This is a genomic window from Streptomyces sp. NPDC030820 (assembly GCF_055572075.1).
This window is the reverse complement of sequence record NZ_JBVIEB010000002.1, coordinates 274282-324440: the sequence shown is the minus strand read 5'-3', so window position 1 is coordinate 324440 and position 50159 is coordinate 274282. Positions and strand designations below refer to the sequence as shown.

Annotated in this window: 49 protein-coding genes, 1 pseudogene and 1 riboswitch (1 of these 51 running past the window's edge); of the genes and pseudogenes, 22 read left to right on the top strand and 28 right to left on the bottom strand. The window is 71.1% G+C overall.

What is annotated here, in order from left to right:
• Positions 1-302 precede the first annotated feature (302 nt).
• The 7 genes from ACZ418_RS06070 to ACZ418_RS06040 all read right to left on the bottom strand — a co-directional run bounded on the left by ACZ418_RS06070 (position 303) and on the right by ACZ418_RS06040 (position 6895).
• Positions 303-1424, bottom strand: coding sequence for a hypothetical protein (locus ACZ418_RS06070; protein WP_468357597.1), 1122 nt, complete (start codon positions 1422-1424; stop codon positions 303-305).
• Complete coding sequence (locus ACZ418_RS06065) at positions 1424-2086, bottom strand: RNA polymerase sigma factor (protein ID WP_468357594.1); 663 nt, start codon at positions 2084-2086, stop codon at positions 1424-1426. The genes ACZ418_RS06070 and ACZ418_RS06065 overlap by 1 nt, the downstream gene beginning before the upstream one ends.
• A gap of 281 nt (positions 2087-2367) precedes the next feature.
• Positions 2368-3141, bottom strand: a complete 774-nt coding sequence (locus ACZ418_RS06060) for a hypothetical protein (protein ID WP_468357591.1) — start codon at positions 3139-3141, stop codon at positions 2368-2370.
• Between the two features lie 150 nt (positions 3142-3291).
• Positions 3292-3888 (bottom strand): RNA polymerase sigma factor, encoded by a 597-nt coding sequence (locus tag ACZ418_RS06055; RefSeq protein WP_468357588.1) that lies wholly within the window; start codon positions 3886-3888, stop codon positions 3292-3294.
• A 164-nt stretch (positions 3889-4052) separates the two neighbouring features.
• Positions 4053-4451, bottom strand: coding sequence for a hypothetical protein (locus ACZ418_RS06050; RefSeq protein ID WP_468357585.1), 399 nt, complete (start codon positions 4449-4451; stop codon positions 4053-4055).
• Between the two features lie 134 nt (positions 4452-4585).
• Positions 4586-5140 carry a hypothetical protein gene (locus ACZ418_RS06045; protein WP_468357582.1) on the bottom strand — a complete coding sequence of 185 codons (555 nt, stop codon included), beginning with the start codon at positions 5138-5140 and terminating at the stop codon, positions 4586-4588.
• Positions 5141-5233: 93 nt separating this feature from the next.
• Positions 5234-6895 (bottom strand): beta-N-acetylhexosaminidase, encoded by a 1662-nt coding sequence (locus ACZ418_RS06040; protein ID WP_468357579.1) that lies wholly within the window; start codon positions 6893-6895, stop codon positions 5234-5236.
• A 154-nt stretch (positions 6896-7049) separates the two neighbouring features.
• On the opposite strand from ACZ418_RS06040, the gene ACZ418_RS06035 reads away from it, so the two are divergent.
• The 9 genes from ACZ418_RS06035 (at position 7050) to ACZ418_RS05995 (ending at position 13513) form a co-directional block, all read left to right on the top strand.
• Positions 7050-7598, top strand: coding sequence for a 2-oxo-4-hydroxy-4-carboxy-5-ureidoimidazoline decarboxylase (locus ACZ418_RS06035; RefSeq protein WP_468357576.1), 549 nt, complete (start codon positions 7050-7052; stop codon positions 7596-7598).
• Between the two features lie 192 nt (positions 7599-7790).
• On the top strand, positions 7791-8171 hold the full coding sequence (gene sdhC, locus ACZ418_RS06030; RefSeq protein ID WP_076087831.1) for a succinate dehydrogenase, cytochrome b556 subunit: 381 nt from the start codon (positions 7791-7793) through the stop codon (positions 8169-8171).
• 5 nt (positions 8172-8176) lie between these two features.
• Positions 8177-8659, top strand: coding sequence for a succinate dehydrogenase hydrophobic membrane anchor subunit (locus ACZ418_RS06025; protein ID WP_388619917.1), 483 nt, complete (start codon positions 8177-8179; stop codon positions 8657-8659).
• Between the two features lie 19 nt (positions 8660-8678).
• Positions 8679-10433 carry a succinate dehydrogenase flavoprotein subunit gene (gene sdhA / locus ACZ418_RS06020; RefSeq protein ID WP_468357572.1) on the top strand — a complete coding sequence of 585 codons (1755 nt, stop codon included), beginning with the start codon at positions 8679-8681 and terminating at the stop codon, positions 10431-10433.
• The gene (locus tag ACZ418_RS06015; protein WP_388759175.1) at positions 10433-11212 is read left to right on the top strand and encodes a succinate dehydrogenase iron-sulfur subunit; all 780 of its coding nucleotides are present in this window, start codon (positions 10433-10435) and stop codon (positions 11210-11212) included. The genes sdhA and ACZ418_RS06015 overlap by 1 nt, the downstream gene beginning before the upstream one ends.
• 103 nt (positions 11213-11315) lie before the next feature.
• Positions 11316-11726, top strand: coding sequence for a VOC family protein (locus ACZ418_RS06010; RefSeq protein WP_468357568.1), 411 nt, complete (start codon positions 11316-11318; stop codon positions 11724-11726).
• A gap of 84 nt (positions 11727-11810) precedes the next feature.
• Positions 11811-12218 carry a hypothetical protein gene (locus ACZ418_RS06005; protein WP_468357565.1) on the top strand — a complete coding sequence of 136 codons (408 nt, stop codon included), beginning with the start codon at positions 11811-11813 and terminating at the stop codon, positions 12216-12218.
• Between the two features lie 5 nt (positions 12219-12223).
• A complete protein-coding gene (locus tag ACZ418_RS06000; RefSeq protein WP_468357562.1) occupies positions 12224-12733 on the top strand; it encodes a thiol-disulfide oxidoreductase DCC family protein in 510 nt (169 codons plus the stop codon).
• A gap of 33 nt (positions 12734-12766) precedes the next feature.
• Positions 12767-13513: a TetR/AcrR family transcriptional regulator gene (locus ACZ418_RS05995; protein WP_468357559.1), complete on the top strand. Its 747-nt coding sequence runs from the start codon at positions 12767-12769 to the stop codon at positions 13511-13513.
• Here ACZ418_RS05995 and ACZ418_RS05990 read toward each other — a convergent pair whose 3' ends face one another.
• The 4 genes from ACZ418_RS05990 to ACZ418_RS05975 all read right to left on the bottom strand — a co-directional run bounded on the left by ACZ418_RS05990 (position 13514) and on the right by ACZ418_RS05975 (position 20208).
• Positions 13514-15058, bottom strand: coding sequence for an ABC transporter substrate-binding protein (locus ACZ418_RS05990; protein ID WP_468357556.1), 1545 nt, complete (start codon positions 15056-15058; stop codon positions 13514-13516).
• 189 nt (positions 15059-15247) lie between these two features.
• The gene (locus ACZ418_RS05985) at positions 15248-19504 is read right to left on the bottom strand and encodes an nSTAND1 domain-containing NTPase (protein WP_468357553.1); all 4257 of its coding nucleotides are present in this window, start codon (positions 19502-19504) and stop codon (positions 15248-15250) included.
• A gap of 12 nt (positions 19505-19516) precedes the next feature.
• On the bottom strand, positions 19517-19852 hold the full coding sequence (locus ACZ418_RS05980; protein WP_468357550.1) for a CU044_2847 family protein: 336 nt from the start codon (positions 19850-19852) through the stop codon (positions 19517-19519).
• A gap of 116 nt (positions 19853-19968) precedes the next feature.
• The gene (locus ACZ418_RS05975; RefSeq protein WP_468357547.1) at positions 19969-20208 is read right to left on the bottom strand and encodes an SCO4848 family membrane protein; all 240 of its coding nucleotides are present in this window, start codon (positions 20206-20208) and stop codon (positions 19969-19971) included.
• A 91-nt stretch (positions 20209-20299) separates the two neighbouring features.
• Here ACZ418_RS05975 and ACZ418_RS05970 point away from each other — a divergent pair, with 91 nt between their 5' ends.
• On the top strand, positions 20300-21523 hold the full coding sequence (locus ACZ418_RS05970) for a D-alanyl-D-alanine carboxypeptidase family protein (RefSeq protein WP_468357544.1): 1224 nt from the start codon (positions 20300-20302) through the stop codon (positions 21521-21523).
• Here the strand turns inward: ACZ418_RS05970 and ACZ418_RS05965 are convergent.
• Positions 21471-22391 carry a YihY/virulence factor BrkB family protein gene (locus ACZ418_RS05965; RefSeq protein ID WP_468357541.1) on the bottom strand — a complete coding sequence of 307 codons (921 nt, stop codon included), beginning with the start codon at positions 22389-22391 and terminating at the stop codon, positions 21471-21473. The two genes, ACZ418_RS05970 and ACZ418_RS05965, sit on opposite strands and share 53 nt — an antisense overlap.
• Positions 22392-22506: 115 nt before the next feature.
• Between ACZ418_RS05965 and ACZ418_RS05960 the strand changes: the two genes are divergently transcribed.
• Positions 22507-23247 (top strand): decaprenylphospho-beta-D-erythro-pentofuranosid-2-ulose 2-reductase, encoded by a 741-nt coding sequence (locus tag ACZ418_RS05960; RefSeq protein ID WP_468357538.1) that lies wholly within the window; start codon positions 22507-22509, stop codon positions 23245-23247.
• 7 nt (positions 23248-23254) lie between these two features.
• Here ACZ418_RS05960 and ACZ418_RS05955 read toward each other — a convergent pair whose 3' ends face one another.
• The 3 genes from ACZ418_RS05955 to ACZ418_RS05945 form a co-directional block, all read right to left on the bottom strand.
• Complete coding sequence (locus tag ACZ418_RS05955; protein ID WP_468357535.1) at positions 23255-23836, bottom strand: 2'-5' RNA ligase family protein; 582 nt, start codon at positions 23834-23836, stop codon at positions 23255-23257.
• Between the two features lie 177 nt (positions 23837-24013).
• Positions 24014-25039 carry a tryptophan--tRNA ligase gene (gene trpS, locus ACZ418_RS05950; protein ID WP_468357532.1) on the bottom strand — a complete coding sequence of 342 codons (1026 nt, stop codon included), beginning with the start codon at positions 25037-25039 and terminating at the stop codon, positions 24014-24016.
• A gap of 116 nt (positions 25040-25155) precedes the next feature.
• On the bottom strand, positions 25156-26607 hold the full coding sequence (locus ACZ418_RS05945) for a glycine hydroxymethyltransferase (RefSeq protein WP_468357529.1): 1452 nt from the start codon (positions 26605-26607) through the stop codon (positions 25156-25158).
• A gap of 32 nt (positions 26608-26639) precedes the next feature.
• Positions 26640-26728, bottom strand: a riboswitch (ZMP/ZTP riboswitch).
• A gap of 114 nt (positions 26729-26842) precedes the next feature.
• On the opposite strand from ACZ418_RS05945, the gene rocD reads away from it, so the two are divergent.
• Positions 26843-28048 (top strand): ornithine--oxo-acid transaminase, encoded by a 1206-nt coding sequence (rocD, locus tag ACZ418_RS05940; protein WP_468357526.1) that lies wholly within the window; start codon positions 26843-26845, stop codon positions 28046-28048.
• Between the two features lie 9 nt (positions 28049-28057).
• On the opposite strand, the gene ACZ418_RS05935 is transcribed toward rocD, so the two are convergent.
• Complete coding sequence (locus ACZ418_RS05935) at positions 28058-29242, bottom strand: glutathionylspermidine synthase family protein (RefSeq protein ID WP_468357523.1); 1185 nt, start codon at positions 29240-29242, stop codon at positions 28058-28060.
• A 12-nt stretch (positions 29243-29254) separates the two neighbouring features.
• Complete coding sequence (locus ACZ418_RS05930; protein ID WP_468357520.1) at positions 29255-29602, bottom strand: hypothetical protein; 348 nt, start codon at positions 29600-29602, stop codon at positions 29255-29257.
• Between the two features lie 125 nt (positions 29603-29727).
• Between ACZ418_RS05930 and ACZ418_RS05925 the strand changes: the two genes are divergently transcribed.
• Both ACZ418_RS05925 and ACZ418_RS05920 read left to right on the top strand, forming a co-directional pair.
• A complete protein-coding gene (locus ACZ418_RS05925; RefSeq protein WP_468358880.1) occupies positions 29728-30558 on the top strand; it encodes a DMT family transporter in 831 nt (276 codons plus the stop codon).
• Positions 30559-30895: 337 nt separating this feature from the next.
• Positions 30896-31567, top strand: a complete 672-nt coding sequence (locus tag ACZ418_RS05920) for an ester cyclase (protein ID WP_468357517.1) — start codon at positions 30896-30898, stop codon at positions 31565-31567.
• A 32-nt stretch (positions 31568-31599) separates the two neighbouring features.
• Here ACZ418_RS05920 and pdxR read toward each other — a convergent pair whose 3' ends face one another.
• On the bottom strand, positions 31600-33021 hold the full coding sequence (gene pdxR / locus ACZ418_RS05915; RefSeq protein WP_468358877.1) for a MocR-like pyridoxine biosynthesis transcription factor PdxR: 1422 nt from the start codon (positions 33019-33021) through the stop codon (positions 31600-31602).
• Positions 33022-33067: 46 nt separating this feature from the next.
• Between pdxR and ACZ418_RS05910 the strand changes: the two genes are divergently transcribed.
• Genes ACZ418_RS05910 through ACZ418_RS05900 form a run of 3 tightly spaced genes read left to right on the top strand, consistent with a single transcriptional unit; the run spans position 33068 to position 34745 of the window.
• Positions 33068-33577, top strand: a complete 510-nt coding sequence (locus ACZ418_RS05910; protein ID WP_468357514.1) for a carboxymuconolactone decarboxylase family protein — start codon at positions 33068-33070, stop codon at positions 33575-33577.
• A complete protein-coding gene (locus ACZ418_RS05905) occupies positions 33574-34017 on the top strand; it encodes a carboxymuconolactone decarboxylase family protein (protein WP_468357511.1) in 444 nt (147 codons plus the stop codon). Before ACZ418_RS05910 ends, ACZ418_RS05905 begins: the two co-directional genes overlap by 4 nt.
• The gene (locus ACZ418_RS05900) at positions 34014-34745 is read left to right on the top strand and encodes an isocitrate lyase/PEP mutase family protein (RefSeq protein WP_468357508.1); all 732 of its coding nucleotides are present in this window, start codon (positions 34014-34016) and stop codon (positions 34743-34745) included. The genes ACZ418_RS05905 and ACZ418_RS05900 overlap by 4 nt, the downstream gene beginning before the upstream one ends.
• Here ACZ418_RS05900 and ACZ418_RS05895 read toward each other — a convergent pair.
• From ACZ418_RS05895 to ACZ418_RS05875, 5 genes are read right to left on the bottom strand one after another with little or no spacing between them, the layout of a single operon-like run.
• Positions 34742-35695, bottom strand: a complete 954-nt coding sequence (locus ACZ418_RS05895) for an ABC transporter substrate-binding protein (RefSeq protein WP_468357505.1) — start codon at positions 35693-35695, stop codon at positions 34742-34744. The genes ACZ418_RS05900 and ACZ418_RS05895 overlap by 4 nt on opposite strands.
• A gap of 1 nt (position 35696) precedes the next feature.
• Positions 35697-37625, bottom strand: a complete 1929-nt coding sequence (locus ACZ418_RS05890; RefSeq protein ID WP_468357502.1) for an ABC transporter permease — start codon at positions 37623-37625, stop codon at positions 35697-35699.
• A complete protein-coding gene (locus ACZ418_RS05885; protein ID WP_468357499.1) occupies positions 37625-38725 on the bottom strand; it encodes a quaternary amine ABC transporter ATP-binding protein in 1101 nt (366 codons plus the stop codon). Before ACZ418_RS05885 ends, ACZ418_RS05890 begins: the two co-directional genes overlap by 1 nt.
• On the bottom strand, positions 38722-40254 hold the full coding sequence (locus ACZ418_RS05880; protein ID WP_468357496.1) for a GMC family oxidoreductase: 1533 nt from the start codon (positions 40252-40254) through the stop codon (positions 38722-38724). Before ACZ418_RS05880 ends, ACZ418_RS05885 begins: the two co-directional genes overlap by 4 nt.
• Before the next feature lie 36 nt (positions 40255-40290).
• Positions 40291-41811 carry an aldehyde dehydrogenase family protein gene (locus ACZ418_RS05875; protein WP_468357493.1) on the bottom strand — a complete coding sequence of 507 codons (1521 nt, stop codon included), beginning with the start codon at positions 41809-41811 and terminating at the stop codon, positions 40291-40293.
• 305 nt (positions 41812-42116) lie between these two features.
• Between ACZ418_RS05875 and ACZ418_RS05870 the strand changes: the two genes are divergently transcribed.
• The 3 genes from ACZ418_RS05870 to ACZ418_RS05860 are packed head-to-tail and all read left to right on the top strand — an operon-like array spanning position 42117 to position 43862.
• Positions 42117-42296 (top strand): hypothetical protein, encoded by a 180-nt coding sequence (locus ACZ418_RS05870; RefSeq protein WP_468357490.1) that lies wholly within the window; start codon positions 42117-42119, stop codon positions 42294-42296.
• A gap of 17 nt (positions 42297-42313) precedes the next feature.
• Positions 42314-42946, top strand: a complete 633-nt coding sequence (locus ACZ418_RS05865; RefSeq protein ID WP_468357487.1) for a DUF2637 domain-containing protein — start codon at positions 42314-42316, stop codon at positions 42944-42946.
• A 40-nt stretch (positions 42947-42986) separates the two neighbouring features.
• The gene (locus ACZ418_RS05860) at positions 42987-43862 is read left to right on the top strand and encodes a GNAT family N-acetyltransferase (protein WP_468357484.1); all 876 of its coding nucleotides are present in this window, start codon (positions 42987-42989) and stop codon (positions 43860-43862) included.
• A gap of 113 nt (positions 43863-43975) precedes the next feature.
• On the opposite strand, the gene ACZ418_RS05855 is transcribed toward ACZ418_RS05860, so the two are convergent.
• The 4 genes from ACZ418_RS05855 to ACZ418_RS05840 form a co-directional block, all read right to left on the bottom strand.
• Positions 43976-44965 (bottom strand): malate dehydrogenase, encoded by a 990-nt coding sequence (locus ACZ418_RS05855; RefSeq protein WP_468357481.1) that lies wholly within the window; start codon positions 44963-44965, stop codon positions 43976-43978.
• A gap of 340 nt (positions 44966-45305) precedes the next feature.
• A complete protein-coding gene (locus ACZ418_RS05850; protein WP_468357478.1) occupies positions 45306-46757 on the bottom strand; it encodes a helix-turn-helix domain-containing protein in 1452 nt (483 codons plus the stop codon).
• 287 nt (positions 46758-47044) lie between these two features.
• Positions 47045-47467: a DUF3017 domain-containing protein gene (locus ACZ418_RS05845; RefSeq protein WP_468358874.1), complete on the bottom strand. Its 423-nt coding sequence runs from the start codon at positions 47465-47467 to the stop codon at positions 47045-47047.
• 31 nt (positions 47468-47498) lie between these two features.
• The gene (locus tag ACZ418_RS05840; protein ID WP_468357475.1) at positions 47499-48353 is read right to left on the bottom strand and encodes a bifunctional methylenetetrahydrofolate dehydrogenase/methenyltetrahydrofolate cyclohydrolase; all 855 of its coding nucleotides are present in this window, start codon (positions 48351-48353) and stop codon (positions 47499-47501) included.
• A gap of 263 nt (positions 48354-48616) precedes the next feature.
• Between ACZ418_RS05840 and ACZ418_RS05835 the strand changes: the two genes are divergently transcribed.
• Positions 48617-49171, top strand: a complete 555-nt coding sequence (locus ACZ418_RS05835) for a hypothetical protein (RefSeq protein ID WP_468357472.1) — start codon at positions 48617-48619, stop codon at positions 49169-49171.
• Between the two features lie 142 nt (positions 49172-49313).
• Positions 49314-49489, top strand: a pseudogene (locus tag ACZ418_RS05830) (FHA domain-containing protein); the annotation flags it as partial.
• Positions 49490-49659: 170 nt separating this feature from the next.
• Here ACZ418_RS05830 and purH read toward each other — a convergent pair.
• Positions 49660-50159, bottom strand: the final stretch of a protein-coding gene (purH, locus tag ACZ418_RS05825) for a bifunctional phosphoribosylaminoimidazolecarboxamide formyltransferase/IMP cyclohydrolase (protein WP_468357469.1). It continues 1081 nt past the right edge of the window; only the last 500 of its 1581 coding nucleotides appear in the window; its start codon lies off the right edge, out of view; the stop codon is at positions 49660-49662.

The window sequence follows — 50159 nt, the reverse complement described above, 5'->3', positions numbered from 1 at the left end:
CTCTGGGGGGGGGGGGGGCAAAGGGGGGGGGGGAGAGGGGGGGGGGGGGGGGGGGGGGGGGGGGGGGGGGGGGGGCCCCCCCCCCCCCCCCCCGCCAGGTGCACGAGCCGTGGGTACGGGGGGAACCCCGGCTCAGTGCGACGGCCGATGACCAGTCGGCTCACTCAGTACTGCGTACCGGGCTCCGAAAACGTCACACCCCGCGCGAAGAATTTTTCGCAGCCCACGAAACCGCAGGTCAGAGGGGATGGAGGGGGGTGGAGGGGGTGGAGGGGGGTGGGCCTCGCCGGCGGTCCGCCGGGTCAGAGCGTGTGGTACGTCGGGCTCGGCGCCGGGCCCGGTGCGGTGCCGGTCGTCCGGGCGGGGTGGGTCGGCGCGAAGGCCGTGGGAGCAGGCGCGGCGGCGTCGCCGTGCCGGCCCCTGCCGCCGCCGTCGTCCTTGCCCCCGCCGTGGCCGTTGCCCTCGCCGTGGCTGCCGCCCTCGCCGGGGTGACCGTCGCCGCCCTGGCCGGGGTTGCCTTCCTCGTCGCCGCCCTGGCCGTTTCCGCTGCCCTTGCCCTTGTTGCCGTTCTCGTCGCCCTTGCCGCCGCCCGTCGCGCCGTCGGCCGAGCCGGCGGTGGCCAGGACGACCTTGCAGTACCGGCTCACCCGGGCGCTGCCGCCCGCCAGGTTCTCCAGGGCCCGCCGGCGGCCGGCGGTCAGTTCCTTGCCGTCCCGGATGTCCCGGCAGGCCGAGGCCGCGTCCTTCCACCGGCTGCCGGGCGTGCCGGAGGAGTCGCCGGTGCCCTTGGTGCTCTTGTCCTTGCGGTCGTCCGGTCCCACGGCCTCGCCGGAGGCGCCACCGCGGTGCGCACCCGCGCTGCCGCTCGGCACGCCGGTCCCCGCCGTCGCACCGGGGCTGCCCTGCGGGACCGAGGCTTGCGGCGTCCCGGAGTTCGGGCCGGCGGAGACGGAGGTGCCCGGCCCGGGGCGCTCGGGCCCGAACGGCGTGGGCAGCACCCCGGTCCCGGCGGCCACGGCAACCCCGCCGACCGCGCCCACGGTCACCACCGCGGCCAGCGCCAGCCGCACCGGGCGGGCCCAACGGGGGCGGCGGAGGGGGATTCCGGTACGGGCCGGGGCGCCGATGCGGACCAGGCCCGCGTCGGCACCGGGCACGGCCGGTCCGGCGGCGCCGTCGATACGGCCGGCGCCGGTCCGTTCGGTGCCGGCGGCCTCGCGGGCCTCGCGGAACGCGGCCAGCGCGGCCTGCTCACCGGGGAGTTCGCCGGTGGCGGGGTTCGTCTGCGAGGTCAGCGCGCCGAGCGCCCGGGAGAGGCGTTCGGCCTGGTCACGGGCTGAGGCGTCGACGGCTTGAAGTGACTCGCCGCGCAGCAGGCGTTCCGCTGTCTCACGGTCCAGCCACTTGTACTGCTCGTCGGCCATCACATGTCCTTCTGCGTCCGCGTACGCGTATCCGTCACAGTTGCGGACGACACCGCGCGACCGCGCGGTTCTCGCTGGGGCGGGAGAGCGTCGAGCACGCCCGCCGATTCCGGATCCTCGCCGAGCAGCTCGGCGAGCCGCTTCAGGCCGCGGTGCGCCGCGGTGCGTACGGCACCGGCGCGTTTGCCGAGGGTCTCGGCGGCGCTCTTGGCGTCGAGGCCGACCACGACGCGCAGGACGACCGCCTCGGCCTGATCCTGCGGGAGCCGTGCGATGAGGGAGAGGGTGCTGTCGGTGGTCAGGGCCTCGATGGCCTCGCCGGCCGTGTCGGACTCGGCGGCCCGGCCGGTCAGTTCCGTCTCGTCGCCGCCTATGGCGGGGCGGCGGCCGCGCATGCGTATGTGGTCCAGGGCGCGGTTGCGGGCGATCCGGGCGGCCCAGCCGCGGAAGCGGTCGGCGTCTCCGCTGAACCGGTCGAGGTCGCGGGCGATCTGCAGCCAGGCCTCGGATGCCACGTCCTCGGCGTCCGGATCACCGACCAGCGTGCGTACGTATCCGAGCAGCCGTGGATGCACGGCGCGGTACACCGTACGGAACCCGGTCTCGTCTCCGTCCTGTGCCGCACGCACCGCGGCGGTCAGCTCCGCGTCGTCCCCCAGCACCGCACTCCCTTTACGCCCTGGTTCCCGGTCGGCGCGAAAGGCACGTTACGGCGTCAAACCGCTCCCCGTCCATGTCCGTAGAAGATGCAACTAACTCGTGACCGGGTGCGGATGTGCGCAGGGTGAGGGTCGGCGGTGGCCGGGTGTGACAGAAACAGCACGCACGGCGCTGTAGAGGGTACGGGCCGTACGCGGCCCGACCGCGCGACGGCCGGGGCCTCTCCTGTGGGGGGTGGCGGCCCCGGCCGTTCGCCTTTCGCGGTACGCCGAGGTGACGAGGATTACTTCTTCCCCGGGGCCTTGCGGTCCGAATTGCCGCCATTTCCGACGCTGTTGCCAGTGCTGGCAACTTGCCCCTTCTCGGGGGACTTGCCACTGTTGTCGGTTTTCTTCCCCTGGGCGGCCGCCACTTGGGCGGCGCAGTAGGCCGCGACCTTCTGCTCGCCCCCCGACGCCTTGACGAGCCGCTGCCAGGCGGTCGAGTCCAGGGCGCCGCCCCGGTTCCCGGCCCGCTCGTAGGTACGGCAGTGCGCCACGGTGTCCCGGGCGGTGGCCGGATGATGCGGGCGCGCGGACCGGGCGCCGGACCCCGGGCCCGCGGTCCCGGTGGACGTGCCGGGAGCGGACGGCCGGTTCGGGATGCCCGTCGCCGGGTGGGCCGGCCGCGAGGTGCCGGTGTGGCCGCCGGAGCGGGCGGCGTCGATCGCCGCGAAGGCGACACCGCCGAGCGTGAGGCTCGCGAGCGCCACCGAGAGCGTGGCCTTCAGCGACATCCGCGCACGCCTCGGCGCGGCGGGCCGCCAGTCGTCCCGGCGCCGGCTGCGGGTACGGGCCTGCGTCGCGCGGGCGGCGCGGAAGGCGGCCACGGCCCGGCGCTCGGCCTCGGCGTCAACACCGCCCGCGCGCAGGACGGCGCCGAGCCGCGCCTCGAATCCAAAGTCCGCGCGGTCGCTGTCGGCCTGGTCCCCGCAGGCGTGGTCCGGTGCGGAAAGGGTGCCGCCGGGGTGCGCACGCCGGCGACCGAAGGGACCGTCGCCGCTGTGCCGTTCACCCATGTCCGTTCCCGTCCTCGTCCGGTGTGCCGGAGACACGCCGCCCTCCCGGGCCTCGTACCGGCTCCGGAACCGTCGGCGCTCCCGTATCCATACGGCTCTCGGTCGGCGCCGTTCATTTCGACTCACCCAGCGTCCGGGTGCCGCCGTCCGTCACACCTGGTCCGCCGCGTCCTGCACGCCCAGCTGCCTGGCAAGGCGTTTCAGCCCGCGGTGCGCGGCCGTGCGGACGGCGCCGGGGCGCTTGCCGAGGACGCGTGCGGCGGCGGGGCCGTCGAGACCGACGACCACCCGGAGCAGCACGGCCTCGGCCTGGTCGCGCGGCAGGCTGTGCACCAGCTCCAGCGCCCGTGCGGTGGACAGCGACTCCAGGGCCTGGTCGTGGGTGTCGAGCCGGCCGGGCAGCTCCAGCGCGTCCTGTTCCAGCGGCGCGGCCTGGGGCCGTACCCGCCGGCGGCGCAGATGGTCCAGCGCGCGGTGCCGGGCGATGGTCGCGGTCCAGCCTCGGAAGCCGGCGCCGTCGCCCTTGAACCGGCCCAGGTCGCGGGCGATCTCCAGCCAGGCCTCGGATGCCACGTCCTCGGCGTCCGGATCACCGACCAGGCCCCGCAGATAGCCGAGCAGTGCGGGCTGCACGATCCGGTAGGCCACCGCGAAGGCGGTCTCGTCGCCGTCCTGGGCCCGCGCGACGGCCGCACCCAGCTCCCCGTCCCGCGGCTGCGGGCGCCGGGGTTCCCCTCCCTGGCCCAAGAACCGTCCTCGTCCGTACCCAGCCCGGGGCCCGTGCCCGCGCGCACCGAATCCGCGTGCGACACGGCCGCACGTGCGCCATGTCCCACGGTGATCAGCGCCGAGGCTCACAGATTTGTCACAGCCCCTGGGCCCGGACCTGACGCCGTGACACCTCCGCCCGGTCAGCGGGAGCCGGTCGCGTCCCGGCAGAGCAGGCGCAGCGAGCCGTTGCCGTCGTAGACCTGCCGGGCCTCGTCGATGGGGTCCCAGAGCCGGCCGTCGGGGGTGCGCACCCAGTGGTCGCCGCCGGTCGTCCACCACTCGGCGCCGCTCTGCCGGACGATCACCTCACCGGCGTAGGCACCGAAGCCGCGCAGCACGCTCTCGACCGCGGCGTACGGCGGTCCCTCGCGCCGGATCTCCTCGATCATCCGGTCCACCCGCCACAGGCTCTGCGCCGAGTAGTCGAGCCACACCCGGGCGCCCTCGCGCATGGTCGCCACGGTGTCCGCGGCCCACCGCACGGGCTTCGCCGCGGCCTGTGGCCTGGTCTCCTGCTGTGCTGTCAGTTGGGCTGTCACATAGGGAAGAGCGACGCGGGCCGCGCAACCGTCACCGCGATGGGGAACGTTTCGCCAACCGTCGCAGGACTACCCCACGTCCACCGCACTACTGCCACAGGCCCCATGCACACGCGGGGGTTTGACCGTGCCTGTCATGCCCCGCTGCGCGCCCGCCGTGACACCACCGCGCGCAGGACCCGCCGTCCCTCGATCGACAGGTCCAGCGCGCGCCGCAGGCCCTGCGGACCGTGCTCGGCCAGAACGTCCAGCACCGCCGTCTGCCGCCGCAGCTCCGCCGCGACCAGCGGAGGCAGATCCGCCGTGTCCCCCGCCCGCCCGGCGTCGAGTCCCTCGGCGGCGGGCGTACCGTCCGCCGCCGGGTCCAGCAGTCGGTGGATGCGCAGGGAGGCGACCGAGCAGGCGTCGGCCCAGGGCCGTACCGCGTCGGCGGTGCGCTCGGCCGGAGCCGCGTCCAGCATGCGCCGGACGAGCAGCGCGGCCTCGTCGTCCGGCTGCCCGGCGCCGAGCGTCCCCCGCGCCTTCTCCAGGCTCGCGCCCCAGTCGGAGCCGTCGGCAAGGCTCGCCCACAGGGGCCGCAGCAGCTCGTCGTCGGCGCCGAGCAGCGGCAGGCACCGATCCAAACAAGCCAGTCCGCTGGCGGCCAGTCCGCGTTCGTCGGCCTGTGCGATCCGTTCCACCAGGCTCATGAAATGTCTCCCTCGCCGGGGCGCCGACCGTTACGGAGCCCGCACTTCCCTTTACTGCGTGACAAGCGCTCCGCGTGTCACAGGGGAGTCGGTTCAGCCCAGCCTGGCCGAAAGTTGCCGGAACTGCGCCCACGACAGCTGCGGCCTGCCCGGGTCCCACAGCTTCTGCACGGTGGCCCGCAGGGGCAGTCGGATGCCGGCCGCGACCTGGGCCTCGGTCTGCGCGTTCGGGAAGTCGCCCCAGACCGCGAACGACCCGCCGAGGATCTGGCCGTCGTAGCTCGCCGGTACGGCCGTCGTGCCGCGCAGCACCCGCGGGTTCCACTGCTCGTAGATCCGCTGTCCGGTCGGATAGACGAAGGTCTGCGGCTGGCCGAGGACGTAATAGAGGAACTCGTCGTTGTAGTTGATGACCTTCCGGCCCGCGCTCAGGTACTCCGCCGGCGGCCGGGCACCGATCTCCTTGCCGGTCCAGTAGGCGGCCTGCAGATCCCCGGCCGCCTGCACGGACGTACCGCGGTAGAAGCCGTCGTTCCAGGCCCGCATGGTCCTGCCGTGCGCGCGGACGGTGCCGGCGCGGTCGTTCAGCCAGCCGGTGGCGAGGTCGGCGACCGTGCCGCTGGAGCCGTACTTCTGCCGGGCGGCGGACGCGAGCTGCGGATAGGAGGTCTGCGGGCTCTTCACGGTCAGCGCCTGGTACTCGTCCCCGCCGAGGTGCCACTGGTTGCCGGTGAACAGCCCCGCGTACTCGTTCAGCAGATCGTCCACGAGCTTCGCGGAGGCGGGCTTGGAGATGTCGATCGCGCCCTTGGTGGCGACTCCGCTCGCGTTGCGCAGCTGGAGGTCGGGGTGGGCGGCGAGGACGGCGCCCAGATGCCCGGGCGAGTCGATCTCGGGCACGACGGTGATGTGCCGGCTGTCCGCCAGGTCCACGATCCGCTTGACCTGCGCCTTGGTCAGATGGTCCGTGGAGACGATCTCGGGGTGGGTGCTGGACTCGATCCGGAACGCCTGGTCGTCGGAGAAGTGCAGCCCCAGCTCGTTGAACTTCAGGTCCCCCAGCTCCCGGACCCGGTCCTCGATCCAGGACTCGGAGAACGGCTTGCGCGCGATGTCCAGGTTGAACCCGCGCACCGCTTTGGCCGGCTCGTCCCGCACGACCCCCTCCGGGGCCGTACCGCCGCCGTGGACCTCCTGTTTGAGGGTCCGGGTGCCGTAGAAGACGCCGGCCTCGCCGGGCCCGCTGATGTCGACCCGCCCCGCGCGGACGGTCATGGTGTACGACTCCTGGTTCCCGCCCCCGCCGCCGAGCGCCAGCCGGACGTCCCCCGCCCGCACGTCGTCCTTCTCCCCGGCGTAGGTCAGCCCCAGCTCCCCGGCGATCAGCCGCCCCTCGTCGGCCAGCTCCCCGTCGCTGATCACCACCCGGTCCGCCTTCTGCGGCTTCCAGCCGGGGCCGCGCGCCGGGGTGTGGGAACGCACGGCGGGAATCGTGCGCGGCGCCTGGGACAGCGGATAGGACCGGCTGGGCGTCGGACTCGCCGACGGCGTGGCCGCGCCGCTGGAAGCGCTGCCGGCCACCCGGCCGGACGACGACTGCCGCGCACCCCCTTGCCGCGTCCCGCCGCCCCCGCTCGACGACGCCCACACGCCGACCCCCGTGCCGAGCGCGACGGTCCCGACGACCGCGGCGGCCACCACCGCCCGCTTCCGTATCACCTGCTGCGCCGGAGCACGGCGCCTGTGCTGGGTCACTGTGCCAACGTACGACCGATGCACACTTCGTTCGTCATCGAGGCGTTCCGAAACTCTTCCGTTCGGGTGATTTTCAGGAGCCTCGCGGACACACAGTGACCACTCTCGATAACCTGACGACACACCTTTCACAGCATCCCCTGCCACGCCACATGTGACGCGAGGACCCACGCTGCCCGCCCACCGTCTCCCCTCTCTCCCCAAGCCCCTCGACGCCTTCAACGCGGCACCCGCCGACGAGGCACGCGCCCTCCTGCTGCACTGCCTGCACAGCCTGCGCTGGTCCCACCGGGTCGCGGACCACCGCCCCTACCCCGACCTGGACTCCCTCCTGGCCGCGGCGGACGAGGCGGCGTACGACCTGTCGGCGAGCGATATGGCGGAGGCGTTGGCCGGAGAGTGCCTCCCCGAGCTACCTGAGGACACGTACTCCGCGGCCCACACGGCCCTGAGTGCGGCACAGGCGGCGTACGAGGCCAGGTTCGGGCACGCGTTCGTCATCCATCTGGGTGATGTCCCACCGGCCGAGGCCCTCGACCGCACCCTCGAGGCGATCCGATCACGATTGGCAAACGATCCCGAGGAAGAACGCGTAATAGCGGCAGACGAACTTCGGCGCGTAGCAAGAGGACGGCTCCTGTCCCTACTCAGGGGCGCGGGGAACTGCGCGACCAGCCACAGCGCACCCGCACCCGGCAAATAACAGGACACTCCACCCCAGTAGCCGCGCGGCCCCTAACCCATCCGGTGCCATTTTGATCACACAAGGTAGGCCCCCCGTAAAGCACAGCGCAGCGCATGGCTACGATGCTGGGGGCCGGTGGACCGTACCCGGCCGGGCCCGCCCGACACCGAAGCCGGCGCGGCCCCAATCCCCGCTCCCGGAGGGACTTCCGTGCCGGCTGGAACGCTGTACCGCGGCCGGGAAGGAATGTGGTCCTGGGTGGCTCACCGAGTCACCGGCGTCCTCATTTTCTTCTTCCTGTTCGTTCACGTGCTGGACACCGCTCTCGTGCGTGTCTCCCCCGAGGACTACGACAAGGTCGTAGCCACGTACAAGACGCCGATCGTCGCGCTGCTGGAGTACGGCCTCGTCGCCGCCATCCTCTTCCACGCGCTCAACGGCCTGCGTGTCATCGCCGTCGACTTCTGGTCGAAGGGCCCGCGCTACCAGAAGCAGATGTTCTGGACCGTGATGGGTGTCTGGGTCGTCCTGATGGCCGGTGCGATCTACCCGGTCCTCGGCCACGCCGCCCGCGTTCTCTTTGGGAGCTGACGCCGATGTCCACGACTGAAACCACCGCGTCCGGCGTCGGCCCCGTCGAGGGCGCCCCCGTCTACACCGTTGACAACCCGGCCCCGCTGATCGAGGCGCCGCGCAAGCGCACCAAGAAGTCCCCGAAGTCGACCCGGGGCAACTTCGAGCTGGCGGCCTGGCTGTTCATGCGCCTGTCCGGCATCGTGCTGGTCGTCCTGGTCCTCGGCCACCTGCTGATCCAGCTCGTGCTGGACGGCGGTGTCTCCAAGATCGGCTTCGCCTTCGTGGCCGGCCGCTGGGCCTCCCCCTGGTGGCAGGTCTGGGACCTGCTGATGCTGTGGCTCGCGATGCTGCACGGCGCCAACGGCCTGCGCACGGTCATCAACGACTACGCCGAGCGGCCTGCGTCCCGCATGTGGCTGAAGGCCCTGCTGTACACCGCCACGGTGTGGACCATCCTGCTGGGCACGCTGGTGATCTTCACCTTCGACCCGAACATCCGCTAGGCACGGGGCTGCGAGAATCATGAAGATCCACAAGTACGACACCGTCATCGTCGGCGCCGGTGGCGCGGGCATGCGCGCCGCCATCGAGGCGACGAAGCGCAGCCGCACCGCCGTGCTGACCAAGCTCTACCCCACCCGCTCCCACACGGGCGCCGCGCAGGGCGGTATGGCCGCCGCGCTCGCCAACGTGGAGGAGGACAACTGGGAGTGGCACACCTTCGACACGGTCAAGGGCGGTGACTACCTGGTCGACCAGGACGCCGCCGAGATCCTGGCGAAGGAGGCCATCGACGCCGTCCTCGACCTGGAGAAGATGGGCCTGCCGTTCAACCGGACCCCGAACGGCACCATCGACCAGCGCCGCTTCGGCGGTCACTCCCGCAACCACGGCGAGGCGCCGGTCCGCCGGTCCTGCTACGCCGCGGACCGCACCGGCCACATGATCCTCCAGACGCTGTACCAGAACTGCGTCAAGGAGGGCGTGGAGTTCTTCAACGAGTTCTACGTCCTGGACCAGCTGATCACCGAGGTCGACGGCGTCAAGAAGTCCGCCGGTGTCGTCGCCTACGAGCTGGCGACCGGTGAGATCCACGTCTTCCAGGCGAAGGCCGTCATCTACGCCTCCGGCGGCTGCGGCAAGTTCTTCAAGGTGACCTCCAACGCGCACACCCTCACCGGTGACGGCCAGGCCGCCGTCTACCGCCGGGGGCTGCCGCTGGAGGACATGGAGTTCTTCCAGTTCCACCCGACCGGCATCTGGCGCATGGGCATCCTCCTCACCGAGGGTGCCCGCGGTGAGGGCGGCATCCTGCGCAACAAGGACGGCGAGCGCTTCATGGAGAAGTACGCTCCCGTCATGAAGGACCTGGCGTCCCGTGACGTCGTGTCCCGCTCCATCTACACGGAGATCCGTGAGGGCCGCGGCTGTGGTCCCGAGGGCGACCACGTCTACCTCGACCTGACGCACCTGCCGCCGGAGCAGCTGGACGCCAAGCTGCCGGACATCACCGAGTTCGCGCGGACCTACCTCGGTATCGAGCCGTACACGGACCCGATCCCGATCCAGCCGACCGCGCACTACGCGATGGGCGGCATCCCGACGAACGTCGAGGGTGAGGTCCTGGCGGACAACACCACCGTCGTGCCGGGTCTGTACGCGGCCGGCGAGGTCGCCTGTGTCTCCGTGCACGGCGCCAACCGCCTCGGCACCAACTCGCTGCTGGACATCAACGTCTTCGGCCGCCGCGCGGGCATCGCCGCCGCCGAGTACGCCCACACGACGGACTACGTCGAGCTGCCGGAGAACCCGGAGTCCTTCGTCGTCGAGCAGATCGAGCGGCTGCGGGGCTCCACCGGCAACGAGCGGGTGGCCACGCTCCGTCGTGAGCTGCAGGAGACCATGGACGCCAACGTCATGGTGTTCCGCACCGAGCAGACGATCAAGACGGCGGTCGAGAAGATCGCCGAGCTGCGCGAGCGCTACAAGAACGTGGCGATCCAGGACAAGGGCAAGCGGTTCAACACCGACCTGCTGGAGGCCATCGAGCTGGGCAACCTGCTGGACCTGGCCGAGGTCATGGCCGTCTCGGCGCTGGCCCGCAAGGAGTCCCGCGGCGGTCACTACCGCGAGGACTACCCGAACCGCGACGACGTCAACTTCATGCGTCACACCATGGCGTACCGCGAGGTCGGCGCCGACGGCTCGGAAACCGTCCGTCTCGACTACAAGCCGGTCGTCCAGACCCGCTACCAGCCGATGGAGCGTAAGTACTGATGGCTACCCCTGTTCTGGACAAGGAAGAGGCGGCCGGCAAGCCCGAGCCCGGTTTCGCCGACTCCCCCTACATCACGGTCACCTTCCGGGTCCGCCGGTTCAACCCGGAGGTCTCGGCGGAGGCCGCCTGGGAAGACTTCCAGCTGGAGATCGACCCGAAGGAGCGTGTCCTCGACGGCCTCCACAAGATCAAGTGGGACCTCGACGGCACCCTCACCTTCCGCCGCTCGTGCGCGCACGGCATCTGCGGCTCGGACGCGATGCGGATCAACGGCAAGAACCGCCTTGCCTGCAAGACGCTGATCAAGGACATCAACCCCGAGAAGCCGATCACGATCGAGCCCATCAAGGGCCTGACGGTCCTGAAGGACCTGGTCGTCGACATGGAGCCGTTCTTCCAGGCGTACCGGGACGTCATGCCGTTCCTGGTCACCAAGGACACGAACGAGCCGACCCGTGAGCGGCTGCAGTCGGCCGAGGACCGCGAGCGCTTCGACGACACCACCAAGTGCATCCTGTGCGCCGCGTGCACGTCGTCCTGCCCGGTGTTCTGGAACGACGGCCAGTACTTCGGTCCGGCCGCGATCGTGAACGCCCACCGCTTCATCTTCGACAGCCGTGACGAGGCGGGCGAGCAGCGCCTGGAGATCCTGAACGACCGTGACGGCGTGTGGCGTTGCCGTACGACCTTCAACTGCACGGACGCCTGCCCGCGCGGTATCGAGGTCACCAAGGCGATCCAGGAAGTGAAGCGCGCGCTGATCACGCGTCGCTACTGACCGTCCCGGCACCTCCCCCAGGGCCCTGCTTCCGAGCATTCGGAAGCAGGGCCCTCGGGCGTTTTTGTCGGGTTTCAGCGCTCGACGGTTCTAATGTGACGACATGTCAGACGATGAGTCGTACGAACTGCTCGGTTTCGACAACGTGCTGCTCCCCGTCGGCGACCTCGGCGAGGCCGTCGGGTTCTACGAGCGGGCCGGGTTCCGTGTCGAGTTCCGGTTCGACGAGGGCGGGATCGCCCTGCTGAAGGTCGGCAAGGAGACACCCGGAATCCTGCTGTGCGCCGAGGAGGCGCTGGGACACCGGCCGCCGCCCTGGCCCGCACCGCGCATCTGGCTGGAGGTGCCGGACGCACGAGCGGCGGCGCGGGAGTTGGCCGCCGCCGGTATCGCACCGCTGGACGAGGTGCTCCCGGCGGCCACCGGCTGGACCGTGGAGATCGCCGACCCCTGGGGCAACGTCCTCGGGTTCACGGACTACACCAAACGCCCGGAGCTGGGGCGCAGAGGCTGAGCGCGATCGAGTTGAACATGTTCAAAAACCGGGCTACAGTCATGCCTGTCAGCGTTTTGAACGCGTTCAAGAAGGGATGGGGGCATGGACCGCACGGTCATCGCCTACGTCATCTACCTGGTCGTCAGCATCGCGCTGACCATCTGGGTGGCCCGCACGCTCAGCCGCAACGGCCGGATCTTCCTGGCCGACGTACTGCGCGGCAACGAGAAGCTCGCGGACGCCGTCAACCACCTCCTGGTCGTCGGCTTCTACCTGGTCAACCTCGGCTTCGTGGCGCTGTACCTGAACGGGGACGAGACGATCGAGGACACCCGCGGCATCTTCGAGGCCCTGTCGACCAAGCTGGGCGTGGTCCTGCTGGTGCTCGGCGTGATGCACCTCGGCAACGTGTACGTGCTGGGCCGGATCCGCCGGCGCGGGATCATGGAGCGCGAGGAGCGGCCGCCGGTCGACCCGCAGGAGTGGATCGCCCCGGCGGCCGGGGCGTGACCGCCATGACCACCACTGAGGACCGGGGCGTCACGGGGGGCGTCCCGGTCCGCCGGCTCACCGTCCTGTACGACGCCGAGTGCGGGCTGTGCACCCATCTGCGGGACTGGCTCACCCGGCAGCCGCAGCTGGTGCCGCTGGAGCTGGTGCCGGCCGGCTCGGACCGGGCCCGGGCCCGCTTCCCCGGGCTCGACCATGCGGCCACGCTCGACGAGGTCACCGTCGTCGGCGACTCCGGCCAGGTCTACCGGGGCTCCCGCGCCTGGATCGTCGTCCTGTGGGCCCTGCGCGAACACCGGCCCCTCGCCCACCGGCTGAGCACCCCGTCCGGCGCCCGGCTCGCCCGCGGCGCGGTGCTGGCGGCGGCGAAGTGGCGGGTCGCGCAGCGGCGCGACCCCGGATGGAACTGGGGCGGGACGGCCTACCGGCGGCAGGACGGGTGGGTCTACCGTCAGGGCATGGGCTGGAGCTTCGAGCCGCCCACCTGCTCCGGCGGAGCCGGCGCCACCGGTTAGGCCCTTCGGTCGTACTCGTTAGGCTCTTCTACCGTGCCCGCGAAGAACGACGGCCCCGAGACGGCCGACTCCCCCAGCAGCAAGTCCGAGCAGACCCGCGCGCTGATCCTGGAGACCGCGATGCGGTTGTTCCAGGAGCGCGGGTACGACAAGACCACCATGCGGGCCATCGCCAAGGAGGCCGGGGTCTCCGTCGGCAACGCCTACTACTACTTCGAGGGCAAGGAACACCTGATCCAGGGCTTCTACGACCGGATCGCCGCCGAGCACCAGGCGGCGGTCCGCGAGGTGCTGGAGCGGGAGACCGACCTGGAGGCACGGCTCGCGGGCGTGCTGACCGTCTGGCTCGACATCGCCCGGCCCTACCACGAGTTCGCCGTGCAGTTCTTCAAGAACGCCGCCGACCCCGACAGTCCGCTCAGCCCCTTCTCCCCGGAGAGCGAGCACGCCCGCGAGCAGGCCATCGCCGTCCACCGCGAGGTGCTGGCCGGGTCGAAGTCCAAGGTCGCGCCCGAACTGCGGGACGTGCTCCCGGAGTTGATGTGGCTCTCCCAGATGGGGCTGGTCCTGTACTGGGTCTTCGACCGGACGGAAGGGCGCGAGCGCAGTTACCGGCTGGCCCGGCGCGGCGCCCGGCTGACCGCCCGCGGGGTGGCGCTCGCCCGCTTCCGCGTGCTGCGCCCCCTGGTCCTGGAGGTCCATGAGCTGTTCACGGACTTCCTGCCCGGGATGACCCGGGCGCTGCCGGATCCCGGGACCAGGAGGAGCAGCGAGAGCTGATCAGATCCAGTTCAGCCGCCACAGGCGGAAGACGCCCGTGCCGTCGTCCAGATACTGGCTGCCGCCCACGTCCTCGGTGCTGACCACGTACTCCTTGCGCTGCCACAGCGGGATCAGCGGGACGTCCTGGGCGACGTCCGCCTGGATGTCCTTGAAGTCGCTCGCGGCCCGGCTGCGGTCGGCGTACTGCTGGCTGTCCAGGATGAGATGGTCGACCAGCTTGTTGCTGTACCCGGTGCTCATCGTGGAGCCGGTGCCGACGAGCGCGGCGCCGAAGGTGTCCGGGTCGGGATAGTCGGGCACCCAGCCGACCGCCCACGCGTCCATCTTCCCGGTGGCCCAGCGCTTCTGGAAGTCGGTCCACTCGTACCCCTGGACGTCCACCTTGAACAGGCCGCCGGCCTCCAGCTGCTGCTTCAGCGCCGCGGCCTCCTGCTCGCCCGAGCCCCGGTTCCTTCCGTAGCCGAAGGTGAACCGGACGGGCAGGGACACCCCGGCCTCGGTGAGCAGCGCCCGCGCCTTCTGCACGCTCTGCGCCGGGTAGTCGTCGAAGAACGACGTGGTGTGGCCGGTGATGCCGGTCGGGATCAGCGAGTACAGCGGGTCGACCGTGCCCTCGTAGACCGTCGAGGCGAGCTGTTCGCGGTTGACCAGCCAGGCCATCGCGCGGCGCACCCGCACGTCGTGCAAGGGCGAGTTGGCGCGCGTGTTGAGGTACAGGTTGCGGGTCTCGGCGCTGTCGGACTCGGTGACCCGCGTGTTGGGGTCGCTCGGGTTCAGCGCGGAGAGCACGCCCGGCGGCAGCTCCCGGGTGGCGACGTCGACCTGCCCCGCCTTCCAGGCGCTGTCGAGCTTCGCGGAGTCGGCGTAGTAACGCAGCTCGATCGGGCGGCCGGAGCCGGTGAGGTAGCCCTTGTAGCGGCTGTTCGGCTGGAGTACGGCCTTCTGGTCCTTGGTGTACGACGACAGCGTGTACGGGCCGGTGCCGTCGACGGCGGTGCCGGAGCGCAGCGAGTCGGCCGGGTACTTGTCCTTGTCCACGATCGCCCCGGCGCCGGTGGCGACCTTCAGCGGCCAGGTGGCGTCCGCGGACGACAGATGGAAGGTGACGGTCGTCGCGCTGTCGGCGGTCACCGAGGCGAGCGTCGAGAACAGCGACGACGGGCCGACATCGGAGTTGATCTTCTTGACCCGGTCGAACGAGTACTTCACGTCCTCGGCCGTCATCGCGCGTCCGCTCGGGAAGGTGATCCCGGGGCGGAGCGTGCACTGGTACGTCCGCAGACCGCTGCCCTCGAAGGCGCAGCTCCTCGCCGCGTCCGGGACCGGCTCGACGCCGCCCGGCTCGAACGTCAGCAGCGACTGGAAGACATTGCTGAACAGGGCCCAGGAACCGGCGTCGTAGGCGCCCGCCGGGTCCAGGTCCGTGACGGCGTCCGTCGTACCGACCGAGATGGTCTTGTTCTTGTTGTCCTGCGACGGCAGTAGCTGCCAGCCGCCGATTCCCGCGACCGCGAGCACAAGCAGTGTCACGAGAACGCGCATGCGAACAGATCGCATGGTGGTGCCCTCCCCAGGCCCCTTCAAGGCCCTACCCCTGGCCAGCACGATTTCGCCACTCCCCTAGTGGCGCGGCTCACCTAATCACACGGGTTTCGCCTGGGGGAAGGGCTTTCTGACCAGATGGGGAAAGAACTTACCGAGGCGTTGTTTCCCCGGGGTTTCACAGTGTCTTCACAGCAGTGGGAGCGGTTCCGGGCATCCAGAGCCGTTGGACCGGCCAGGAACGTAGGCAGTCTGTTCCTGCTTGGTCAGATCCCGGTGGACAGCCTGGCAGATGCGAGCAATCGCCCGAGGCACGTCCGGCAGGTCGAGATCCCACACCTGCAGTGTGCCGCCGAAGCCTCCCGTGGCCAGCCTGCGGCCGTCGGGGCTGAACGCTATGGCCGCGGCGGGGTCGCTCTGGTCGAGGGTGGACCGGACCCGACCGGTGGCGACGTCCCACAGTCGCACGGTCCGGTCGTTGCTCCCCGTGGCCAGCGTGCGCCCGTCCCGGCTGAAGGCCACCGCTGTCACCCCGTTGGTGTGGCCGATCAGGGTGGCCCGGATGTGGCCGCTGCTCGCGTCCCACAACCGCACCGTGGAATCCTGGCTGCCGACGGTGGCCAGGGTGCGCCCGTCCGGGCTGAACGCCAATGCGCCGTCTCCTTTGGTACGGCCTGCCAGGGTTGCCCGGACCTGCCCGGTGGTCACGTCCCACAACCGCACCGTGTGGTCCTGGCTGCCGACGGTGGCCAGGGTGCGCCCGTCCGGGCTGAACGCCACCCTGTTCACCCCGTCGTAGATGTCGTCGTTGCCACCGTGCCGCAAGAGGGCTCTTTCCTTCCCGGTGGTCACATCCCACAACTGTGCGGTCTGGTCGCCGTTGCCGGTGGCGAGTGTGCGCCCGTCCGGGCTGAACGCCACCGACGTGACTCCGTTGACGGAGGTGACGCCGTTGGTGTGGCCGGGGAGGACGATGCGGAGCCTGCCCGTGTCCGTGTTCCACAGCCGCACCTTCGCATCGTCGCTGCCGGTGGCCAGGGTGTATCCGTCCGGGCTGAACGCCAGTGCGTTCACCGACGAGTGGACCGCGTAAGTCGCCCGGATCCCGCTCGTCTTCGGATCCCACAGCTTCACTGTCCGGTCGTAGCTTCCGGTGGCCAGGGTGCGCCCCTCCTGGTCGAACGCCGCTGACGAGACAAGGCCGGTATGTCCGCCCAGCGCCGTGGCTGTTCCCTTGGCCACGTCCCAGAGGCGTGCTGTGTGGTCCTTGCTTCCGGTGGCCAGGGTGCGCCCGTCGGGACTGAAGGCCAGAGTGCCCACTTCGTCGGTGTGTCCCAGCAGCGTGCGTTCCACCCTTCCCGCTGTGGTGTCCCACAGCCGTACCACTGCGTCATCGCTGCCGGTCGCCAGGGTGCCGTTCCGGCTGAACGCCACCGACGACACTGCGCTGACCTGCCCGGCGAGAGTGGCCCGGGCCTTCCCCGTGGCCGCGTCCCACAAGCGCACGGTGGCGTCATCGCATCCGGTGGCCAGGGTGCGCCCGTCCGGGCTGAAGGCCACGGATGCGACGCCGCCCGGCTGATCGGTGGCGGTGAGCTTCCTCGTGGCCACCTTCCACATCTGCAGTGTCTGGTTGTTGCCGCTGTTGTCGACCTTGTTCCCTCCGCCGACCGCCAGGGTCTGGCCGTCGGGGCTGAAGGCCACCGTGGTGACGGAGTCCATGTGGTGGTCCAGGGTCGCCCGGATCCTGGCCGTCCGCGGATCCCAGAGCTTCACGGTGCGGTCGTAGCTCCCGGTGGCCAGAGTTCGGCCGTCGCTGCTGAAGGCCAGCGACGACACGATGTCCTTGTGGCCGGTCAAGGTGGCTCGGACCGTCTGCGTCGGCACGTCCCACAGACGTACCTTGTGGTCGTCGCCGCCGGTGGCCAGGGTGCGCCCGTCGGGGCTGAAGGCCGCCGCCATGACCGAGGTACTGCCTTGGCTCAGGATGGCTTTGAGGCCGCCGGTCGCGGCATCCCAGAGCCGTAGCGTGTGGTCGTCGCCACCGGTGGCCAGGGTGCGCCCGTCGGGGCTGAAGGCTACGGCCCTGACGTTGCCCGTGTGCCCGGTGAGACGGTGCTTGAGGGGAAGTGCCGCGGCGGCGTAGACGCTGGTTACGGCCTCGTCCGTGGGGCTGGTCCGGTAGGAGTGGACGGCCAGCAGTGCGGCCAGGTCGGGGTCCGTGCCGATCAGCGCTGCGGACTGTGCGGCGAGCTGCCTCGACTCGGCGGCGCGCTGGGCGGTGACGGCAGCCTGGCGCTGGCGGTAGGCCGTGAAGGCCAGCACTGCAGTCATGGCAAAGAGCACAGCCAGGACGAGGGAGGTGATGCGGAGCACCCTGTTTCTTTGTGCTTCGCGGCGTAGCTCCGCCTCTCTCCAGTCCTGGCTGGCCTTGACGAATTCGTCGATGTCGCGGGGAAGCCGGCGTTGACCGGCCCAGTCCAGCCCCTCCCGTAGATCGGTGCCGTCCAGCAGGTCCCCGGTGTGCTCGCTGTGGGCCCAACGGGCACATCGCTCACCAACCCGGCGCAGCCAGTCGTGGAATCGGTGGTCGGCGGCCACCCACTCGCGCAGCTGGGCCCAGTCACGGATCAGCGCGTCGTGGATGAGTTCGGCCACCGGTTGGTCGCGGGCACTGCCGGACTCACCCAGCACACGCGTTGTGCCGGTGGTGATGATCCGGTACGCGGTCAGCCGGGCCAGGACCCCGTCGACCATGTTGTCGGTCGGCCGGTCGGCCGTGCCGGAGCCCGGTATGTCGGCTGCCAGCTCTCGCAGTACCGCCAGGGGTACTTGCTGGCGAGCGGCGGGGATGTGATGGGCTTCGTCGGCCGGCCGCACCAGGGCCGTCAGGATGCGCTGGGCCACCGGCCGCTCGTCCGCCGAAAGTTGGTCGAGGGCAGTGTTGCACCAGGTGGCGAGGCTACCGGTGACCTCGCCGATGCGCTGGTAAGCGTCATGGGTCAGCCAGCCGTCCCGGCGGCGTTCCCAGAGCTGACTGAGGGCCAGCTCAAGGGGCGCCAGCAGGGTCACGGGCGCCCTGCGGGCCGCGGCTCCGACGGGGTCGGCAGCCAGGACGTCGGTCGCGATCCGCTCGGGCAGGCCGTGTTCAAAACGCGCTCCCGCCGCCTGAGCCGGTCGGGTGATGATGGCGTGCAGGTCCTGCGGGCTCAATGAGGGGTGCACATTGAGCACTCCTGAGCCCGCAGCTTCCAGGAGCTCCGGGGCGAGGGCCGCCAGGCGCGGGTAGAAGTCGTCCCGCATCACCAGCAGCAGACTCAGTTGGACGGGCGCGTCGAGCGCCGCCTTCATCTGGTCCAGCACGCCGAGCGGCCCGGCGCTCGGTGGCTGACGGACGGTGGGCTGGGACAGCAGTTCTTCGAACTGGTCGACGATCAGCAGGAGCCGGCCGCGTCCGGACTCGGCGCCCAGCCTCCGCTCGACCGCCTCCGCGATGCCGTCGGTAGCGGCGCCGGGCAGTCCGGCCCGCTCCAACTCGGCCAGCAGGTTGCCCCCTGGGCGAGTGACCACCCGTAACCAGCGATCGCTGTCGGGCAGCCGGCCCTGAGCGAGCGCCGGCAGGACACCGGCCTGGATCAGGGAGGACTTGCCGGCTCCGGAGGGCCCGAGCAGGAAGAGCACCCGCCGCTGCTCGGCCAGCGCGGTGATCACCTGCTCGACGGCGGCCTCACGGCCGTAGAACCAATGGGCGTCGTCCTGAGTGAACGGCTTGAGCTCCCGGTAGGGGGACGCATCCGCCACTGCGAGCTCGGGCCATGCCTCACGCAGCACCTCAGCGGGCGTGGCATAGGCGATGTCCAGGCCCTTGAGGTGGGCGTCGGGAGGAGAGATGGCGGTGACCATACCGATCACCCGACCCGTTACTTCGTCCAGCAGCGGGCTGCCGCTGAACCCCGTCGCCAGGTCGTTGGCATCGGTCAGTTGCAGAACGCGTCCCACGCCCGCGGTGTCCGGCAGAAGATCACCGGCAACGCCGTAGCCGAAATGCCCGCCCGGTGGAGACTGAGCAGGGAAGCCGAAGGCCCGTACGCCGTGACCTCGGCAGTGCGCCGCGGACCCGAGCGCCGGAACCCGCACGCCGATCGGAGCATCCAGCCGCACGACGGCGATGTCCTGCGCCTGCGGGTCCCGCCAGGGCCCGGTGAGCACCATGCCCCGGAGCCGAGGGGCGCCGGGCACATGCGGGAATGCCGTCTGGAGGCTGTCGCCGGGACCGCAGCCGGCGGCCCGCACCACGTGCGCGCAAGTGACGAGCACATCGTCGGCGATCAGAAAGCCGGCTCCGGTGACCCGGCCGTGGTCGTCGAGGATCTGGGCGACGCCGGCAGGTCCTCCGGGACGTTCTTCGCTCCCGATGTCGGGTGGAGCCGGGTCGGCGGCAGTCACAGGCCCGCGACCTCAGTGCGCGTCCTGACCGGCCGCGGTGTTCTTCCACGCCAGTCTGACCTTGAGGTGGAAGCCTGCTTCGCTCTTGGTGATGACCGCCCCGGCCTGCGTCGCCAGGTCGACTCCGAACTCCACTTCGATCTCCTCAGGGCCCGCCTGGCGCAGCTGATCCAGCACAGCTCGGGCCGTCTCCCTGACCGGAGCGAGGGCAGCCTGCAGACTTGCCGGCAACTCGTGGATCGCCTCGCTGACCCGGCCCGCCTTGACCGGACCCTGGAACGCTTCCGGGGCGGCCTCGAAGAGGATCGAACCGCCATCCTCCAATGCGATCCGCGCAAGACTTCGCATCCACGGCACCCTTTCCTCGCCAACAGGCCCTCAGTGCAGGTGGGTTGATCGAATTCACGGTAGACGACCGCTTGGGCTGTCACCTCCACATTGCCGAGAAAAGCAGTGCGCAGGAGTTATGACGTGCGGCGCAGTGCGCGCAGTCCGCGCAACCCGATGACCCCGATGGCCGTCCCCAATACGAAGGAAACGACCGCAAGCAGCAGGTGCACCCAGAAGTACGCGGTCGGGTGACCGTTGTCGAAGGCGAGCCCACTGCTGTCCTTGATCAGGTTCTTGACGAAAGTGACCCAGATGACCCAGGACCACACCCCGAACGCGAGCAGGAACCAGGAGACCGGGCGGCTGAGCTTCATGCGACCAGTATTGCCGTTCGCCGTTCCGTTCCGTGTCGGGGGTGAGGTGGGTCATGGAACTTCACAGGCGACAAAAGGTACTTTCTCGACCGTGCTTGCTCCGAAGAAGATCGGCCGGCGATCGTTGCTGGTCGTCTCCGCCACGCTGCTGTCCCTTCCCGTCACCGCTCCCGCCGCCCTCGCCGCCCCGGCCCCCTCGACGAGCCCGGCGGCCACACCCCCGGCCCACATGTCGGCCGTGGGCGGCGAGCGGCTGGGACGGCCCGGCACGCAGGTCGATCTCGCACCCGGCGTCCCGGCGCTGCCGAAGGACCTCACCGCGCGCTCATGGATCGTCACCGACGCCGAGTCCGGCGAGGTGCTCGCCGCGCACAACGCGCACTGGCGGCTGCCCCCGGCGAGCACGCTGAAGATGCTGTTCGCGGACACCCTGCTGCCCCGCTTCCCGAGGGAGGAGAGGCACAAGGTGGTGCCGTCCGACCTTGCGGGCATGGGCGTCGGCTCCAGCGTGGTCGGGATAAAGGAGGGGCACACCTACTCCGTCCACGACCTGTGGCTCGGGGTCTTCCTACGCTCGGGCAACGACGCCGTGCACACACTGGCCGCGATGAACAAGGGTGTCCCGCAGACCGTCAAGGACATGCAGGACCACGCAGCCGAACTGCAGGCCCTGGACACGCACGTGGTCTCGCCCGACGGCTACGACGAGCCGGGGCAGCTGTCGTCGGCGTACGACCTGACGCTGTTCGCCCGGTCCGGGCTGCAGAAGAAGGACTTCCGCGACTACTGCTCGACCGTCAGCGCCAGGTTCGAGTCGGGCGAGATCCGCAACACCAACCGGCTGCTGAGCGGTGACACCGACGTGCCCGTCTACCGGGGCATCGCGGGCGTGAAGAACGGCAACACCACCAACGCGGGCGCCACCTTCACCGGGGTCGCCGAGCGGGGCGGCAGGGTGCTGCTCGTCACCGTGATGCACCCGGAGAAGCGCGAGCACAACGAGGTCTACAAGGAGACCGCCAAGCTGTTCGACTGGGGCTTCCAGGCGGCCGGCAAGGTCAGGCCGGTGGGTGAGCTGGTGCCGCCGAAGAGCGCCCTGCCGAGCCCGGGGCCCGACGCCTCCGCCGGACAGTCCGCGGGCGGCGACGGCTCCGGCGCCAAGCCGGTGGCCGGTGCCACCGCCGGCTCCGGCTCGGGCATCGGCACCGCCGCGGCCATCACGGGCGGGGTGCTGGTGCTGCTCGCGGGCGCGGCGTTCCTGATCAATCGCCGCTGGCCGCTGCCGGACCTGATGCGCCGCGGGCCGCGTCCGTGACGCCGGCGCCCTCGGCCTCCGTGCTGTTGGTCGCCGTCCAGGAGGCGCAGAACAGGATCAGTTTCGCGGTGAAGTTGATCCACAGCAGCAGGGCCACGGGGACGCCGAAGGCGCCGTACATGCTCTTCGCGGCGACTCCCTGGATATAGCCGCTGAGCAGCAGTTTCAGCAGTTCGAAGCCGACCGCGCCGAGCAGTGCGGCCACCACCAGGCGGCGGCGCGGCGGCTCGACACCGGGCAGCAGGGTCAGGACGTAGAGCAGGACGAGGAAGTCGCCGAGCACGGCCACGGCGAACGCGGCGATCCGCAGCAGCGCACTGCCCCAGCCGTGCTCGGCCAGGCCGAGGTTGCGCGACACGACACCGACCGCGGCCGAGGCGAGCGTGGACGCGGCGAGCGTGATCAGCAGGGCCCCGCCGAGGCCGAGCAGGATGCCGGCGTCCTTGGCCTTGGCCACCACCGGGTTCTGCTGCTGGTCCGGCAGCTCCCACACCGCGCGCAGACAGTCCCGGGTCTGGCCGACCCAGCCGATGCCGGTGAGCAGCAGCACGGCGCCCGCGATGACGCCGACGGTACCGGCGTTGTCCACGAGTGAGGTGAGGTCCAGTCGGCTGGAGACGACGCCGGGGAACTGCTCGGCGATCTTGTGCTCGACGGTCTTCTGCCGGTCCGGGCTGAGCGTGGCCGCACTGACCGCGGCGACCAGGGTGAGCAGCGGGAACAGCGCCACGAAGCTGATGAACGTCATGGCGGCGGCCAGCCGCGTCCACTTCACCCGGTCCAGCCGTTCGTAGCAGTGCCACGCGTGCGTCTCCGCCAGCCGGACCACGAGCGGCCCGATGCCGGGGAGTCTCTTCAGCCAGTCCATGGTCCGTTCCTGCCCCCGACCGCGCGCTCGTAAGACATCCCACTAATCACCCATTGTGTGGAGCGGGCGAATGTTCCGTAACAATCCCCCATATAGGGACGATACGGTCAACGGCATGCCTGGAGACACCGCCTTCGGCCTCCCCCAGTCCCTGCTCGTCCTCGGCGGCACGTCCGAGATCGCGCTGGCCACCGCGCGCCGGCTGATCGCCCGCCGCACCCGCACGGTCTGGCTTGCGGGCCGCCCGTCACCGGCCCTGGAACAGGCCGCCGAGAGCCTGCGCGCACTCGGCGCGGACACCCGTACCGTCGCCTTCGACGCCCTCGACCCCGAGTCCCACGAGACCGTCCTCGGCAAGGTCTTCGCCGAGGGCGACATCGATCTGGTGCTGCTCGCCTTCGGCATCCTCGGCGACCAGGCCCACGACGAACGTGACCCGGTACGGGCCGTCCAGGTCGCCCGGACCAACTACACCGGAGCCGTCTCCGCCGGCCTGGTCTCCGCCCGTGCCCTGCAGACCCAGGGGCACGGCTCCCTCGTGGTGCTGTCCTCCGTCGCCGGCGAGCGGGCCCGCCGGGCCGACTTCATCTACGGCTCCAGCAAGGCCGGCCTCGACACTTTCGCCCAGGGCCTCGGCGACGCCCTGCACGGCACGGGCGTGCACGTCATGGTCGTACGGCCCGGGTACGTCCGGGGCGAGGGGCCGCTCTCGACGACCCCGGAGGCGGTGGCCACGGCGATCGAACTGGGGTTGCGCAGACGGTCGGAGGTGGTGTGGGTGCCGGGGGCGCTACGGCTGGTGATGGCAGCCCTGCGGCACATGCCGAGGGCACTGTTCCGGCGGCTGCCCGTCTGAGGCCTTGCTACGACACCGCGCTGCGGCCCACCCCACGGAGCGCACCGGCCTGCGGCGGCACCACGGATCCCCCGAACGTGTACTCCCGCAACTTGCGCCACACGCCATCGGCGCCCTGCTCGTAGAGCGCGAACCCCGTGCACGGCCACTGCGCGTCGAAGCCGGCCAGTTCCTCGAAGGCGCGGTCCATCGCCGCGTCGTCGATGCCGTGCGCGACGGTGACATGCGGGTGGTACGGGAACTGCAGCTCACGCGCCACCGGCCCGGAAGCGTCCCGCACCCGCTGCTGCAGCAGGGTGCAGTCCTCGGCGCCCTGGACGACACGGACGTAGACCACCGGGGACAGCGGACGGAACGTGCCCGTGCCGGACAGCCGCATCGGGAACGGCCGCCCGCCCGCGGCGACCTCGGTGAGGTGCGCCTCGACGGCCGGCAGCTCGCTCTCGTCGACCTCGGTCGGCGGCAGCAGCGTGACATGCGTGGGGATGCCGTGAGCCGCGGCGTCGCCGAAGCCCGCGCGCCGCTCCTGGAGCAGGCTGCCGTGAGGCTCCGGGACCGCGATCGACACGCCGATCGTTACGGTCCCCACGTCGTCTCCTGTCGTGTGTCTGTTTTCGTCTCGTCCGTCGGCTATCGACTGTACGGCTATGGCTGTCCTGTGGGCAGGCGCAGCGGAAGTGATGTGCAGCGCTCCGCCCGGTAGGACGTGTGTACGGTCGTGCGCCTCAGCGCCGGTCTGTGCGACCGGGTGCCGTTGCGCGCGTTCTCAGTGCTTCGCCGGCAGGAAACCCACGCGGTCGTACGCCTGCGCGAGGGTCTCCGCGGCGACCGCGCGCGCCTTCTCCGCGCCCTTGGCGAGGATCGAGTCGAGCGTCTCGGAGTCGTCCAGGTACTGCTGGGTGCGCTCCCGGAACGGCGTCACGAACTCGACCATGACCTCGGCGAGATCGGTCTTGAGGGCGCCGTACATCTTGCCCTCGTACTCCTGCTCCAGGTCGGCGATCGACTTGCCGGTGAGCGTGGAGTAGATGGTGAGGAGGTTCGACACGCCCGGCTTGTCCTCCGCGTCGTAGCGGATCACGGTGTCGGTGTCGGTGACGGCGCTCTTGACCTTCTTGGCGGTGGTCTTCGGCTCGTCGAGCAGGTTGATCAGGCCCTTCGGCGTGGACGCCGACTTGCTCATCTTGATCGAGGGGTCCTGCAGGTCGTAGATCTTCGCCGTCTCCTTGAGGATGTACGGCGACGGGATCGTGAACGTCTGCCCGAAGCGGCCGTTGAAGCGCTCGGCCAGGTCACGGGTCAGCTCGATGTGCTGGCGCTGGTCCTCGCCGACCGGCACCTCGTTCGCCTGGTAGAGGAGGATGTCCGCGACCTGCAGGATCGGGTACGTGAACAGGCCGACGGAGGCGCGCTCGGCGCCCTGCTTGGCGGACTTGTCCTTGAACTGGGTCATGCGGCTGGCCTCGCCGAAGCCGGTGAGGCAGTTCATGATCCAGGCGAGCTGGGCGTGCTCGGGGACGTGGCTCTGGACGAAGAGGGTGCAGCGGTCCGGGTCCAGACCGGCGGCCAGCAGCTGCGCGGCGGCGAGCCGGGTGTTGGCCCGCAGCTCCTTCGGGTCCTGCGGGAGCGTGATCGCGTGCAGGTCGACGACCATGTAGAACGCGTCGTGGGTCTCCTGCAGGGCCACCCACTGGCGGACGGCGCCGAGGTAGTTGCCGAGGTGGAACGAGCCGGCGGTGGGCTGGATGCCGGAGAGCACGCGGGGGCGATCAGCAGTGGCCATGTTTGTCATTGTCGCAGAGAGCTCGGGGGGTTCTGTGCGTGGGGAACTGCGCGTATTCCGTGGTTGCACGCGCCCCGCGGCGGAGCCGCACATCGCATGCGGCCCCGCGCTCCTTACGGGGCGCTTCAGCCCAGGTCGACCTGCGGATACAGCGGGAAGCCCGCCACCAGGTCCGTCGCCCGCTGGGCGATTTCCTGGGCGACCTTCTCGTCCAGGACGTGGGCCGCCTTGGAGGGGGCACCCGACTTGGTGGTGCCCGGCTCGGTGGTGGTGAGGACGCGGTCGATGAGGCCCGCCACCTCGTCCATCTCGGCGGTGCCCAGACCCCGGGTGGTCAGGGCGGGGGTGCCGATGCGGATGCCGGAGGTGTACCAGGCGCCGTTGGGGTCGGCCGGGATGGCGTTGCGGTTGGTGACGATGCCCGAGTCGAGGAGGGCCGCTTCGGCCTGACGGCCGGTGAGGCCGTAGGAGGTGGCTACGTCGATCAGGTTCAGGTGGTTGTCGGTGCCGCCGGTGACCAGGGTGGCGCCGCGCCGCATCAGGCCCTCGGCCAGGGCGCGGGAGTTGTCGACGATGCGCTGGGCGTAGTCCTGGAAGGCGGGCTGCCGCGCCTCGGCGAGGGCGACGGCCTTGGCGGCCATGACGTGCGGCAGCGGGCCGCCGAGCACCATCGGGCAGCCGCGGTCGACCTGGTCCCTGAGGGAGTCGTCGCACAGGACCATGCCGCCGCGCGGGCCGCGCAGCGACTTGTGGGTGGTGGTGGTGACGATCTGGGCGTGCGGGACCGGGTCGAAGTCGCCGGTGAGGACCTTGCCGGCGACGAGGCCCGCGAAGTGCGCCATGTCGACCATGAGGGTCGCGCCGACCTCGTCGGCGATCTCGCGCATGATCCGGAAGTTCACCAGACGGGGGTACGCCGAGTAGCCGGCGACGATGATCAGCGGCTTGAACTCGCGGGCCTGGGCGCGCAGGGCGTCGTAGTCGATCAGGCCGGTGGCCGGGTCGGTGCCGTAGGAGCGCTGGTCGAACATCTTGCCGGAGATGTTCGGGCGGAAGCCGTGGGTGAGGTGGCCGCCGGCGTCCAGGGACATGCCGAGCATCCGCTGGTTGCCGAAGGCCTGGCGCAGCTCGGCCCAGTCGGCCGCGGAGAGGTCGTTGACCTGGCGGGCGCCGGTCTTCTCCAGGAAGGGGGCCTCGACCCGGTCGGCGAGGACGGCCCAGAAGGCGACGAGGTTGGCGTCGATGCCGGAGTGCGGCTGGACGTAGGCGTGGCGGGCGCCGAAGAGCTCGCGGGCGTGCTCGGCGGCCAGGGCCTCCACGGTGTCGACGTTGCGGCAGCCGGCGTAGAAGCGGCGGCCGACGGTGCCCTCGGCGTACTTGTCGCTGAACCAGTTGCCCATCGCCAGCAGGGTGGCCGGGGAGGCGTAGTTCTCGGAGGCGATCAGCTTGAGCATCTGGCGCTGGTCGGCGACCTCCTGGCCGATGGCGTCGGCGACGCGCGGTTCCACGGCGCGGACGACGTCGAGGGCGGCGCGGAAGGCGGTGGACTCGGTGGAGAGGGACTGCTGCTCTGGCATGAGGACCTCCGGACGGTGTGCGTACAGCGTTCACGTTCGGCCCAGGCGCACGGCACTTTCCCGCTGGGGCCGCTCCCCGATGGTCCGTCCCATCCCAAGCGCGCCAGTCACGACCCGCCGATCAGCCTACCGGGCGAGCCGCACGGCGCAGGTCCCGCGTCCACCATGCGAGCGACGATAGGAAAGAGGTCACCGTCGTGTTCCCGAAGTGTTCTCGTCGGATCCGGGAGAGGCCATGACCACTGCAGAAGACCTCATCAGCGCCGCCGAGGCGCACTGTGCTCCCACCTACCGTCCGCTGCCGGTGGTCGTGGCCACGGCGGAGGGGGCCTGGATGACGGATGTGGAGGGGCGGCGGTATCTGGATCTGCTGGCTGGTTACTCGGCGCTGAACTTCGGGCACTGCAACCGGCGGCTGATCGACGCGGCGAAGGCCCAGCTGGAGCGGGTGACGCTGACCTCCCGCGCCTTTCTGCACGACCGGTTCGCGGCGTTCTGCACGGAGCTGGCCGAGCTGTGCGGGATGGAGATGGTGCTGCCCGTGAACACCGGCGCGGAGGCGGTGGAGAGCGCGGTGAAGACAGCCCGGAAGTGGGGGTACCGGGTGAAGGGGGTGCCCGCGGAGATGGCGAAGATCGTGGTCGCGGGCGGCAACTTCCACGGGCGTACGACGACGATCATCAGCTTCTCCACCGACCCGGAGGCCCGGGCGGACTTCGGGCCGTACACGCCGGGGTTCGAGATCGTGCCGTACGGCGATCTGACGGCGATGCGTCAGGCGCTCACGGAGAACACCGTGGCGGTGCTGCTGGAGCCGATCCAGGGGGAGAACGGGGTGATCGTGCCGCCGGCCGGCTATCTCCCCGCGGTCCGGGAGCTGACCCGCGAGCGGAACGTGCTGTTCGTCGCCGACGAGGTCCAGTCGGGTCTCGGCCGCACGGGGCGGACCTTCGCGTGCGAGCACGAGGGGGTGGTCCCGGACATGTATGTGCTGGGCAAGGCGCTGGGCGGCGGGATCGTGCCGGTGTCGGCGGTGGTGTCGAGCGCGGAGGTGCTCGGGGTGTTCCGGCCGAACGAGCACGGCTCGACGTTCGGTGGCAATCCGCTGGCCTGCGCGGTGGCGCTGGAGGTGATCGCGATGCTGCGCACGGGCGAGTTCCAGGCCCGTGCGGCCGAGCTGGGCGAGCGGATGCACCGGGCGCTGGGCGCGCTGCTGGACACGGGCGCGGTGACGGCGGTGCGCGGGCGCGGGCTGTGGGCGGGCGTGGACATCGCGCGGAAGGTGGGCACGGCGAGGGAGGTCTCGGAGCGGCTGATGGACCGCGGGGTGCTGGTGAAGGACACCCACAGCGCCACCGTACGGATCGCTCCGCCGCTGGTGATCAGCGAGGAGGACCTGGACTGGGGGCTGGAGCAGTTCCGGGCGGTGCTGAGCGGCTGAGCGCACAGGTCAGAGGATCACGTGGGGCAGGAAGCGGGCGTACTCGTCGGTGATCAGGCCGGAGGACTCGCGGATGCCGAGGCCGGCGGGCTCGTCCCGGACGACCCAGGCGCCGAGGACGACGTGGTTGCCGTCGAAGGCGGGCAGCGGGGCGAGCTGCTGGTAGCAGCAGGGCTCGTCGCGGAGTACGGCCGGGGCGCCCGGCCGGTGCACGGTGACGCCCTCGCCCTCGCGGCCGAGCAGGGGTTTGGCGACGTAGCCGGGGGCGCAGGCCAGCTCGCGGGGGCCGTCGAGATGGGCGGGAAGGAGATTGGGATGGCCGGGGTACAGCTCCCAGAGGATCGCCAGCAGGGCCTTGTTGCTGAGCAGCATCTTCCAGGCGGGTTCGATCCACAGGGTGCTGCCGGTGCCGCCGCCGTTGTCGAGAGTGGCGAGGACGTGCCCGCCGAAGGCGTCGGTGGTCAGCCACTCCCAGGGGTAAAGCTTGAAGATGCCGCGGATGAACCGGAGTTGGTTGTCGACGAAGCGGCCGGAGAGGCTGTCCCAGCCGATCTCCTCCATGGACAGCCAGTCGGTGTCGAGGCCGGCCTGTTCGGCGGTCTCCTTCAGATAGGCGACCGTCATCAGGTCCTCGCCCAGTTCGTCGGCCGAGGAGTGCGCGAAGTGCAGGGGGCTGCCGGGAGGGAGGAGCGCGGCCTGGGTCCGCCAGGCCGCGACGAGGCGTTCGTGCAGGGAGTTCCACTGGTCGGCGCCGGGGAAGCGGTCCTCCATCCAGAACCACTGGGGCGAGGCGGCCTCCACGAGTGAGGTCGGGGTGTCGGCGTTGTACTCCAGCAGCTTGGCCGGGCCGGTGCCGTCGTAGCGGAGGTCGAACCGGCCGTAGACGGAGGGGAGTTCGGCGCGGCGCCGCCAGGCCTCGGTGACCGCGGCGGCCACGACCGGGTCGGTGATGCCGAGGTCGGCGAGCCGGTCCTCGGCCACGATGTGCTCGGCGGCCGCGAGGCACATGCGGTGCAGTTCCTCGACGGTCTCCTCCAGCGCCTCGATCTCGTCCAGGGTGAAGACGTAGTAGGCGCTCTCGTCCCAGTAGGGGCGCAGGGAGCCGTCGGGGTGGCGGGTGAGGGGGTACACGAGCCCCTGTTCCTCGACGGTCTGCTGCCAGCCGGGGCGGGGGGTGGTGGTACGGCGTTCCATGGCCGGCGCCGGTCAGCCGCCGGAGCTGTGGTGGCCGCCGCCGAAGCCGCCGCGGTGGACTCCGGTGCCTGCGTGGCTGCCGCCCGAACCCGACCTGGGCCTGGTGAAGGAGCCGCCGCTCACCCAGGAGCCCTTCTTCTTGCCGCCGTAGTACCAGCCGCCGTCTACCGAGGTCTTGAGGGAGGACGTCTTGCAGTTCTTGTCGGAGACGACCTTGTAGCCCTTGCCGTAGGTGTAGCTGTCGCGGTCGACGCAGCGCTTGTCCGGGTCGGAGGAGCAGGCGGTGAGGGCGGCGGCCAGCAGGCCCATGCCACCGAGGACGACCGTGCCGGAGCGCAGTCGGCGGCGCGTGTTCTCCATCGTGGTTTCCCCCGCGTGTTCGCCTGTTCGTAGGACTGTCGGTTCAGCCTAGAGAACGGTAAGAGCGCAGGCCGCAGTGGGTTGTCGTGTCGGCCGTCTCCTAGAGTCCCTTTGTGGTCTTTGGAATGGTGTGCGCCCTTGGCGCGGCGGTCTGCTTCGGCACCGCGACGGTGTTGCAGGCGGTGGCCGCGCGGGCGGCGGGCACGGACGGGGGTGGCGGCGAGGCGGCCCTCTTGCTGCGGGCGCTCAGACAGTGGCGGTACATCGCCGGACTGGCGCTGGACGGGCTCGGCTTCCTGTTCCAGATCGCGGCGCTGCGGTCTCTGCCGATCTACGCCGTCAGTGCCGCCCTTGCGTCGAGCCTGGCGGTGACCGCGGTGGTCGCGGCACGCCTGCTGCGGGTGCGGCTGAGCGGCACGGAGTGGAGCGCGGTGGCCGTGGTGTGCGCCGGGCTCGCGATGCTGGGGCTGGCGTCCGGGCCGGAGGGCAAGCAGGTCGGCTCGGACGCGTTGGCGTACGTGATGCTCGCCGTGGCGGTCGGGATGCTGCTGCTCGCCCTGGCGGGCGGGCGGCTGTCCGGTCCTGGGCGGGCGCTGGCGCTCGGGCTCGGGGCGGGGTTCGGGTTCGGGGTGGTGGAGGTGTCGGTCCGGCTGATCGACAGCCTGGCGCCGACGGATCTTCTGACCAACCCGGCGACCTACGCGCTGCTGATCGGGGGCGGCGCCGCGTTCATGCTGCTGACGTCGGCTCTGCAGCGGGGCTCGGTGACCACCGCGACCGCCGGGATGGTGATCGGGGAGACGATCGGGCCGGCGGCGGTGGGCGTGGTGTGGCTGGGAGACCGCACGCGGGAGGGGCTCACCTGGCTGGCCGCCCTCGGGTTCGTCGTGGCCGTGGTGGGTGCGATGGCGCTCGCGCGCTTCGGGGAGGCGCCGGTGGAGGAGCAGTCCGCCTGAGGGGGCACGCGGTCAACGACGAGGAGTGAGGGGCGGTCGGCGAACGACCGCCCCTGGGCACCTGCGGCGGCCTCCTGCGGGGCGTAGTCCACGGCGAGGTACGGCCGGACCAGGGGCAGACCGTCGGCGGCGATGACGTGCCTTCCTTCTGCCGTCACGGCCTGCTCAGTACGCCGGTGAGCTGGGTGAACACATCGTGGACATGGCCGACGCGCCGCCAACGGTATGAATGCGGACGTCGCCGAACATTCTTCACACACCCTTCCATCACTGCCAACCCAGCAGGAAGGCAGGAATCTGCGGGAAACCAGGCGATCACATGAATCGAGGAATCACCATGGAGCGTCGTTCCGTGTTCAAGGGCGGAGCCGCCGCATTCGGCGCGCTCGCCATCACCGCCGTCACGAGCGGCAGCAGCATGGGGGAAGCCGCCCAAGCGTATCCGGGCCTGCTCCCGGCCCCGGCCACGACCCCCGTACCGAACTCCGGGCGGCCCCACTGCGCTGTGACGCACGACCCGCTCCCGGACCCGGCCACGACCCCGGTGCCGAACCCGCCCTTCCCCTGCAATCTGACCCGCGCCGAGCGGCAGCACCTGGAAACCTTCGACGAGTTGGACTTCGTCGTCTTCTCACACGCCGACTGGGCCCGCCTGGGTGAAAGTCACGCGAAGAACATCCGCGTGCACTGGCCCGACGGGCACTACACCGACGGCCTGGACAGACACATCGAGGATCTCAAGGCGCTGTTCGCGTGGGCACCCGACCTGTCGATCGAGTCGCACCCGCTGCGGGTGGCCAAGAACGAGCTGACCGCGGTCACCGGGGTGGCTCATGGCACCTTCTCGCGTCCGATGCCGGACGGGAAGGGTGGCTTCATCCAGCCGACTGGCAAGAAGTTCTCGATCAACTTTTGCACCGTCGGAATCTGGAACCGGAAAGGCACCATGGACGAGGAGTTCCTGTTCTGGGACAATCTGACCTGGTATCAGCAGATCGGTCTGGCCTGACACTTTCGGCGGGTAGACGCCGACCGTGCCTCCTACGGCAACACCCTGCACAACGCCTCCAACGCCCCCGCCCACGCGCTGTCCGGCGGGGTCGCGTACCCCACCACCAGGGCGTCCAGGGGCTCGGTCACGGCCTCGGGATGGCGGTGGCCGGAGAGGCCCCGCAGGGCCAGGCCCTGCCAGGTCGCGGCCTGGATCACCGACTGTTCCAGGCCGGCCGGCAACCGCAGCACGGCGTGCAGGCCGGCGGCGATCCCGGTGACCCTCACCTCAGGGGCGCGGGCCGAGACGGCGGTGGCGAGGGCGTCGCGGCGGCGACGGTAGCGCAGCCGGGAGGAGCGGACGTGGCGGTCGTACGCGCCGGAGGTGATGAACTCGGCGAGGGTGAGCTGCTCCAGCGCCCCCACCGTGTCGGTGCCGCCCTTGGCCGAGGCCGCCTCCTCCGCCAGGGACGCCGGCAGCACCATCCAGCCCAGTCGCAGTCCGGGGGCCAGGGACTTGCTGGCGGTGCCGAAGTAGATCACGCGGTCGGGGTCGAGGCCCTGGAGGGCGCCGACGGACTGGCGGTCGTAGCGGAACTCGCCGTCGTAGTCGTCCTCCAGGATCAGGCCGCCGGTGCGGCGCGACCAGTCGATCACTGCGGCCCGCCGGTCGGAGTGCAGGGGCGTGCCCATGGGGAACTGATGGGCCGGGGTCAGCATGACCGCACCCTGTCCGCCCAACGCCCGTGTGTCGGTGCCGAGTTCGTCGTACGGGAGAGCCGGTGTGGCCAGTCCGGACCGCTGGAGCAGGCCCCAGTACGCGTCCAGGCCGTACGACTCGACCGCCACCGTCCGCACCCCGCGCGCCCCGAGCAGCGAGCCGGCGATACGCAGGGCGTGGGCGAAACCGGAGGTGATCAGCACCCGCTCCGGGTCGGTGCGGACGCCGCGCACCCGCGCGAGATAGCCCGCGAGGGCGGTGCGCAGTTCGGGGCGGCCGCGCGGGTCGCCGTAGCCGAGGGCGTGGTAGGGGGCGGTGGTGAGGGCGCGGCGGGCGGCCCTGAGCCATGCGGCGCGCGGGAAGGCGGCGAGGTCGGGGATGCCGGGGACGAGGCTGTACGTCGGACGGGCCGGCTCCCCGTGGGGCGGGGCCAGTCCCCTGCCCGGCGCCACGTACCGTGCCGCACCGGACGGCGGAACCGCTGCGGCCCCCTCCGCCACCCGGGTGCCCGAGCCCTGCCGGGCGGTGAGCCAGCCCTCCGCCACCAGGTCGGCGTAGGCCTCGGCGACGGTGTTGCGGGCGATGCCGAGGTCGGCGGCGAGGGAGCGGGAGGAGGGCAGCCGAGTGCCGGGGGCGAGGCGGCCGGTGCGCACGGCCTCGCGCAGGGCGTCGGTCAGGCCCCGGCGCAGCCCGCCGGAGCCGGCCGGTTCGAGGTGCAGATCGACGCCCAGAGTGGCCCAGGATTCCACTATGGAAATGGACCATACTCCTGGGCTGCCCGGCTCCTAGGGTCGAAGCATGAGCACAGAGACCAGCACCGAGAAGACCGTCGAGTACGTCCCCGAGCACACCCCCCGCATGAACTGGGCCGAACACGCCCCCGAGGTGTTCAAGGCGATGATCCGGCTCGACGCGGCGGCCCGGCAGGGTCTGGACCCGACGCTGTACGACCTGGTGAAGATCCGCGCCTCGCAGATCAACCACTGCGCCCTGTGCCTGGACATGCACACCAAGGACGCGCTGGCGGCCGGCGAGAGCGTCCAGCGGCTCGTGCAGCTCAGCGCCTGGGAGGAGTCGAAGCACTTCTACACCGCGAAGGAACTGGCGGCGATCGAGCTGACCGAGGCGATCACCGTGCTGACGGACGGATTTGTGCCGGACGAGGTGTACGAGAAGGCCGCCAAGCAGTTCGAGGAGGCCGAGCTGGCCCAGCTGATCGCCGCGATCACGGTGATCAACGCCTGGAACCGGTTCGGTGTCACCACCCGCGCGGTGCCCGGCCACTACCAGCCGGGGCAGCACAAGTGAGCCGTACGCAGCTGCTGGACAAGGAAGTCGGCCGGGCGATGTCCGCGCTGAGCGCGGCGGCGAAGAAGGGGCTCGGCGATCCGGCACTCGCCGAGCTGGTGATGATCCGGGCCTCGCAGCTCAACCACTGCGCCTTCTGCCTGGACATGCATCTGAGGCTGGCGCGAAAGAACGGCGAGTCGGAGGACCGGATCCAGCTCCTCAACGCCTGGGAGGAGGCCGAGGACCTCTACAGCGAGCGGGAGCGGGCCGCGCTGGCGCTGACGGAGGCGGTCACCGTGCTGACCGAGGGCTTTGTGCCCGACGAGGTGTACGAGACGGCCGCCAAGCACTTCGGGGAGGCCGAGCTGGCTCACCTCATCGCCCTGATCACCGCCGTCAACGGCTGGAACCGGATCATGGTCAGCCGCCGTACCGCACCAGGGGGTTATCAGCCATGAGCAAGGTGGACGTGTTCCGCGCGCTGCATCTCAAGCGCCCTCAGGGCGACCCGCTGGTCCTGCCCGGCCCCTGGGACGCGGCCGGTGCACGCGTGTTCGCGGAGGCCGGGTTTCCGGCACTGGCCACGCCGAGCGCCGGGGTGGCCGCCTCGCTCGGGTACGCGGACGGGCAGACCCCGGCCGACGAGATGTTCGCCGCGGTCGCCCGGATCGCGCGGGCGGTGGACGTCCCGGTGTCGGCGGACATCGAGGGCGGGTACGGGCTCGCGCCCAAGGAGATCGTGGAGCGACTACTGGAGGCGGGCGCCGTCGGCTGCAATCTCGAGGACTCGAACGGGGGTGTCCTCAAGGACCCGTACGAGCATGCCGAGTTCCTCGCCGAGGTACGTTCGGCCGCCGCCGACCGGCTGTTCGTCAACGCCCGGGTCGACGTCTTCGTCTGCGGTGACGGCGATCCCGAGCGGGCCATCGAGCGGGCCGCGCTGTACGTGGCGGCGGGCGCGGACTGCATTTACCCGATCCTCGCCCCCGTCGACGTACTGCCCCTGCTGCGCGCCGGGATCCAGGGCCCGCTGAACGCGCTGGCCCGCCTGGACGACGAGGGGCCCTCGCCCGCCGCACTCGGCGAACTCGGGGCCACCCGCGTCACGTTCGGGCCGGGACTCCAGCGGCAGGCCGTGGCGGGCGTCCGGGAGATCGCCAACGGCCTCAAGTCACAAGGACGTTAGGACAGCCACCTCTTCCACACGTCGGGGTGGCTGTCCACCCACTTCTTCGCCGCGTCCTCGGGGGACAGCTTCTGGTCGGCGATCATCAGGGAGACCTCGTTCTGGTCCTCGGTCGTCCACCGGAACTTCTTCAGGAAGGCCGCCGCCTTGCCGCCGGACCTGGCGAAGCCGGCGTTGAGGTACTTCTGCAGCGGGGTGTGCGGGTAGGCGCAGGCGACCTTCGCCGCGTCCGCGTCGCAGCCCTCCTTGTAGGGCGGCAGCTTCACCTCGGTCATGGGAACCTTCTTGAACAGCCACTGGGGGGCGTACCAGTAGGTCAGGAAGGGCTTCTTCGCCTTGGCGAACTGTTTCATCTGGGTGATCTGGGCGGCCTCGGAGCCGGCGAAGACGACCTGGTAGTTCAGCTTCAGGTTGTTCACCAGGGCCTTGTCGTTGGTGACGTACGACGGGGAGCCGTCCATCAGCTGGCCCTTGCCCCCGCTCTCCGCGGTGCGGAAGAGGGAGGCGTACTTGTTCAGGTTCTTCCAGTCGGTGATGTCGGGGTGCTGCTCGGCCAGGTACGTCGGCACGTACCAGCCGATGTGACCGGTCACCCCGAGGCCGCCGCCCCGCGCGATCGTCTTCTTGTCCTCGACGTACCGCTTCTCCTGGTCCGGGTGGCCCCAGTCCTCCAGGATGGCGTCGACCCGGCCCTGGCTGAGCGCGTCCCAGGCGGGCACCTCGTCGACCTGGACGGTGTCGACGCGGTAGCCGAGCTTGTGCTCCAGGAGGTACTGGGCCACGGCGACGTTGGACTGCGCGCCCACCCAGGACTGCACGGACAGGGTGACGGTCTTCGAGCCCCGGGCGTTGGCGAAGGGGCTGGCCTGCTTGGTCATGTCGGCGGCGCCGCAGCCGGTCACCGTCAGCAGCAGCAGCGAGCCCACCGCGAGTGTCGTACGTGCGCGCATGTCAGGCTCCCTTCCTCGTACGGCGTTCCGTCGGCTGGGTCACCCGGTCGAGCATCAGGCCCAGGCAGACGATCGCGGCACCGGCCACCAGACCGGTCGCCAGATCGCCCTGGGCGAGGCCGAAGGCCACGTTGTAGCCGAGGGCGCCGCCGCCGACCAGGCCGCCGATGATGACCACGGCGAGGACCAGGACCACGCCCTGGTTGACGGCGAGCAGCAACGACCGTTTGGCGAGCGGCAGCTGGACCTGCCACAGCTGCTGGCGGCCGGTCGCGCCGAGCGAGCGCGCCGACTCCAGCGCGGCCGGGTCGACCTGGCGCAGGCCCTGCGCGGTGATCCGGACGACCGCGGGCAGCGCGTAGACGACGGCCGCGGCGACGGCGGGGGCGCGGCCGACGCCGAACAGGGCGACGACCGGGATCAGGTACACGAACTGCGGCATGGTCTGGAACACGTCCAGGACCGGGCGCAGCGCGCGTTCGACGCGGTCGCTGCGGGCGGCGGCGATGCCGGTCGCGAAACCGAGGACGAGCGTCACGGCTACGGCGGCCAGCACCTGGGAGAGCGTGTCGAGGGCCGGTTCCCAGACGCCGAGCACACCGATCGCGGCCATGGCGAGGACGGCGGTCAGGGCGGTGCGCCAGGTGCCGATCGACCAGGCCAGGGCGGCGACGATCAGCAGCACCGACCACCAGGGCAGCCACTGCAGGCCGCCGCGCACCGGGTCCAGGACCCACGTGGTGAAGTGGCCCGCCCAGTCGGCCGTACCGCCGATGACCGGGACGCCGGAGTAGAGGTGGTTGGTCATCCAGTCGACGGCGCGGTTGACCGGTTCGGCGATGTCCAGGGTCCAGCCGGAGGGCCAGTCGAGGCGGCCGAGGAGGCGAGCGGCCAGGGCGGCGGCCACGGTGACGGCCAGGGCGTAGGCCCAGCCGATGGTCTTCGGGCGCGTGGTGCCGGCGCCTGCCGCTCCGGTGACCCGGTCCAGGACGATCGCGAGCAGCACGATCGGGATGCCGGCCGCGAGGGCCTGGCCGACGTCGACCGAGGCGAGCGCCTGGTAGACGCGGTCACCGAGGCCGCCGGCGCCGATGACCGAGGCGATGACGGCCATGGACAGCGCCATCATGATCGTCTGGTTGAGGCCGAGGAGGAGTTCGCCCCGGGCCAGCGGGATACGGGCGGTCAGCAGCCGCTGGCGGCGGGTCGCGCCGAGCGACTCCACGGCCTCCAGGACTTCGGGGTCTGCGCCGCGCAGGCCGAGCGCGGTGAGGCGGGCCATCGGCGGGGCCGCGTACACGACGGTGGCGAGCACGGCCGCGGGGACGCCGATGCCGAAGACCAGGACGACGGGGAGGAGGTAGGCGAAGGCGGGGAGCACCTGCATGGTGTCCAGGACCGGGCGCAGCGCGCGGTCCAGACGGTCGGACAGGCCGCCGGCGAGGCCCAGGAGCGCGCCGACGACGACGGAGGCGAGGACGGCTACGACCATGAGCGCGAGGGTCTGCATGGTCGGTACCCACATGCCGAGGGCGCCGCAGGTCAGGAATGCGATCGCGGTGCCGGCGGCGAGGCGGGGGCCGGCGAAACGCCAGGCGAGCAGGGCGCCGAACGCCGTGACGCCGGTCCAGCCCGCGGCGAGCAGGGTGAGGTAGACGGCTCGTACGGACAGGACGACCGCGTTGCTGATGTAGCCGAAGAAGTACAGGAACAGGGGGTGGCTGTCCCGGTTGTCGATGACCCAGTTGCTGGCGCTGGTGAGGGGTTTGTCCAGGCTGACGGTCAGGTGGTGGGGCCAGGATCCGCCGTGGAGGAGGGGCAGGAGTACGGCGGTGACGAGCGCGAGCAGGAGCAGTTTTGCCGCGGTTCGGCTCTTCAGCAGGCGGAGGGTGTGCGTGCGGGAGGAGGTCGGGACGGTGAGCGTTGCCATCAGACGGCCTCCGGGCTGGTGCGGGAGCCGGGTATGCACACGTCTATGCCGGCCACGACGTCCAGCAGCAGCTCGTGGTCCACGGTGCCGACACAGGTGCCGTCCTCCAGCACGCACGCCGCAGTGCCGGTCTCGGCCACGGTTCTGATCGCGTCCGCGACCACCGCGTCCGGGGCCAGCGCGCCCGGGTGCTCCGGGCCGCCGCAGGCACCCGGCTTCATGGCCGTACGCACCGTCATGACCTGCTCGCGCGGCACGTCCCGGACGAACTCGCGGACGTAGTCGTCCGCCGGGGAGCCCACGATCTGCTCCGGGGTGCCCAGTTGGACGACCTTGCCGTCGCGCATCAGGGCGATGCGGTCGCCCAGCTTGAGGGCCTCGGACAGGTCGTGGGTGATGAAGACCATCGTGCGGCCCTCCTCGCGGTGCAGGCGGGCCACCTCGTCCTGCATGTCGCGCCGGATGAGCGGGTCGAGGGCGCTGAACGGCTCGTCGAACAACAGCACCTCGGGGTCGACCGCCAGCGCCCGGGCGAGCCCCACGCGCTGGCGCTGGCCGCCGGAGAGCTGGGCGGGGCGGCGGTGCTCCATGCCTTCGAGGCCGACCTTGGCGACGACCTCGGCGGCCCGCTCGCGCCGCTCGGCCTTGCCCATGCCCTGGATCTCCAGGCCGTACGCCACGTTGTCGAGGACCGTGCGGTGCGGGAGCAGGCCGAAGTGCTGGAAGACCATGGCGGCCCGGTGCCGGCGCAGTTCACGCAGGCGCGCCTTGTCCATCGCGCGGACGTCCTCGCCGTCGATGGAGATCGTGCCCGCCGTCGGTTCGATGAGGCGGGTGAGGCAGCGGACCAGGGTGGACTTGCCGGAGCCCGACAGGCCCATCACCACGAAGACCTCGCCCTTGCGGACGTCGAAGGAGACGTCACGGACGGCCGCGGTACAGCCCGTGCGGGCGCGGAGGTCGGCGGGGTCGAGGGCGCCGAGTTCGGGGTCGGCGGGGATCCGCTGCGGCTTCGGACCGAAGACCTTCCACAGGCCGGAGACCGAGAAGACGGGGGCGCTGGTGGTGGGCGGCTTACGGGTGGGGACGGGGCGGGTCATCGGGCGTCACCTCCGATCAGGTCGACGGCTTTCTCCCCGACCATGAGCACCCCGATCATCGGGTTGACGGCGGTCATGGTCGGGAAGACGGACGCGTCGGCGATGCGGATGCCGTCGAGGCCGCGGATCTTCAACTCCGGGTCCACTACGGCGAGTTCGTCGTCGGCGGCGCCCATCTTGCAGGTGCCGGCCGGGTGGTAGACGGTGTGGGCGACCTTGCGGGCGTACTCGCCGAGTTCGGCGTCGCCCTGGATCTCCGGGCCGGGGCAGACCTCGCGCTTGAGCCAGCTCGCGAGCGGCTCGGTCGCGGCGATCTCACGGGCGATGCGGATGCCGTCGACCAGGGTCCTGCCGTCGTAGTCGTCCGCGTCGGTGAAGTAGCGGAAGTCGAGGGCGGGCTTGACGGACGGGTCCGCGCTGGTCAGGTAGAGGCGGCCGCGGCTCTTCGGCTTGGGGATGTTCGGGGTCATCGAGACGCCGTACGCGGGACGCTCGTAGCCGAGCCGCTCCGGGTTGTCCGTGAACGGGATCTGGTAGAAGTGGAACATCAGGTCCGGGCCGGTGTGTCCGGGGTCGCGGCGGACGAACAGGCCCGCGTCGGAGTCCATCGCGGAGTTCTCCGGGATGGGGCCGTGGGTCTCCCAGACGATGACCGACTCCGGGTGGTCCAGCAGGTTCTCGCCGACGCCCGGCAGGTCGTGGACGACGGGGATGCCCAGCTCTTCCAGGTCCCGCCGGGGGCCGATGCCCGAGTGGAGGAGCAGGCGGGGCGAGTCCACGGCGCCGGCGCACAGCAGGACCTCGCCCCGGGCCCTGATCAGGAGCTCCTCGCCGCCCTTGGTGCGCACGTGGACGCCCTCGGCCCGGCCCTCGGTGATCTCCAGCCGGTACGCCCAGGTCTCCAGCAGGAGGGTGAGGTTGGGGCGCTCGTCCAGCACGGGGTGCAGGTACGCCACCGACGCCGAGGACCGCTTGTTGGTCTCGGGGTGGTAGGCGAGGTCGAAGAAGCCGACGCCCTCGGTGAAGGGCTTCTTGTTGAAGCCCTCGACGCGGGGGACGCCGAGCGCGGCCTGGGCGGCGTCGACGAAGTCGCGGGCGATGGCGTTCCGGTCCTTCTCGTCGACGGAGACGATGTTGTTCTTCAGGCGGGCGAAGTAGGCCTCCATGGGGACGGCGCCCCAGCCCTTGGCGCCGGCCTCCTCCCACTCGTCCCAGTCGGACGGCAGCGGCTTGAAGGAGATCAGGGTGTTGTGGGAGGAGCAGCCGCCGAGGACGCGGGCGCGGCTGTGCCGGATGTGGGAGTTGCCGCGGGGCTGCTCCACCGTCGGGTAGTCGTAGTCGAGGTCGCCGCCGAGCAGGCCCGTCCAGCGGCGCAGGGTGAGGACGTCGTCGCGGCCGACATCGCTCGGGCCGCCCTCGATGACGGCGACGGTGACGTCCGGGTTCTCGGTGAGGCGGGAGGCGATGACGGAGCCCGCCGTGCCGCCGCCGATGACGACGTAGTCGTAGACGTGGGGGATGTGGGACATGGGGGTGTTACTCCAGGGGGGACGGAAAATCAGGGCTCAGCCGGCGAACCAGCGCACCGGCTTCGGCGCGAGGTTCTGGTACACGTGCTTGGTCTCGCGGTACTCGGCGAGTCCGGCGGGCCCCAGCTCGCGGCCGGTGCCGCTCTTGCCGAAGCCTCCCCACTCCGCCTGCGGCAGGTAGGGGTGGAAGTCGTTGATCCAGACGGTGCCGTGGCGGAGGCGGGCCGCGACGCGCCGGGCCTTACCGGGATCGGTGGTCCAGACGGCGCCGGCGAGGCCGTACTCGGTGTCGTTGGCGAGGAGGACGGCTTCCTCCTCGGTGCGGAAGGTCTCGACGGTGAGGACCGGACCGAAGACCTCCTCGCGGACGACCCGCATCTCGCGGTGGCAGGCGTCGAGGACGGTCGGCTCGTAGAAGTAGCCGGTCCCGGGGCGCTGCGGTGACGGCTCCGGCCGCTTGCCGCCGCAGCGCAGTACGGCGCCCTCGGCGAGCGCGGAGGCGACGTACGCCTCGACCTTGGCGCGCTGCTGGGCGGAGACGAGCGGGCCGCACTCGACGCCGTGCTCGGTGCCGCGGCCGAGCCTGATCTTCCGTGCGCGGTGGGCGAGTTCGGCGACGAAGCGGTCCCTGACGGACTCCTCGACGATGAGCCGGGCGCCGGCCGAGCAGACCTGGCCGCTGTGGATGAAGGCGGCGTTGAGGGCCTGGTCGACGGCGGTGTCGAAGCCTTCCTCGGTGGCGCAGGCGTCGGCGAAGACGACGTTCGGGTTCTTGCCGCCGAGTTCGAGGGCGACCTTCTTCACGGTCGGGGCGGCGGCCTGGGCCACCTTGGTGCCGCTGGCCAGGCCGCCGGTGAAGGAGACCAGGTCGACGTCGGGGTGTTCGGCGAGCCGGGCGCCGACGGTGTGGCCGGGGCCGGTGACGATGTTCGCCACTCCGGCGGGCAGACCGGCCTCCGTCAGCAGCTCGATCAGCGCGATGGTGGTCATCGGGGTGATCTCGCTGGGCTTGACCACGAAGGTGTTGCCGGCGGCGAGCGCCGGGGCGATCTTCCAACTGGCCTGGAGCAGCGGGTAGTTCCAGGGGGTGATCAGCGCGCAGACGCCGACCGGCTCGTGTACGACGACGCTGTGGATGTCGGGGGAACCCGCGTCCACGACCCGGCCCGGCGCCTCGGCGGCGACCAGGTCGGCGAAGTAGCGGAAGGCGTCGGCGACGCAGTCGATGTCGATCCGGCCCTCCTCGACGGTCTTGCCCGCGTCCCGGCTCTCCAGCAGGCCGAGTTCCTCGCGGCCCTGCACGAGGAGGCCGGCGACGCGGCGCAGCAGGGCGGCGCGTTCGGCGACCGGGGTGTGCGGCCAGGGGCCGTGGTCGAAGGCCTGCCGGGCCGCGGCCACCGCGCGCTCGGCGTCCTTCTCGTCGCCCTCCGCGACCACGGCGAACGGCCGGGCGTCCGCGGGGTCGAGGACCTCGCGCGTCGCGCCGGAGATCGCATCCAGCCACTCGCCACCCGCGTGGATGGTCGCCTGGGCCTGTCCTGCCGTTCTGTCCGCCATGATCGGTGTTGCCTTCCGTTCCTGATCCGTGCCCCTGTGTCACACGTGTGTCACGCTCGGGGACCGTCGCCGCCTGCCCAGGACTCACACCTCGCATGCGCAATCAATGGCCGAAAGTGCGCGGCATCACACCGGACCGCCGCAGGACGAGCAGAGATCATTTAATTCCAGAATTCGCGGAATACAATTTCCTGTGTAATCACAATTCCTGCAAGCGTGCGTCAACACGGACTCGGTCACCCCCCTTTCAGGTCACCCGCATTCCCCCGAATGCCCCAAAGCCGGCCTCCGGTGACCCTCGTTAGGTGAGCGTGACGCGATTGGACTGGCAGACCGCCGAGGATCATCAGACGACCACGCTGCGCTGGAGCGGTGATGTGGATCTCACGTCGTGCTCGGACCTGCTCAATGATTTCCTGAAGAGAATCAACATCATGGAAAATGAATACCGGCGGACAATGGCAGATTTGTACCGGGCGTCCTGAGGTAAGGGGGTAAATCGATGGACACCTGGAACATCCCGGCAGCGGACATCGCGCCGAACGACTGGGACCCGGTCGAGGAGCTGGCTCAGATGCTGGCCACACCGACCGGCGTGAACCCCGTCGCCACCCCGCTGGTGCCGCCCCCGCGCGGGACCGGCCGCCGACGGCTGCGTCAGCAATCCCATCTGCTCGACGGCGGACGACGCGTCACGCACATCACGCTGCTGATCGCGACGGTCTCCCTGTGTGCGGTGTGCATGCTGGCCTGGTCCGTCTGCTATTCCTATGGGCAGCTGCGCGGAATCGCCTCGTCGGTGCTGCCGGTGAGACTGGCGCAATACTGGCCGCTGATGGTGTACGGGCCATGGTTCGTGGCCGCTCTTTCCGTCCTGCGGGCCACCGCCCAACGCCGTAGTGCACGGCGCCCGTGGTGCATTATGGTGGCCGCTTCCGCGATGGCCGTGGCGCTGTGCGTCAGCCACTCGTCACATGCGCGGCTCTCGTTGGTGATCTTCGGGATTCCGCCGGTCACCGCTCTGGTGTGTTTCTGGGAACTGGTCGGCCAGATCACGGCCAGGAGCCGCCCCCGGCATGCCACGCACAACATCCGCCGAGTTGCACACAGTGAAGGCGGCGCTCCGACGCCATGACGCGGCTGTTCGGCGCCATGGACGCGACAGGGGGGAGGATGTGGCCGCCTTCCGCCGCTTCAACCGGTACTTCACGCGCCGCATAGGCGTCCTGGACGACCACTACCTCGGTCAGGACCGCCCGCTCGGCGAGGCCCGGCTGCTGTTCGAGATCGGTGAGGGGGTGTCCCTGCGGGAGCTGCGCGGGCGGCTCGGTCTGGACGCCGGTCACCTCAGCCGGATGGCGAAGGCGCTGGAGGCCCAGGGCATGGTCCGGCTCGCGGTGCCCGCGCACGACAACCGGCTGCGCATGGTCGAGCCGACCCCGGCCGGCCGCGCCGAGGTGGCCGAGCAGCAGCGCCGCGCGGACGCCCTCGCCGCCGGTCTCCTGGAGGGCCTCACCCCCGCCCAGCGGGCCGAGCTGACCGGGGCCATGGCGACCGCGTCGCGGCTGCTTCGGCTGGCCGGGATCACCGTACAGAGCGTGGACGGCGCCTCGGCGGACGCGCGGGCCTGCCTGGACGCCTACGCGGCGGACATCGACGCGCGCTTCCCCGAGGGCTACGACAAGGCGGCCCTGGTCCGGCCCGAGGAGGTGACCGGGGACGCCGGCGCCTTCCTGGTGGCGTACGAGGAGCGGCGGCCGGCGGGCTGCGGGGCCCTCAGGCGGCTGGCCCCCGGGGTCGGCGAGATCCGGCATGTGTGGGTGCACCCCGAGGCGCGCCGGCTCGGGCTCGCGCGGCGGCTGCTGGCGGGGCTGGAGCGGGAGGCGCTGGCGCGCGGCCTGGCGGTCGTACGCCTGGACACGCACGCCGTGCTCACCGAGGCGCAGTCGATGTACCGGGCGTGCGGGTACACCGAGATCCCGCGCTACAACGACGACGTCTACGGCGGCCACTGGTTCGAGAAGCGGCTGCTTGCGGAGGACGGCGCCTGACGCCCGTCGGACGAGGCCGAGTTGGGCCAGGGGCCCCGCATACGGCAGAGCTCGGCACCCCCACGGCGGGGTGCCGAGCTTTGCCGTGTCTCCGGAAGGTGTCTCCGGAACTGTCAGATGAGGCCCAGCGAGCGAACCGCCTCGCGCTCCTCCTCCAGCTCCTTCACCGACGTGTCGATGCGGGCGCGGGAGAACTCGTTGATGTCCAGGCCCTGGACGATCTCGTACTTGCCGTCCTTGGTGGTGACCGGGAAGGAGGAGATCAGGCCCTCCGGGACGCCGTAGGAGCCGTCCGAGGGGATACCCATGGAGGTCCAGTCGCCCTCGGCGGTGCCGTTGACCCAGGTGTACACGTGGTCGATCGCGGCGTTGGCGGCGGAGGCGGCCGACGACGCGCCACGGGCCTCGATGATCGCGGCACCACGCTTGGCGACGGTCGGGATGAAGTCCTCGGCCAGCCACTTCTCGTCGTTCACGACCTCGGCGGCGTTCTTGCCGGCGACCGTGGCGTGGAAGATGTCCGGGTACTGGGTGGCGGAGTGGTTGCCCCAGATGGTCAGCCGCTTGATGTCGGCGACCGTCGAACCCGTCTTCTTCGCGAGCTGCGTGAGCGCGCGGTTGTGGTCCAGGCGGGTCATCGCGGTGAAGCGCTCGGCCGGGACGTCCGGCGCGGCGGCCTGCGCGATGAGCGCGTTGGTGTTGGCCGGGTTGCCGACGACCAGGACCTTGATGTCGTCCGCGGCGTGGTCGTTGATGGCCTTGCCCTGCGGCTTGAAGATGCCGCCGTTGGCCTCCAGCAGGTCGCCGCGCTCCATGCCCTTGGTGCGGGGGCGGGCGCCGACCAGGAGGGCTACGTTGGCACCGTCGAAGGCGACGTTCGGGTCGTCGGTGATGTCGATGCCCTGGAGCAGCGGGAAGGCGCAGTCGTCCAGCTCCATGGCCGTGCCCTCGGCGGCCTTGAGCGCGGGCGTGATCTCCAGGAGGCGCAGCTTGACCGGAACGTCCGCGCCGAGCAGCTGGCCGGAGGCGATGCGGAAGAGCAGGGCGTAACCGATCTGGCCGGCCGCGCCGGTGACGGTGACGTTCACGGGAGTGCGGGTCATGGCGTTCTCCGTATGACAGCTGGCGGTGGGGCGTCCCTGCCCCGGGCGGATGATCGATCTCTTGGCGTCAAGAGATCGATCCAGCGGTCAGGCTATCGCGCATCCGGCATGCGAGACGTACAGGGCCGTGTGGCTCACCCCACAAGTCGGACACATGGCGAAACGAAGGGGCGGCCGCCCGTCCGGAGAGGGGGAGAGGACGGAGGCGGCCGCCAGGTGGGGGTACCGGACTACCGGACTCCCGTGGGGGGTAATGGGCCGCGTGCCCAGAATCCGGCCCACCATGCACCCGCCCCGGAATTTCATTCTCCCGGTTCTGCGCACGCCGTCCGCGCCCGCCCTACTTGGTGCACCCCGTCCGCCCGGATGCCAGGGTCGCGCAGGCCTTGGCCTCCGTCGCGTTCTTCACGGCGACCATCGGGGTGTAGGCGATGGTGTCGCCGACGCCGGAGGTCTCGCCGGTCTGCCGGGCCTTCCCGGCGAGGACCTGGACCTTGTCGCCCTCGGCGGCGCCGGTGATGCGGCCCCAGGCGGTGCCGCAGGCCTTGCTGTAGCGGACCTCCAGGGTGGTGGTGCCGATGGTGGCGGTCCTGGCCGTGGTCACCAGGTCACCGCTGCACCCCATGGCCTCGGCGTCCTTGCCGGTGCAGGCGGAGCCGGTGCACTTGACCCCGGGCGGCGGGGTCGCGTGCGTGGTGGCGCTGGGGGACGGCGGCTTGGCGGCGTTGTGGTGCTTCGCGCCGTCCCGGTTGGTGAAGAAGAAGACGGCGCCGATGACGACGAGCACGCCGACGAGCCCCGCCACGAACATGATCAACCGCTGCCGTCCCGCGTTCCCGGGGGCCGGGGTGCCTCCCCCATCGGGCCGGGGTTCCTGTGGCCGGCCGTCATACGGGTTCGGGGTGTTGGGGGTCCAGCCGGGGCCCTCGGGCGAGCCGGCGGGCCGCACACCGTTCGCGGCAGCGGCGCCGGCGCCCGCGCGCACACCGGTGCCGGGGCGGGCGCTCGCCGTGGACGGACCCTGATACCCGGCCAGCCCCCAGGAGTTGACGCCGCCCGAGTTCCCGCCGCGCCCGGCACCGTCCCGGCCGCCCGGCCCCGGGCCCGCACCGTCGGCCGACCCCCGGCCCACTCCGTCGGCCGTACCCGGGCCCGCCGCGTCGGCCGCACCAAGGCCCGCGCCATCGCCCGCGCCACGGCCCGAACCACCGCCCGCACCGCGCCCGGAACCACCGCCCGGCCCAAGCCCCACTCCCCCGGCCGGCCCACGACCGGAACCGTCGGCCCGATCACGGCCCTCGGCCCGATCACGCCCCGCCCCCTCCCGCGCGTCGGCGTCGGGGGCCGTCGGCTGGGTGGGGATCGTCGGGGAGACTCCGGCCGGGCCGGCGACCCCCATGGCCGCGCCGGTACCCTTGCGGCCGGACGGGCCGCCGGTCGCCTCCGCCGCGCCGAACTCCCCGAGCGCGGCGCGCGCCTGGGATATGCGGATCGCCTCCATGGTGCGGTCGTGCCGCATCTCGGCCCGGCTCCAGGCGCGTTCGGCCAGCTCCCACATCGTGGTCAGATGCACCAGGTTGGTGCCCGTGACCTCGGCGAGCGCGACGATCGCGCCCTTGGGCGCGAGAAGCCGGCCGCCCAGGTAACGCTCCCAGGACGTCTTGCTGTAGCCCGTGCGGTCGGCGAGTGCCGCGACGCTCAGGCCGCTGCGGTCCACGAGCCGACGCACCTGGCTGGTGAACTCCTTGATCTGCGGATCCAGATCCTCCGGCAGATCTTTCCAACGAGGCATCGCTTCCCCCCTACTTCCCCCGTCCTGGCTACCCACAAGGATGCACTGCCTAAGGATCCCAGTTCCCGGAGTGGGGGCGCGCGGGAGCACGGACGGCGCGCGCGGACACCGTAGCGGAACGGTCACTTCCGTGCCACAGCGCATGGACAGGCGTTGAACAGGCGGTTCTTGGGCGGAAGGCTGATTCCCGGCGGCGGTTCGCCCTTCCTCGGGGGAGAGGGCGAACCGCCGTTCAGCGGCGCGAGTTCCGGCCGGCAGGATCCGGCGGCGCGCGGTGCGGTCCGGCGCTACTTGCTGCTGCTGAGCGTGACGTGCAGGAGGTCCTTCAGGAACGGTATCTGCAACCACGGATTCGGCTGGGCCATCATCGCCAGCAGGACGATCGCGAGGCCGAGGACGCCGTAGGTGGCGATGTCCGTGAAGCGGGAGCGGACGGCGAGCATGCCGACGCTCGGCAGTATCCAGCGCATGACCGCGCCGGCCAGCAGGGCCGCGCCGATCAGCACGGTGCCGACGCGGAACAGGTCGAGGGCGGTCAGCAGCAGGCCGAGCGCGACCCCGCCGAGCACCACGAGCATGGGCCACTGCCGCGCCGGGGCCGGGGCGTCACCGGACGCGGCCCGGCCGCCGCCCTCGGGCCGCGCGGTGTCCCGGGTGATCCGCGGGAAGCGGCGGGTCCGCCTCGGACGCTCCTCGGCGCCGGTGTGCACTCCGCGGGTGACCGCCCCCGCGCGGGCGTTCTCAGCCGACACTGCGCTCCGCCGCCTCGACCACGTTGACCAGCAGCTGCGCCCGGGTCATCGGGCCCACGCCACCGGGGTTCGGGGAGATCCAGGCGGCCACCTCGGCCACGTCGGGGTGCACATCACCGACGATCTTGCCCTCTGCGGTGCGGGAGACCCCGACGTCGAGGACGGCGGCGCCCGGCTTGACGTCCTCGGCGCGGATCAGGTGCGGGGAGCCGGCCGCCGCGATGACGATGTCGGCCCGCTTCAGGTGGGCGGCGAGATCGCGGGTGCCGGTGTGGCACTGGGTCACGGTGGCGTTCTCGCTGCGCCGGGTGAGCAGCAGCGGCATGGGCCGGCCGATGGTGACACCGCGGCCGACGACCACGACCTCGGCGCCCTTGATCTCCACGCCGTGGCGGCGCAGCAGGGTCAGGATGCCGTTCGGGGTGCAGGGCAGCGGGGCCGGCTCGTTCAGCACCAGCCGACCGAGGTTCATCGGGTGCAGCCCGTCGGCGTCCTTGGCCGGGTCCATCAGCTCCAGGACGCGGTTCTCGTCGATGCCCTTGGGCAGCGGCAGCTGGACGATGTAACCGGTGCAGTCCGGGTCCTCGTTCAGCTCCCGTACGACCGCCTCGATCTCCTCCTGCGTCGCCGTACCCGGCAGCTCGCGCTGGATGGAGGCGATGCCGACCTGCGCGCAGTCGCGGTGCTTGCCGGCGACGTACTTCTGGCTGCCGGGGTCGTCCCCGACCAGGATCGTGCCGAGGCCGGGCGTGACGCCCTTCTCCTTCAGCGCCGCCACGCGGGCGGTCAGATCGGACTTGATCGCGGCTGCGGTGGCCTTGCCATCGAGAATCTGGGCGGTCATACCCCCATCCTCGCGGATGACCCGCCCCCGGTTCCAATCCGGGTCCCCCGCCGCCCGCCCCGCCGTGTCACGACATGATCGGTGATGTTGCACTTGCACAACACCTCCGTCATGCGGCTGGACAAGTCAGTAACCGGTCAAGAACGATGAGCAGACAGTGCAGCGGGCAGCTCATCGGGGGGACGGACCGCATCTGTAGAAACCCTCCTCCGTGCAGTGCCGCGCCTCGTCCCCGCACTCGACACAACGGAGGAAACACCGCCATGAGCTTCGGCGACCCGAACAACCCCTACGGCCCGCCGCAGGGCCAGCAGCCCGGCTACGGCCACCCGCAGGGCCAGCAGCCCGGTTACGGCTACCCGCAGGCCCCGCCCGTCCAGCAGCCGTACGGCGGCGTCGGCGCTCCGATGACGGCCATGCCGGGCAACGTCAGCGCGGCCCGCGTGCTGCTCTGGGTGATCGTCGGTCTGCAGGTCATCGGCGTGGCGATCTTCGTCTTCGCCGGTGTGGCCCTCAAGAAGGCCAGCAACGACAGCTCCGTGCCGTCGACCCTCAGGGACTACCCGGTCGGCGTGATGTGGGCCTTCGCGGCACTCGCGCTCGCGTGGCTGGTGTGGGCGGCCGTCCTGGCCTCCAAGTTCACCACCGGTGGCAACGGCCTGCGCGTCACGGCCCTGGTCTTCGGCATCATCACCGCCGTCCTCGCGCTCTACCCGTTCACCGTCCTGGGCATCATCCACCTGGTGCTCGGCATCCTGATCGCCTGCTTCGTGGGCGGCTCCAACGGCAAGGCCTGGTTCAACCGGCCGCGCTACTGAACGCGCCCGCGCGACGGAACAGTTCGCGCCATTTCAACGCCGAGGGCCGTGTCTCACCCGTCCGGGGGAGGCACGGCCCTGGTGTGTCCCCCTAGTCTGACCGGGTCGGCCGGGGTGGCCGTCAGGCACGGGGAGACGCACCTTGTACAGCATCGTCGTCGTACCTCCGCCGACCCCGGAGGACCGACAGCCGAGCACCCGGACCGGCTCGCCCCGGGTGAGCGCCTCACCTTCGGACGGGCCTGCGGCAACGATCTGACGATCCCGCACGACGGGGTCTCCCGCCGGGCCGGGGAACTGAGCGCCCAGGGTGCGTTCTGTTCTTCAAGCAGGACGGCAGCGTCCGCTGGACCTCGACGGCGTACGAGGCCGGCACGGCCACCTGGGACCCGATCTGGTCCCCGCGCCCCTGCTGACCCGAACAGGCCGACGGCCTCCGGCTCCCTCGGGGGAGGGCCGGAGGCCGTCGGCCTGTCCATGGGGCGAGGTCAGTGGAAGAAGTGGCGCGTGCCCGTGAAGTACATCGTCACGCCCGCCTCCTTGGCGGCCTCGACGACCTGCTCGTCACGGATCGAGCCGCCCGGCTGGACGATCGCCCGCACGCCGGCCTCGATGAGGATCGCCGGCCCGTCGGGGAAGGGGAAGAACGCGTCCGAGGCGGCGTAGGAACCGCGCGCCCGCTCCTCACCGGCCCGCTCGACGGCCAGCTTGCAGGAGTCGACCCGGTTGACCTGGCCCATGCCCACGCCGACCGATGCGCCGTCCTTGGCGAGCAGGATCGCGTTGGACTTCACCGCGCGGCACGCCTTCCAGGCGAAGGCGAGCTCCTTGAGCTCCTCGGGGGAGAGCGCCTCGCCGCTGGCCAGCGTCCAGTTCGCCGGGTCGTCGCCGTCGGCCTGGAGGCGGTCGGTGACCTGGAGCAGGACACCGCCGTCGACCTGCTTGGCCTCGACCCGGTTGCAGGGCGCGCCGGGGGCCTTCAGGACCC

What these genes read in the sequence shown, in the direction of transcription:
- ACZ418_RS05885 (WP_468357499.1), bottom strand. Translation starts at nt 38,725, where the DNA reads ATGACCCGCCCCGTCCCCACCCGTAAGCCGCCCACCACCAGCGCCCCC.
- ACZ418_RS05835 (WP_468357472.1), top strand. Translation starts at nt 48,617, where the DNA reads ATGAGCTTCGGCGACCCGAACAACCCCTACGGCCCGCCGCAGGGCCAG.
- ACZ418_RS05910 (WP_468357514.1), top strand. Translation starts at nt 33,068, where the DNA reads ATGAGCACAGAGACCAGCACCGAGAAGACCGTCGAGTACGTCCCCGAG.
- sdhA (WP_468357572.1), top strand. Translation starts at nt 8,679, where the DNA reads ATGAAGATCCACAAGTACGACACCGTCATCGTCGGCGCCGGTGGCGCG.
- ACZ418_RS05960 (WP_468357538.1), top strand. Translation starts at nt 22,507, where the DNA reads ATGCCTGGAGACACCGCCTTCGGCCTCCCCCAGTCCCTGCTCGTCCTC.
- ACZ418_RS06015 (WP_388759175.1), top strand. Translation starts at nt 10,433, where the DNA reads ATGGCTACCCCTGTTCTGGACAAGGAAGAGGCGGCCGGCAAGCCCGAG.
- ACZ418_RS05935 (WP_468357523.1), bottom strand. Translation starts at nt 29,242, where the DNA reads ATGGAACGCCGTACCACCACCCCCCGCCCCGGCTGGCAGCAGACCGTC.
- ACZ418_RS05900 (WP_468357508.1), top strand. Translation starts at nt 34,014, where the DNA reads ATGAGCAAGGTGGACGTGTTCCGCGCGCTGCATCTCAAGCGCCCTCAG.
- ACZ418_RS05880 (WP_468357496.1), bottom strand. Translation starts at nt 40,254, where the DNA reads ATGTCCCACATCCCCCACGTCTACGACTACGTCGTCATCGGCGGCGGC.
- ACZ418_RS05875 (WP_468357493.1), bottom strand. Translation starts at nt 41,811, where the DNA reads ATGGCGGACAGAACGGCAGGACAGGCCCAGGCGACCATCCACGCGGGT.
- ACZ418_RS05895 (WP_468357505.1), bottom strand. Translation starts at nt 35,695, where the DNA reads ATGCGCGCACGTACGACACTCGCGGTGGGCTCGCTGCTGCTGCTGACG.
- ACZ418_RS05965 (WP_468357541.1), bottom strand. Translation starts at nt 22,391, where the DNA reads ATGGACTGGCTGAAGAGACTCCCCGGCATCGGGCCGCTCGTGGTCCGG.
- ACZ418_RS05925 (WP_468358880.1), top strand. Translation starts at nt 29,728, where the DNA reads ATGGTGTGCGCCCTTGGCGCGGCGGTCTGCTTCGGCACCGCGACGGTG.
- ACZ418_RS05855 (WP_468357481.1), bottom strand. Translation starts at nt 44,965, where the DNA reads ATGACCCGCACTCCCGTGAACGTCACCGTCACCGGCGCGGCCGGCCAG.
- ACZ418_RS05850 (WP_468357478.1), bottom strand. Translation starts at nt 46,757, where the DNA reads ATGCCTCGTTGGAAAGATCTGCCGGAGGATCTGGATCCGCAGATCAAG.
- ACZ418_RS05975 (WP_468357547.1), bottom strand. Translation starts at nt 20,208, where the DNA reads ATGAAGCTCAGCCGCCCGGTCTCCTGGTTCCTGCTCGCGTTCGGGGTG.
- ACZ418_RS05865 (WP_468357487.1), top strand. Translation starts at nt 42,314, where the DNA reads ATGGACACCTGGAACATCCCGGCAGCGGACATCGCGCCGAACGACTGG.
- ACZ418_RS06010 (WP_468357568.1), top strand. Translation starts at nt 11,316, where the DNA reads ATGTCAGACGATGAGTCGTACGAACTGCTCGGTTTCGACAACGTGCTG.
- ACZ418_RS06045 (WP_468357582.1), bottom strand. Translation starts at nt 5,140, where the DNA reads ATGAGCCTGGTGGAACGGATCGCACAGGCCGACGAACGCGGACTGGCC.
- ACZ418_RS06025 (WP_388619917.1), top strand. Translation starts at nt 8,177, where the DNA reads ATGTCCACGACTGAAACCACCGCGTCCGGCGTCGGCCCCGTCGAGGGC.
- ACZ418_RS05890 (WP_468357502.1), bottom strand. Translation starts at nt 37,625, where the DNA reads ATGGCAACGCTCACCGTCCCGACCTCCTCCCGCACGCACACCCTCCGC.
- ACZ418_RS05840 (WP_468357475.1), bottom strand. Translation starts at nt 48,353, where the DNA reads ATGACCGCCCAGATTCTCGATGGCAAGGCCACCGCAGCCGCGATCAAG.
- trpS (WP_468357532.1), bottom strand. Translation starts at nt 25,039, where the DNA reads ATGACAAACATGGCCACTGCTGATCGCCCCCGCGTGCTCTCCGGCATC.
- ACZ418_RS06060 (WP_468357591.1), bottom strand. Translation starts at nt 3,141, where the DNA reads ATGGGTGAACGGCACAGCGGCGACGGTCCCTTCGGTCGCCGGCGTGCG.
- ACZ418_RS06000 (WP_468357562.1), top strand. Translation starts at nt 12,224, where the DNA reads ATGACCACCACTGAGGACCGGGGCGTCACGGGGGGCGTCCCGGTCCGC.
- ACZ418_RS05980 (WP_468357550.1), bottom strand. Translation starts at nt 19,852, where the DNA reads ATGCGAAGTCTTGCGCGGATCGCATTGGAGGATGGCGGTTCGATCCTC.
- ACZ418_RS06070 (WP_468357597.1), bottom strand. Translation starts at nt 1,424, where the DNA reads ATGGCCGACGAGCAGTACAAGTGGCTGGACCGTGAGACAGCGGAACGC.
- ACZ418_RS06005 (WP_468357565.1), top strand. Translation starts at nt 11,811, where the DNA reads ATGGACCGCACGGTCATCGCCTACGTCATCTACCTGGTCGTCAGCATC.
- ACZ418_RS05930 (WP_468357520.1), bottom strand. Translation starts at nt 29,602, where the DNA reads ATGGAGAACACGCGCCGCCGACTGCGCTCCGGCACGGTCGTCCTCGGT.
- ACZ418_RS05945 (WP_468357529.1), bottom strand. Translation starts at nt 26,607, where the DNA reads ATGCCAGAGCAGCAGTCCCTCTCCACCGAGTCCACCGCCTTCCGCGCC.
- rocD (WP_468357526.1), top strand. Translation starts at nt 26,843, where the DNA reads ATGACCACTGCAGAAGACCTCATCAGCGCCGCCGAGGCGCACTGTGCT.
- ACZ418_RS05990 (WP_468357556.1), bottom strand. Translation starts at nt 15,058, where the DNA reads ATGCGCGTTCTCGTGACACTGCTTGTGCTCGCGGTCGCGGGAATCGGC.
- ACZ418_RS05920 (WP_468357517.1), top strand. Translation starts at nt 30,896, where the DNA reads ATGGAGCGTCGTTCCGTGTTCAAGGGCGGAGCCGCCGCATTCGGCGCG.